At 55.6% G+C, this 41381-nt stretch carries 38 protein-coding genes, 2 tRNA genes, 1 other RNA gene and 2 pseudogenes; 12 read left to right on the top strand and 31 right to left on the bottom strand.

What is annotated here, in order from left to right; all coding sequences use genetic code 11:
* Together LBO03_08385 and dat are read right to left on the bottom strand one after the other, a co-directional pair.
* On the bottom strand, positions 1-719 hold a 719-nt coding region (locus LBO03_08385), incomplete at its 3' end, for an MFS transporter (GenBank protein MDR3349593.1).
* Between the two features lie 107 nt (positions 720-826).
* A complete protein-coding gene (dat, locus tag LBO03_08390) occupies positions 827-1705 on the bottom strand; it encodes a D-amino-acid transaminase (GenBank protein ID MDR3349594.1) in 879 nt (292 codons plus the stop codon).
* A gap of 137 nt (positions 1706-1842) precedes the next feature.
* On the opposite strand from dat, the gene LBO03_08395 reads away from it, so the two are divergent.
* Positions 1843-2361, top strand: a complete 519-nt coding sequence (locus LBO03_08395; protein MDR3349595.1) for a hypothetical protein — start codon at positions 1843-1845, stop codon at positions 2359-2361.
* Positions 2362-2390: 29 nt separating this feature from the next.
* Here LBO03_08395 and metA read toward each other — a convergent pair whose 3' ends face one another.
* Complete coding sequence (gene metA, locus LBO03_08400) at positions 2391-3317, bottom strand: homoserine O-succinyltransferase (protein ID MDR3349596.1); 927 nt, start codon at positions 3315-3317, stop codon at positions 2391-2393.
* Positions 3318-3511: 194 nt separating this feature from the next.
* On the opposite strand from metA, the gene LBO03_08405 reads away from it, so the two are divergent.
* Both LBO03_08405 and LBO03_08410 read left to right on the top strand, forming a co-directional pair.
* Positions 3512-3586 (top strand) — tRNA-Cys (locus tag LBO03_08405).
* A 440-nt stretch (positions 3587-4026) separates the two neighbouring features.
* Positions 4027-5766, top strand: a complete 1740-nt coding sequence (locus LBO03_08410; GenBank protein ID MDR3349597.1) for a methyl-accepting chemotaxis protein — start codon at positions 4027-4029, stop codon at positions 5764-5766.
* Between the two features lie 204 nt (positions 5767-5970).
* On the opposite strand, the gene LBO03_08415 is transcribed toward LBO03_08410, so the two are convergent.
* Complete coding sequence (locus tag LBO03_08415; protein MDR3349598.1) at positions 5971-6798, bottom strand: HAD-IIA family hydrolase; 828 nt, start codon at positions 6796-6798, stop codon at positions 5971-5973.
* A gap of 47 nt (positions 6799-6845) precedes the next feature.
* The gene (locus LBO03_08420; protein MDR3349599.1) at positions 6846-7541 is read right to left on the bottom strand and encodes an MgtC/SapB family protein; all 696 of its coding nucleotides are present in this window, start codon (positions 7539-7541) and stop codon (positions 6846-6848) included.
* 113 nt (positions 7542-7654) lie between these two features.
* Between LBO03_08420 and LBO03_08425 the strand changes: the two genes are divergently transcribed.
* The 3 genes from LBO03_08425 to LBO03_08435 are packed head-to-tail and all read left to right on the top strand — an operon-like array spanning position 7655 to position 10741.
* Positions 7655-9106, top strand: a complete 1452-nt coding sequence (locus tag LBO03_08425; GenBank protein ID MDR3349600.1) for an NAD(P)/FAD-dependent oxidoreductase — start codon at positions 7655-7657, stop codon at positions 9104-9106.
* A 2-nt stretch (positions 9107-9108) separates the two neighbouring features.
* Positions 9109-10371: an FAD-dependent oxidoreductase gene (locus LBO03_08430; protein MDR3349601.1), complete on the top strand. Its 1263-nt coding sequence runs from the start codon at positions 9109-9111 to the stop codon at positions 10369-10371.
* 4 nt (positions 10372-10375) lie between these two features.
* A complete protein-coding gene (locus tag LBO03_08435; protein MDR3349602.1) occupies positions 10376-10741 on the top strand; it encodes a DUF1667 domain-containing protein in 366 nt (121 codons plus the stop codon).
* A 63-nt stretch (positions 10742-10804) separates the two neighbouring features.
* On the opposite strand, the gene LBO03_08440 is transcribed toward LBO03_08435, so the two are convergent.
* The gene (locus LBO03_08440; protein ID MDR3349603.1) at positions 10805-11155 is read right to left on the bottom strand and encodes a hypothetical protein; all 351 of its coding nucleotides are present in this window, start codon (positions 11153-11155) and stop codon (positions 10805-10807) included.
* A 170-nt stretch (positions 11156-11325) separates the two neighbouring features.
* Between LBO03_08440 and LBO03_08445 the strand changes: the two genes are divergently transcribed.
* The gene (locus tag LBO03_08445; protein MDR3349604.1) at positions 11326-11961 is read left to right on the top strand and encodes a hypothetical protein; all 636 of its coding nucleotides are present in this window, start codon (positions 11326-11328) and stop codon (positions 11959-11961) included.
* A 415-nt stretch (positions 11962-12376) separates the two neighbouring features.
* Here the strand turns inward: LBO03_08445 and LBO03_08450 are convergent, their stop codons facing one another.
* Positions 12377-13609, bottom strand: coding sequence for a CoA transferase (locus tag LBO03_08450; protein MDR3349605.1), 1233 nt, complete (start codon positions 13607-13609; stop codon positions 12377-12379).
* A 249-nt stretch (positions 13610-13858) separates the two neighbouring features.
* Here LBO03_08450 and LBO03_08455 point away from each other — a divergent pair, with 249 nt between their 5' ends.
* The 3 genes from LBO03_08455 to LBO03_08465 all read left to right on the top strand — a co-directional run bounded on the left by LBO03_08455 (position 13859) and on the right by LBO03_08465 (position 19419).
* The gene (locus LBO03_08455) at positions 13859-17113 is read left to right on the top strand and encodes a transporter substrate-binding domain-containing protein (GenBank protein MDR3349606.1); all 3255 of its coding nucleotides are present in this window, start codon (positions 13859-13861) and stop codon (positions 17111-17113) included.
* 46 nt (positions 17114-17159) lie between these two features.
* Positions 17160-17495: a cupin domain-containing protein gene (locus LBO03_08460; protein ID MDR3349607.1), complete on the top strand. Its 336-nt coding sequence runs from the start codon at positions 17160-17162 to the stop codon at positions 17493-17495.
* A 589-nt stretch (positions 17496-18084) separates the two neighbouring features.
* Positions 18085-19419: a leucine-rich repeat domain-containing protein gene (locus tag LBO03_08465; protein MDR3349608.1), complete on the top strand. Its 1335-nt coding sequence runs from the start codon at positions 18085-18087 to the stop codon at positions 19417-19419.
* Positions 19420-19743: 324 nt separating this feature from the next.
* Here the strand turns inward: LBO03_08465 and LBO03_08470 are convergent, their stop codons facing one another.
* From LBO03_08470 to dnaG, 17 genes and pseudogenes are all read right to left on the bottom strand, one after another.
* Positions 19744-20133 carry a hypothetical protein gene (locus tag LBO03_08470; GenBank protein MDR3349609.1) on the bottom strand — a complete coding sequence of 130 codons (390 nt, stop codon included), beginning with the start codon at positions 20131-20133 and terminating at the stop codon, positions 19744-19746.
* 77 nt (positions 20134-20210) lie between these two features.
* On the bottom strand, positions 20211-20450 hold the full coding sequence (locus tag LBO03_08475) for a transposase (protein MDR3349610.1): 240 nt from the start codon (positions 20448-20450) through the stop codon (positions 20211-20213).
* 161 nt (positions 20451-20611) lie between these two features.
* Positions 20612-21574 (bottom strand): DUF4037 domain-containing protein, encoded by a 963-nt coding sequence (locus LBO03_08480; protein ID MDR3349611.1) that lies wholly within the window; start codon positions 21572-21574, stop codon positions 20612-20614.
* Positions 21575-21600: 26 nt separating this feature from the next.
* Positions 21601-22284 carry a DUF6198 family protein gene (locus tag LBO03_08485; GenBank protein MDR3349612.1) on the bottom strand — a complete coding sequence of 228 codons (684 nt, stop codon included), beginning with the start codon at positions 22282-22284 and terminating at the stop codon, positions 21601-21603.
* A 98-nt stretch (positions 22285-22382) separates the two neighbouring features.
* A complete protein-coding gene (locus tag LBO03_08490) occupies positions 22383-23237 on the bottom strand; it encodes a bacteriohemerythrin (GenBank protein MDR3349613.1) in 855 nt (284 codons plus the stop codon).
* A 149-nt stretch (positions 23238-23386) separates the two neighbouring features.
* The gene (locus LBO03_08495; protein ID MDR3349614.1) at positions 23387-24802 is read right to left on the bottom strand and encodes an NAD(P)/FAD-dependent oxidoreductase; all 1416 of its coding nucleotides are present in this window, start codon (positions 24800-24802) and stop codon (positions 23387-23389) included.
* A gap of 37 nt (positions 24803-24839) precedes the next feature.
* A complete protein-coding gene (locus LBO03_08500; GenBank protein ID MDR3349615.1) occupies positions 24840-25697 on the bottom strand; it encodes an OmpH family outer membrane protein in 858 nt (285 codons plus the stop codon).
* Positions 25698-25786: 89 nt separating this feature from the next.
* A complete protein-coding gene (gene aroH, locus LBO03_08505; protein ID MDR3349616.1) occupies positions 25787-26155 on the bottom strand; it encodes a chorismate mutase in 369 nt (122 codons plus the stop codon).
* A gap of 9 nt (positions 26156-26164) precedes the next feature.
* On the bottom strand, positions 26165-26491 hold the full coding sequence (gene trxA / locus LBO03_08510; GenBank protein MDR3349617.1) for a thioredoxin: 327 nt from the start codon (positions 26489-26491) through the stop codon (positions 26165-26167).
* Positions 26492-26612: 121 nt separating this feature from the next.
* Positions 26613-26962, bottom strand: an RNA gene (rnpB, locus tag LBO03_08515) — RNase P RNA component class A.
* A gap of 272 nt (positions 26963-27234) precedes the next feature.
* Complete coding sequence (locus tag LBO03_08520; protein ID MDR3349618.1) at positions 27235-28161, bottom strand: HD domain-containing protein; 927 nt, start codon at positions 28159-28161, stop codon at positions 27235-27237.
* Positions 28162-28174: 13 nt separating this feature from the next.
* Positions 28175-29284, bottom strand: a complete 1110-nt coding sequence (locus LBO03_08525) for a Nif3-like dinuclear metal center hexameric protein (protein ID MDR3349619.1) — start codon at positions 29282-29284, stop codon at positions 28175-28177.
* Complete coding sequence (locus LBO03_08530) at positions 29275-29973, bottom strand: class I SAM-dependent methyltransferase (protein MDR3349620.1); 699 nt, start codon at positions 29971-29973, stop codon at positions 29275-29277. Before LBO03_08530 ends, LBO03_08525 begins: the two co-directional genes overlap by 10 nt.
* Positions 29974-30033: 60 nt before the next feature.
* Positions 30034-30108: transfer RNA gene (locus LBO03_08535), tRNA-Ile, on the bottom strand.
* A gap of 82 nt (positions 30109-30190) precedes the next feature.
* Positions 30191-30919: pseudogene (rpoD, locus tag LBO03_08540) on the bottom strand (RNA polymerase sigma factor RpoD).
* Between the two features lie 483 nt (positions 30920-31402).
* Positions 31403-31792: pseudogene (locus tag LBO03_08545) on the bottom strand (RNA polymerase sigma factor RpoD).
* 70 nt (positions 31793-31862) lie between these two features.
* Positions 31863-33740 (bottom strand): DNA primase, encoded by a 1878-nt coding sequence (dnaG, locus tag LBO03_08550; protein MDR3349621.1) that lies wholly within the window; start codon positions 33738-33740, stop codon positions 31863-31865.
* A 169-nt stretch (positions 33741-33909) separates the two neighbouring features.
* On the opposite strand from dnaG, the gene LBO03_08555 reads away from it, so the two are divergent.
* Both LBO03_08555 and LBO03_08560 read left to right on the top strand, forming a co-directional pair.
* A complete protein-coding gene (locus LBO03_08555; GenBank protein ID MDR3349622.1) occupies positions 33910-34146 on the top strand; it encodes a hypothetical protein in 237 nt (78 codons plus the stop codon).
* A 525-nt stretch (positions 34147-34671) separates the two neighbouring features.
* On the top strand, positions 34672-35163 hold the full coding sequence (locus LBO03_08560) for a hypothetical protein (GenBank protein ID MDR3349623.1): 492 nt from the start codon (positions 34672-34674) through the stop codon (positions 35161-35163).
* An 83-nt stretch (positions 35164-35246) separates the two neighbouring features.
* Here LBO03_08560 and LBO03_08565 read toward each other — a convergent pair whose 3' ends face one another.
* The 7 genes from LBO03_08565 to LBO03_08595 all read right to left on the bottom strand — a co-directional run bounded on the left by LBO03_08565 (position 35247) and on the right by LBO03_08595 (position 41176).
* Complete coding sequence (locus LBO03_08565; GenBank protein MDR3349624.1) at positions 35247-36101, bottom strand: hypothetical protein; 855 nt, start codon at positions 36099-36101, stop codon at positions 35247-35249.
* Positions 36102-36134: 33 nt separating this feature from the next.
* Positions 36135-37268, bottom strand: a complete 1134-nt coding sequence (locus LBO03_08570; protein ID MDR3349625.1) for a metallophosphoesterase — start codon at positions 37266-37268, stop codon at positions 36135-36137.
* 68 nt (positions 37269-37336) lie between these two features.
* Positions 37337-38353, bottom strand: a complete 1017-nt coding sequence (locus LBO03_08575) for a PLP-dependent transferase (GenBank protein ID MDR3349626.1) — start codon at positions 38351-38353, stop codon at positions 37337-37339.
* Positions 38354-38386: 33 nt separating this feature from the next.
* Positions 38387-39160 carry a M48 family metallopeptidase gene (locus LBO03_08580; protein ID MDR3349627.1) on the bottom strand — a complete coding sequence of 258 codons (774 nt, stop codon included), beginning with the start codon at positions 39158-39160 and terminating at the stop codon, positions 38387-38389.
* Complete coding sequence (locus LBO03_08585; GenBank protein MDR3349628.1) at positions 39150-39455, bottom strand: DUF503 domain-containing protein; 306 nt, start codon at positions 39453-39455, stop codon at positions 39150-39152. Before LBO03_08585 ends, LBO03_08580 begins: the two co-directional genes overlap by 11 nt.
* A 45-nt stretch (positions 39456-39500) precedes the next feature.
* Positions 39501-40601, bottom strand: a complete 1101-nt coding sequence (locus LBO03_08590; GenBank protein MDR3349629.1) for a M48 family metallopeptidase — start codon at positions 40599-40601, stop codon at positions 39501-39503.
* A gap of 326 nt (positions 40602-40927) precedes the next feature.
* On the bottom strand, positions 40928-41176 hold the full coding sequence (locus tag LBO03_08595; GenBank protein ID MDR3349630.1) for a DNA cytosine methyltransferase: 249 nt from the start codon (positions 41174-41176) through the stop codon (positions 40928-40930).
* Between the last annotated feature and the right edge of the window lie 205 nt (positions 41177-41381).

Consider the following 41381-nt stretch of genomic DNA (forward strand, 5'->3'; position numbering starts at 1 on the left):
GAAACGGCGCCGCAAACGGCGGTTTCCGCGTCCGTCCAGCCCGGCCGCCCCCATTGGCTGAGCGCGAGGATAAAAGCGGCGATCGCGCAAATGAGGGAAAGCGCGCCGACAAGGTCAAAGCCGCCGGCCTTGCGCGGCTGCGCCCCGGGCATGTAGACGAGCGCGAGAAGGGCACCCAAGAGGGAAAAGGGCAATGTTACGTAAAAGATGGAATGCCAGTTGAAATATTCCAGCAAAAACCCGCCGACGGAAGGGCCGCTGATCGAGCCGAGCGCCACTATGGTGCCCAACATGCCGAACACCTTGCCCCTTTGGTTGACCGGGAAAACGGCGGTCAGGGCGGCATAAGAATTGGCCGACTCCATGCTCGCCCCGATGCCCTGGACAATCCTTGAGAAGATAAGCTGGTTCAGCGAAGTGGATTGGGAACACAAGAAGCCGCCCAGCCCGAAAAGGAAAAATCCGGCGGCGATGACGCGCTTTCTCTGCAACATGTCGCCCAGCCAGCCAAACACCGGCAGCACGCTGGATATGGTCAATAGATACGCCGTTACCACCCATTGGATGTTCGCCAGGGATGCGGAGAATTCCCGTTCGATGATCGGCAGGGCGACATTCACGCTGGTAGCGCACAGCATCGCCATAAAAATTCCCGTGGACGCCGTGCCAAAAATTATCCAGCGGCGAAAAAACCCAAATTGTTCGTTATTGTCCGGCATGGTCCCTCCTGTATTAAGCCCGCGCTTTTATGGGCGGCGGGCGGCAAAGGGCATATTGGTCCAGCGGCCAAAGGCAATATCTTAAGCAGGGGCGCCGCCGGAAAATTTTATTTTTTAGAAAATACGACTTTTTGCTCCGCCAGATATTTTTTGAATTGCGCTTGGAGCTTTTGCGCCAAAGGCCCCGGTTTGCCTGTGCCGACAGACGTTTTGTCGATTTTTACGACCGGCATGCCGCAGTAACTGGCGGCGCTCATGAACGTTTCATCGGCCGCTTTGGCAAATTCAAGGTTGAAGGCTTTTTCCACCACCGGCACGTCTATTTTGGCGCACAAGTCATGGATGATGATCCTTTTGGTGCAGCCGGGCAAGATCAAGTCGCTGTCGGGATGTGTCCAGACAACGCCGTTTTTTACCGCGTAAAAATTGCTGGACGAACACTCCGTAACATGGCCGCTTCCCTCCCGGTAAAAGAGCGCGTCGTCAAAACCGGACTCTAAGGCTTTTTGTTTGGCCAGCGCGTTGGGCAAAAGATTGATGGTCTTGATGTCGCAGCGGTGCCAGCGGATGTCCGGCATGCTCAAAAGAGCTACGCCATCTATGTATTGCCGGTTAATTTTCTCATAGCTTCTCTGGCGGCCGACCATAGTCATGACGGGAACCGTCTGCTCCGGGAACTGGTGCTGGCGCGGGCTTACGCCGCGCGTGATCTGAAGGTAAATATTGCCGTCGTATATTTCGCCTTTTTCGATCATGGCGACGAAAAATTCATAAAAATCCGCATGCGTGTATACCGCCGGTATTTTAAGCTCGCGCAGGGATCGGTCAAGGCGTTCCATGTGGTACTCAAATCCCGCCATGCGCCCGTCCATGACCGGCACTACCTCATAAACGCCGTCGCCGAACTGATATCCCCTGTCCTCGATGTGGATGAGCGGCTGATTTATATCGACAAACTGGCCGTTCAACATAGCTACTGTGTTCATTTCGCTTACCTCCGCATAAATTATTATTGACCTGGAGCTGCTCTAATTATAATATAATATCTAAGCGCGCGGCGCAACTTAACTTAAAAACAAAACCTAAAACCGCGCGCAAAAGCAAAAAAGGGAGATGTTTTGTTATGTCGGCAGAGGAAACCATTGCCAAAGCTTCCGCCCGAAGCCGGGAGCTAAGCATAGAGTATGCGGTCGTCGCGTCCAATACCGGCGAGACCGTTGAAAAAGCGCTCGGTAAATTTCCCCGGATCATTTGGGTGTCCCATCATTTTGGCTATATCAAGCCGGGGCAGTTCGGCTATACGCAGGAAAGCAAGGAGCGCCTCACGCAAAAGGGCGTGGCCGTGCTTACCACCGCGCACGTCTTGTCCGGCGCCGAACGCGGGCTAAGCTCCAAATTCAGCGGCTACGGCCCGGTAGAGATCATCGCGCAAGCTTTGCGCATGTTTGGGCAGGGAACCAAAGTTTGCGTGGAAGTGGCGACGATGGCGCTGGACGCCGGGCTTGTCCCTTTCGGGGAGAAAATCATCGCCCTGGGCGGCACCGGCCGCGGCGCCGACACGGCGCTTATCCTCACCCCCGCCAACTCGTCCAAAATATTGGACACTAAAATACATGAAGTCATCTGCAAGCCCTCGTTATAAAGCAAAGCGCGCGGACGGGAAGCTGCCCGCTATTTTTTGTCAAGCCGCGCCAAATCAAAGGGCGTTTCCTGATAAACGTAGTAATTGAGCCAGTTGCTGAAAAGAAGGTGCGCGCTGCTGCGCCAGCGCACGACCGGCGGCTGCGCCGGGTCGTTCCCGGGATAATAATTGTCCGGTATGTCCACTTTAAGGTTCATGGCCACGTCCCGTTCGTATTCCGCCTTTAACGTCAGCGGGTCGTATTCCGAGTGCCCGGTGATAAAAAACTGCCTGCCCTCGACATCCGATATGGCGTAGACGCCGGACGCGGGCGATTCCGACAGTATGCGCAATGCGCCGGTTTTTTCTATGTCGGCCTTGCGCACTTCGGTATGCCGGGAATGAGGCACATAGAAAACATCGTCAAAGCCGCGAAAGAGCTTGTCGTTGGCCGTGTAGTTACTGCTGTGCTCAAACACGCCGAACATTTTCTGCGGCAAGATGTATTTGGGTATGCCGTAATGATAGTACAGACCGGCCTGCGCGCCCCAGCAAACATGAAGGGTCGAGTACACGTGGGTTTTGCTCCACTCCATTATTGCGCAAAGCTCCCGCCAGTAAGCCACTTCTTCAAACTCCAATTTTTCAACCGGCGCGCCGGTTATGATCATGCCGTCATAAAGGCGCTCCCTGACGGAGCCGAAGGTTTCGTAAAACTTTATCAAATGTTCCTGCGACGTATTGGAGGGCTCGTAGCTTTCGGTATAGATAAAGTCAACCGTCACCTGCAGCGGACTGTTGCTCAAAAGCCGCAGGAACTGCGTTTCCGTTACGGCCTTGGCTGGCATCAGGTTCAAAAGGAGTATTTTCAGCGGCCTGATGTCCTGGGTTTGCGCGCGGTTCTCGCTCATAATGAAAATGTTTTCTTTTTCCAGTATGCTGGCGGCCGGAAGATCGTTGGGAATATTGATCGGCATAAAATATCATCCTTTCGTTAAGCGGCGGATTCAGGTTTTGGGCAGCAGGGGGGACGCCGCGCGTCCGCTGGCTGCCGCGCGGCGCCCCGACGAGGGGAAAGCATGGGCCTTGTTCCCCTTTCCGGGCGGACGGTTAGGCCCGTGCGTGTATTTTGTCTTGCGTTGCCGTCCTAAGTAAGCTATAATAATCATACGGCGGCGTAGCCAAATGTTAAGGCAAAAGCCCGCAAGGCTTTGAGTCCCGCGTTCGATTCCGGGCGCCGCCTCCAAAATATCTTTATGGCTATGGCCGCGATCGCCGGCAGGAAAAGCAAGGTTTTTCATGGGCGAAAACACGTCCCGAGATTAAAAACAAATGCGGCAAATAAAGGCGGCCCTGTCCCTTTCAGGCGCGCTACTCTTAGACTATATGCCCGTCCGCGCCAATAGTCAATATTTTATTTTATGGCGCCCGGCATGGCGATTTGGCACGGGACTTGCCGGCGGCGGGCAACGGTTTGGTTTCCCTTTGCGTGAAGCCGCGCCGTTGAAGTCGAAGGGGGTTTTGCCGATGGCAATGTGATTTTCCTTTGCGCGAAGCCGCGTCCGCGCGTCAATTGTTTTTTTGCCGAAAGCGGCGGCGGTTTGTCTTTTCGCGGCAAAGCGCGATGGTTACGGCATTTTTTTAAGTTAAATCATGACCGAAGATCTGAGAGGAGGATCATTATCAATGGCATTTTTTACAAATTTAAAGACCCGCACAAAAATTCTTTCCCTTATATTTGTTTCGGTGCTCATTACCATCCTGATTGGCGCGGCGAGCGGGTATCTTCTCAACGACAGCATCAAAGCCGCGGAATTCAAGGACGCTAACTTTGTCCGCCCGATTATTTATATAAACCAGGTGAAAGGCAATTTGTGGAGAAGATACGCCTTGGTTGTGGATGCCGCCGTGGAAACTGACGCCAACCGCGTCAGGCAGCTGGGCGCGGATACGGAACATGCCGCCAAAGAAAACAATGAGCTCATCGCCGCCTTTTTGAAGACCACATCCTCTGGCGCGGCGGAAGACGCGGCCAGGGCCAAAATGCAAAAAGAGTTAACGGAATTTCGCGCGATCAACGAACGGGCGCGCGAACTGGCCAGGCAATCCAATGGCGATCCGGCCAAATTGCGGGAGTTCAACGAATATAAAGACAAAGTTTTGCTGAAAGCGTTTGACGAACTTAACACGGCTTTGATCGAACTGATCGACATACTGGTTAAAGCGAGCGACAACATGGACGAAAAGCAGGCTGAAGACGTGGCCACAATTTTGAAGATTATGGCCGGCGCAGTTTTCTTGTCCGTAATCATCCTGTTGGCCTTTGGCCTTTATATTGCCCGCATTATAACGACCGTGCTCAGCGAAGTTACGGCCGTCGCGCTGTCCATATCCAACAATGATTTGACCGTCCGCATCAATCCGGGGACCGTCGCGCGCGGCGACGAGTTCGGCGTGATGGGGAACGCTTTGCTCAAAATGGAGGAAACCCTCATAACGGCGGTCAAAGGCATCGGCAGCATAGCGGAAAACATCGCCGCCTCCAGCCAGGAGCTGCACGCCAACGCGGATCAGACGGCCAACGCTTCGGGCGAAGTCGCCAACGCGTCAACCACCATGCTGGAATCTACCGAGAAGGCCAGCCAAAGTTTGAACCAGGCCAAGTCGATGGTGGAAAATTCCGTGAAATCGTTGAAAAACATCGCCGACACTACCGGCAGCATCGCGTCCACCGCCGATGAAACATCCAGAACTTCGCGCGCCGGCAACGAAAGCGTTGAAACCGCCGTCAAGAGCATAAACTCCTTGGGCGAAGGCACGGCGAAAGTTACCGAAGCCGTAACTGAGCTGCAAGACAGTTCCAACAAAATAAGCGAAATAGTGGAGATGATCACAAGCATCGCCAGCCAGACCAACCTGTTGGCTTTGAACGCCGCCATTGAAGCCGCCCGCGCGGGCGAACACGGCAGGGGTTTCGCCGTGGTCGCCGAAGAAGTGCGCAAGCTGGCCGAAGAGTCCGGCAAAGCCGCCCAGGAGATTGGCGGGCTTATCGCCAAAAACACCCAAAGCATCCAGCGTACCGTTGACCTGATGAACGAGCAGCGCAGCCTGGTCGGGCAGGGCGTGGACAAAGTAAACGGCGCGGGGCAGTCTTTCGTGCAAATCGCTGCCTTGATCGACTCGCTCGCCAAACAAATAACCGACGTTAAGTTGATCGTGCAGTCAACCGTGGAGGAAGGGGAACACACCGAAGCGTCCACCCGCGACGTCCGGGCCGCAGTGGACATAATACTGAGCGAAGTTTCCAACATATCCGCCGCCGCGCAGGAACAGGCGGCCTCGACCGAGGAAATAGCCTCTTCCAGCCAAGTATTGGCGCAAATGGCGGAAGACCTGAGCGTTATTTCTTCTAAGTTCAAATACTGAAAACCCGAAAAAAATCTCCGGCGGCGCCTTCTTGGCGCGCCGGAGATTTTTTCGCGTGCGCGGCGCGCGGCTTTAAAAGGCCATTGCGGGGACGCGCCGAATATTTTTCGTCCGAACAACCGAGGGGCGCTATGCAAAAACCAGCGGCCCATTGCGGGCCTCATGCGTCCGCCTCCGGCGGTTTTTGCCGGCAGCGCGGTGCTTTCATCCGCGACTTGCGGGCGCTTGCAATAATTCAAGCATATCGCCGATGCCGTTCAATACAAGATCGGGCTGCCAGGCGCTGTTTTCCAAGTCCTCTGCCCCGGTCTCGCCCGAAAGCAGCAGTATGGAAAATATGCCGGCGGCGCGCCCCAAAGCGATGTCGGTATAAAGCCGGTCGCCCACCACGGATAGTTCTTCCGGCTTAAAGCCCGTGCGCCGCAAGGCGGCGGCGATCATGTAGCCGCTGGGCTTTCCCGCCGTCGCCAGGCAATCTTGGCCGGTGGCCGCTTTGATGAGCGCCAGCAAGCTGCCGCAGTCGGGAATGTATTTGCCGCCTTCCAGCGGGCAGCGCACGTCAGGGTGCGTGGCGATGTAGGGCGCGCCGCCGTCCACGTACTGGCAGGCGGTGGCAAGCTTTTTATAGTTCAGCCCGGTGTCAAACCCGACGACCACGTAATCGACGGCGCGGCCGGCCTCCTCAACGACCGTGTGCCCTTCCCGGCGCAAAAGGTTTTTGAGCGCCGCGACGCCAAGCACAAACAGTCTCCGCCCGGGCTGCCCGGACAGATAGTCAACAAGCGCGTGGGACGATATTATTATGTCCGCGCTTTTTGTTTCAATGCCCATCTTGCGCAGTTTGTTCCGGTAATAAACGGGGGAGCGCGAAGAATTGTTGGTGAGAAAACAATATTTGAGCCCGGCGGCCTTCAGCGCGGCCAAGGTTTCCGCCGCGCCCGGCAAGGGCCGGTCGCCGAGGCAAATGGTGCCGTCCATGTCAAAAAGGAAGCATTTGATTTTGGCCAGGCGCTTTTTCATATTTACATTCAATTTGTTTTTTATCTCCCGCGTTTGTGTTATAATGTTTCTGGCAGAAGTCATTTTATTTGCGTGATGTTTTCCAAGCCGGTAACGCTGGCGAAATTTTTGATCTCCGCCAAGATGTCGTTAAAACAGTCGATTTTTTCGTTGGCGATGCGCACTTGGATGCTGAGCGCGATCGTTTCTTTCATCAGGTCGCGTTTAATGTTGACGCTTTTTATTTTTGCGCCGTCAATGCGCAGGTGTTCCGTGATTTTTTCTATATTGCCCGGCCGGTCTTCGGCTTTTATCGTAAGCAGGTAAAGTTCGCTGTGCCTGGCAAAATTGACAATCCTGCCCCAGCGGCCAAGAAAGAGCAGCGTGCTTAGCATGAGCGCGGTAGCGAACACGCCTATGCTGTAAAGCCCCGCGCCCACCGCCAGCCCGATGGCCGATATCATCCAGATGCTGGCCGCAGTTGTCAGCCCTTTGACATTGACGCCTTCGTGCAAAATAGTGCCGGCGCCGAGAAACCCTATGCCGCTGACCACCTGGGCCGCCAGCCGCGCGGGGTCGCGCACCGTCCCCATGCCGGCGAAACCGTAAATGGATACCAGCATGAACAGGCAGGAACCCATGCAAACCAAAGTATGGGTGCGAAAGCCGGCCGGCCGGTCCCCGCTTGCCCTTTCCAGCCCGATAAGCCCGCCGAGGACGCAGGCCAGGACCAGCCTCATGATCATTTGCGATTCTTCGTAAGTAAATATCGTCATGGCGTCCCACCTGCGTGATTTTTAATTTTGCTTTATTATAGCAAATTTTTGCGGATAGAACAGAAAAATATTCATTTTAGCAAGAAAGACGAGCGATTAAGATGCGAAACGCCATGACGGCCGACGTCGTCGTTATCGGCGGCGGAATCGTTGGCGCCGCCATAGCGCGTGAGTTGTCAAAATATCAGCTTTCGGTAACGCTGATTGAAAAAGCGCCCGACTTGTCAACCGGGACGACCAAGGCCAACAGCGGCATACTGCACGCCGGCTTTGACCCCGCGCCGGGCAGCGTCAAGGGGCGCGCCAACGTGCGCGGCAATTTTTTGTACCGTCAGTTGGAGGAAGAGCTTGGGCTACAAATCCGCTGGACGGGCTCCCTGGTCGTGGCCAAGACCGAAGAGGAGACAGCCGCCCTCAAAGGACTTATCGCGCGCGGCGCGCAAAACGGAGTGCCCGGCCTCGCTTTGCTTGCAGGCGATGAAATCTTCCGGCGCGAGCCAAATCTCGCCAAAGACATAAAAACCGCCCTTTACGCGCCGACGGCCGGCGTCATTTCTCCTTTTGCCGCCGCGATCGCCTTTGCCGAATGTGCCGCGCAAAACGGCGCGCGGATAATGCTTGACTGCGAAGCGGAAGGATTTGAGGTCAAAGGCGGCCGGATTCGCGCCGTCCATACCAACAAAGGCAAGATCGTTACCTGTTACGCCGTAAACGCGGCCGGCCTTGACGCCGACAAGGTAAGCGGGCTGGCCGGCGATGCGAGTTTCGCCATTATGCCGCGCCGGGGCGAATATCTGGTTTTTGACCGCGCGGTTGCAAAGAGCTTGGTCAATTCGGTCGTTTTTCCTACGCCCGGGCCGCACGGCAAAGGGGTGCTGGTCGCCTCCACGTACAACGGGGAATGTTTCATCGGCCCTAACGCGCAGGACGTAGACTGCCGCGCCGATACCGGCACAACCGGCGGCGGTCTGGACTTCGTGGCGCAAACCGCGAAAAATATAATCCCGGATTTGCCGCTTTCTTCCGTTATTGCGCAATTTTCCGGCTTGCGCGCAGTTTCCGATACGGACGACTTTATTGTGGAAAATTCGTCCGTAACGCGCGGGCTCGTGCAGGCGGCCGGAATGCAGTCGCCGGGGCTGACCGCGGCTCCGGCGGTGGCGGAGATGGTCGCCGGGCTCTTGCAAGAAGCCGGGCTGAAAATGTCGGGAAAAAGCGATTTCAACGGCCGCCTGCCGGCAAAAATACAAACGCGCCGGCTAAGCGACCGGCAAAAAGACAGCCTTATCAAGGACAATCCGGCTTTCGGCCGGATCGTCTGCCGTTGCGAAACAGTCAGCGAAGGAGAAATAGTGGCCGCCATCCATTCGATTTGCGGGGCCCGGACCGTAGACGGAGTAAAAAGGCGCGTCCGCGCCGGTTTCGGCCGTTGCCAGGGCGGGTTCTGCGGCCCGCGCGTCGCGGCCATCCTTGCCCGGGAACTGGGCATTGGCCTGACCGCGATTGTCAAAGAGTCGTCCGCGTCGGTATTATATTTTGCCAAACACGGCAGCGAGAGGATTTAGTTTTGGAGACAAAAGAATGTGCCGTCGCCATCGTCGGCGGCGGGCCGGCCGGGCTGGCCGCGGCTAAAGCGGCGGCGCAAGCGGGCGCGGGCGAAGTCGCCGTTATTGAGCGCGATCGCGAATTGGGCGGAATATTGCAGCAGTGCATACATAGTGGCTTCGGCCTGCGGCATTTCAATGAGGAACTGACCGGCCCGGCCTACGCCGAGCGCTGCATCCTCCCGCTGAAACGTCTGCCCGGCGTCCGCGTCTACACCGATACTATGGCACTCGCCGTACAAGGCGGCAATACGGTCGTAACCAGCGGGCCGCGCGGGATTGTGGCAATAAAAGCCGGCGCCGTCGTTTTGGCTATGGGCTGCCGCGAGCGCGCGCGCGGCGCCGTGCGGATCGCCGGCACCAGGCCGGCGGGGGTGTTCACCGCCGGGGCGGCGCAGCGCATGGTCAACATGGAAGGGGCGCTGCCCGGCAATACGGCGGTGATACTCGGCTCCGGCGACATCGTCCTGATCATGGCCCGCCGCCTGAGCATAGAGGGGGTGCGCGTCCGGGCCTGCCTGGAAATAGCCCCTTGGTCAAACGGGCTTTTGCGCAACATTGCGCAGTGTTTGGACGACTATGGCATACCGCTTTACCTTTCGCACACCATTTCCGCCATCCACGGCCGCGACCGGGTAACCGGCGTTACCTGCGTGAAAGTGGACGAAGCCTTCCGGCCGGTAGCGGGCGGGGAGTTTTATTTGGAATGTGACACGGTGCTTTTGTCTGTGGGGCTTATACCGGAAAACGAACTTTCCCGGCAGATGGGGCTGCCGCTTGATCCCCTGACCGGCGGCCCGCGCGTCGGGCAGGACAGGCAAACCGAACGCCCCGGCGTATTCGCCGCCGGCAACGTACTGCACGTGCATGACTTGGCCGACTTCGCGTCCGAGGAAGGGGCGATTGCCGGCCGCGCCGCCGCGCTTTACGCATCCGGGCAATCCGGCGCGCGCGGGCGCTCTCTCCCGGTAATTCCCGGCGACGGGCTGCGCACGGTCGTGCCGCAGTTCTTAAACATTTCCGGCGGCCCCCAAAACATCAAGCTGTTTGCCAGGGCCAGCCGCCCCAAAGAAAAACCAATTCTTGAAGCGGCGGCCGGCGGCCGGGTCGTTTTTTCGCGGGCTTTGCCGGCGGCGCGGCCAAGCGAGATGATCGTTGCCGACCTGGAAACGGACAGGCTGCCCGAAACAGCCGGCCATATAGATATACGGCTCAGGCAGGGGTGATACAATGGCGGTTGAAACAAAATGCCTAAACTGCGTCGTCTGTCCTTTGGGCTGCCGCCTGTGGGCGCAGATACAGGACGGGGAAATATTGTCGGTCGGCGGCAATTCTTGCCCGCGCGGCGAAACATACGCCCGCAGCGAACTTACCGCGCCCCGGCGCGTGCTTTCTTCAACGGTGAAGATAAAAAACGCCTTCCTGCCGCTTCTGCCCGTGGTCTCCGAAAAAACGCTGCCCAAGGAAAAGATACTTGACTGCGCTTTGTTTTTGCGCTCGATTGAAGTCAGCGCGCCGGTGAGCGCCGGCCAGGTGGTTGTCCATGACATTCTCGGTCTGGGGGTAAATATCGTTTCCTCCAGAAGCATGGACTGACGAGAAAAAAGCCTTTTTCCATAGCCGGCGGGCGGCAAAGAAAAAGGCCGAAGGAAGCCGCGATTAAATTTTCATGTAACAGACAGCTTCCTCGTTGCCGCCGTAAAGTGCCGCGCCGAGCGCGCGCGCTACCGCTTCCTCAGGATCCTCGCCGCCTTTCGCCTCATAGAACAGCCGTTTGTTGTTGTGCGCGTACCCGCAGGCAAACGCCGCATCGACAGTTATGTCTTTGATATATTTGCCGAGCGCCATGAATATCCGCAATTCGTAAAGAGATTTTTCTTTGCTGTAACCTTCCACGTGGGTATAAACGATAGGGCAATTTTTCAGATCTTCATTTTTCGCGCTTTCTTCCTGTGCTTTAATTAGTTTCGCTAAATATTCTATGCTGGTTTCTTTCATCAGATTGTTCATGCAATAAGTCCCTCCCCAACAAATAAACGGCTATGACGCTATTTTACCACAAACGCGCGGCAATTGTAAATGTTGCGCTGCGCGGCCTTCTTCCCGGCCCCAAACAGAAGGAGGGGCGCGCGGGCGCGCCCGCTCCCCTAAGGCCATAGCCTTTCCAAAGGAGACAGTTCATGTTTTTCCCATTTCCTTGGCCAAAAAATTTTTTCCTTTATGTGTTGCTGGCGGCAATATTGCTGGCTACCTGCGTATTTTCGTCCCTTCTCGCGTTTAAGATGAAAAACCGGGGACCTGACGTTGTTTGGACAAAAACGGAATTGGCGGCGCACAATTCCGCCATAACATTGGATCTGCCTTTTACCGCGGCGGAAGACCCCAGCTTCACGATAGATCCGGAAATCAGGTTTTATGTGCGGAGCACCAAGGCTTTTTTTGGGCACAACGATGATTTTATGCTTTATGTATATTCCGTAACCTTCCGTACGGAAATATTGCAAAGCGATTGGTCGCCCAACATAGAAAATATGTCCGACGTTACGATATCGACGCTGAAAAAAAACGAACTCTTGTCTAATCTCGCCTATCAAAAGCGCTATGTAACCATAGGCAAAACCAAGGCGATGGAAGTTGCCAGCCGTTACAAACTGCGCGGCGAAAATTATATGCAAAGGGTGCTGCATCTGGCGTTCCAAGGCTCCATATGGTCCCTGAAGGCGACCTTCAGGGAAAAGGACGGATTGTCCGATGAAATGATCACAAAAATATTCCGGTCGATCAGCGTTACGGCCAACGCGCAAAAAGCCGGCTGAATGTCCGCCATATTGAACAGGCGGGACGCCCCGCTGTTCAAGATGGCCTGCGCCCGCAATCCGTTTGGTTTCTTTATTTAAATATGAGCATCGCGCATAGTGCCTTGCGGTCCGGCGCATTGCTCTCGCGGCTTGAGCCCGCGCCCCAAGGCATCGTTTCCCCCGATGCCTTCCAACGGCCAGCCGCGCCTTGCGGCTGATTTTTTTTGCCGCCGTTTCAGAGCCTGCCAACGCTGTCGGAAATGTTCGGATTTTGAGTGAATTTTTTCGTCAGGCGCAGCGCAAAACGCCAGCGGGCCCGTAGGTTCGGCGCGGCCTTCGAGCAAAGCGGCCGCGTCTTTTGCCCAGCCAAACATGCGCGCCGGCGCCGGTTGTTTTGGGGACGCCGCCGGCCTTCGGCCTTCATCCCGGGCTTTTATTCAGGATCTTTTTGCGCGATTGTTCCTTTTTCGCGCAGCCTTGCTATTTCGTCGCCTGAAAAGCCCAAGCTTTCAAGCACCGCGCAGTTGTCCTCGCCCAGATGCCGCGCCCGCGCGCCGGGGATTCCCGGCGTTTCCGACAAAACCGCCGGGCAGTTGAGCTGCCGGTAACCGCCAAGCTGTTTGTCGGCCAAATTAAGCAGCATGCCGTTTTCCGCCAAAACTCCTTTTTCCATCATTTCGCGCAAACTATAAACAGGCGTTACGCAAATGTCTTCCCCGGCAAATATTTCTTCCCACTCCGCCCGCGCCTTTTGCGCGAATATATCGCCAATGCGCCTGAACAAAGCGGGATGGGCGTTGACGTCGGCAATGTCCTTTTCCAGCTCGGGAACCTCCAGCAATTCGCAAAACCTCCGCCAGAACTTCATTTCCATGGCGGCTACGGTAAAATGCCCGCCGTCTCCGGTGCGGTATGTGCAGTAGTTCGGCGCGCGCCGCGGGTACATGGGAACGCCGGTATCCTTCTCGCCCATATAATTGGCAAAATTTACCGGCAGCAAAGACAGAGCGGAACGCATAAGCGAGATATCGACCGCTTGCCCCCGGCCTGTAAGGGCGCGGGCGCAGACTGCCGCCAGTACGGCGAACGCCGCCTCCAGCGCCGCGCTCAGCCCCGCCAACTGCACGTTGTATATAAAAGGATCGCCCCCCCCTTCCTGATGATTGATGCCGGCCAAGCCGAGCGCGTTGATGTCGTGGGCCGCCCGGGCGCTGAACTTTCCCGTCTGCCCGTAGCCTGACAAAGAACAGTATATCAGGCGCGGATTGACTTCCCGCAGGGCGCCGTAGTCCAGGCCAATTCGCGCCATCGACCCCGGCCTTGACGACTCCAGCAATATGTCCGCCTGCCGCGCCAAAGATAAAAAAATCCGGCGCCCTTCTTCCCTTTTAAAATCAAGGCAAAGGCTTTTTTTTCCGCGGTTAAGCGTCAAATGCCAGTAACTCAGCCCGGCTTTCAGCGGCTGGAAAAAGCGCAGCGGATCCGGGGCGTCCGGCCGCTCCACCTTGATTACCTCGGCGCCGTAGTCCGCCAGCAGCATGCCGCAATAATTGCCGGGCAAAAGTTTGGTCAGGTCAAGCACTTTTATGTTTTTTAGCGCCATGATCATCTGAAAATCACTCCTTTTCCCATTGTCGCCGCCGCGCAAAGGCGCGGCGGCTTTCACAAAAAACTGCCGGGAGGTCAAATAATGTGTTAAAATAGATAATAGATAATATGTCATTATACCACTTATTGCCAACGGGCACACCAAAGGACATCTTGAAACGTCTTTTGCCGCAAGGGAACTTTCAACATGCAAACAATTTTATCGTTCAACGTTGAACTGAATCCGGCCTATTGTTCCAGCGGCGGCCATGCGGCACAAAAATCGCCATGATTTTTCGCGCTAATCTGGTGAAATGAGTTGGTTTTTGTGAAAAAACTGTCAGTAACTATAATGGCGGGTTTGTGGTTTTTGCTTTCCGGCCTGCCCGCTTTTGCGGCTTTGCCGGATCGCCCGAACGATTATAAATCCATACCGGGAGTTACGCAAGACGAGATAGACGCAATCGAGGCAATTAAGGCAAAATACGGAACACTGACTTACGGCACCCTGCGCAGCAGCGAAGCGTTTGAAACCGAAGGCGCCGCTGACGGGTTTGCCATAAAGCTTGCCGCTATGCTTACGGATATTTTCGGCGTAAAATTTGAACATCGCTTTTATGATTGGAACAAATTGCTGCAAGACTTGGAGAACAACAAACTGGATTTCGCCGGCGAACTCAGCGCGAACCCAGAGCGGCGGCTGCGCTATTTCATGACCGGCGCGCTGTACGAGCGCACGATTAAAATATTCACCCTGCGCGGCGCGCCCGACATTAGGGAAATAGCCAAAACCCGCCCAGTTCGCCTTCTTTTCCTCCACAGGACGATTACCGGCGAGCAACTGAAAAGGATTATTGATTTTCCCGTGGAGATTTCTTTCGCGGACGACTACCGAAAGGCCGCCGAAAGCCTGCTTGCCCACGCAGCCGACGCTTTTTTGGGAGACGATGCGTCCGCTTTTTATTTTGAGCCTTATGATCTTATCAAAGCGCAGACCTATTTCCCTCTTATCTATTCGCCCATTTCCCTGTCTACGGCCAATCCCGAATTAAAGCCCGTCATAGACGTAATGCAAAAATACGCGCAAAACGGCGGCATAAACTATATCGAGCGCCTGTACGCGGAGTGCGCCCGCGCCTATATCCGCCATAGATTTTATGCGGAGCTGGACGCCGGGGAAAAAGAATACTTGAAAAATCTGGCGGCGCAAGGCGGCGAAGTTAAAATCGTCGCGGAGTCGGACAATTATCCGGTTAGCTTTTACAACGACACGGAAAAAGAATTTCAGGGCGTGGCGATCGACGTCCTTAATGAGATAGGATCCATATCCGGCCTTAAATTTGTTCCGGTCAACAAGCCGGGCCTTTCCCTGCCCGAGATCACGGCTATCTTGATGAGCGGCCAGGCTTCTTTGGCCACGTCGCTGGTAAAACCGTCCGGGCAGTATAATTCCAACCTTTGGGGCGACGAGGCCTTTGCCGTGGATAAGTGCGCCTTGCTTGCTGCCGCCGGGCATCACGACATACAGATCAATCAAATACTTAACTACCGAGTCGGCCTGATCCGCGACAGCGTACAAGCGGCCATATACAATGAATGGTTTTATGGCCGCACCAACGCCATTTATTACGATACCTCCGATCAGGCCTTTAACGCTTTGCGTTCGGGCGAAATAGATTTTTTTCTGGCTTCGCGCGACATGCTGCTCCAACAGGGCAATTACCGCGAAAAATTCGGCTTTAAGGCGAGCATTGTCTTTGAAAGCGACATATTCTACAAATTTGGTTTCAACTATGACGAAGGCAAGCTCAAGGCAATCGTCTGCAAAGCCCAGAAATTTGTTCCGGTCGGCAAAATAAACGACCAATGGATAAGAAAAGTATTTGACTACCGCGATAAATTTTTCAACTATGTTACCCCCTACATTTTTGCCTTTATCGTTGTCTTGGCGACGTCTTTGGTCGGCATCTGCATACTGTACGCGCATAACCGCAAATTGAGCGGGAACTTGGCGCAGCTTGTCCGCGAACGCACGCATGAGCTTGAAGTGCAGACCTCGACTTTGTCAACGATATTTTCCGCCATTCCCGACCTGATGTTTGTCAAAGACGCGCAAGGCCGCTACATCCAATGCAACAGCAGTTTCGCGCGTTATATGAGCCTAAGGCGCGAAGACATTATCGGCAGGGCCGACTATGAGCTTTTCGGCCCGGAACGCAAACAGCAGTACGACAAATATTTCGAAATGGACAAATTTATCATGGACACGCTGGAGACACGGTCAATCGAAGAAGAAATCTATTCCGAAAGCGCCAAAACGTCGCGGCTATTCGAGGTAATCAAAACGCCGTTCATACAAAACGGCGACGCGACAGGGGTCATGGGCATAGCGCGCGACATTACCGAGCGCAAGGCGATTGAGGCGGCCGCCAATGTCGCGTCCAAGGCAAAAAGCGATTTCCTTGCGCGCATAAGCCATGAAATAAGGACGCCGCTGAACGCGATCATCGGCATGACCCATATCGCCCGCAATTCCATCGACGACAAAGGCAAGGCGCTCGCTTCCATCGACAAAATAACTACCGCTTCCAGCCACCTGTTGGGCTTGATCAATGATGTGCTTGATATGTCCAAGATAGAATCGGGCAAATTTGAAATATCCCGGGAACCTTTTAAATTGGTCGGCGCGCTTTCGGAAGTATCCAGCATCATTTCGCAGCGCTGCAAGGAAAAGTCCGTCAATTTCCAAAACAACATCGCCTCCCTGCCGAACCTTGCCCTAGTCGGCGACAAACTGCGGCTTAACCAAGTGCTTATCAACATTCTCGGCAACGCGGTAAAATTCACCCCGGCGCTGGGCGAAGTCAAACTGCAAGTGGAAACGCTGCAAGATGACGACCAACAAATCAGCTTGCGCTTCGTCCTCTCCGATAACGGCATCGGCATGACGCCGGAGCAAATGGAAAAACTCTTCATCGCCTTCGAGCAAACCGACAATTCGATTGCCGCCCGTTTCGGCGGCACCGGCTTGGGGCTGGCGATCAGCCAGAACCTTGTCAATCTCATGGGCGGCAATATCTGCGTAGAAAGCCGGTCGGGGGTCGGTTCCGTCTTCAGCTTTGAACTGACCTTCCCCAAAGCCGCCGCGGCGCTGTCTGAACCCGCGCCGGAAGAAGAAGGCGGCGAACTTGATTTTGTGGGCAGCCGGCTTTTGCTGGCCGAGGACGTCGAAATAAACAGGATAATCTTAAAAGAACTGCTCGCGGCCACTCATATCGCCATTGAAGAGGCCAAGGACGGCAAGCAGGCGGTGGAAATGTTTGCCGCTTCAACAGTCGGCTATTACTCGCTTATTTTCATGGACATACAAATGCCGGAAATGGACGGCTATGAAGCTACTGCGCATATCCGCCAACTGCCGCGCGAAGACGCCAAAACCGTCCCGATCGTCGCCATGACCGCCAACGCCTACCAAGAAGACGTCAACAAGGCCATCGCCGCCGGCATGAACGGGCATCTTTCCAAACCGATTGACATCGGCCTGGTGCTGAAAACAATCACCGAAATACTCGGTCGGCCCTAAGCGCAGCCGGGTTTGCCGTTTTAACCGCATTTGAGGGGGACAGGCAATGTCAAATCTTTTAAGCAATGGGGAATTCGTCAAAAATCCCGCGCACGAAGGCGTATTCGTGAAATTTTTCTATTCCGGGGCGGACGGCGGCGCAATCAGCAACCAAGAAACCATTATCGTGCCCGGATTTGCGATTTTGCCGCATGCGCACGAAAACAGCACGGAATTTTTCTACTGCGCCGCCGGCGAAGGGGAATTTCTCGACGCTGACGAATGGCGGACGATTAAAAAAGGAGACGCTTTCAGGGCGCCGCAAGGCACGGTTCACGCTTTAAGAAACACCGGCCGCGAATTGCTGGTGCTTTTCTGTACCTTCAGCCCCGCCATCCGTTGAACATAAAGCGGCGTCGGCCGAAACAGAAAAAACTGCCGCAAACGCCGAGCCGCCAGCCGCCATGCCTAACATTGACAGGCGTTTAAATTAATGCTAAAATATTAATAGTTGCATAACAATTGCCGTCCGCGCCTATACGGACGCGGCGCAAATATAAAAGGAAAGCGTTACGCGTTGGCAAACTGCCGGCAGGCAACATTTTATAAAGAATGTTACCTAACATAAATAAAAATAACCACCTGATAAGCGGTTTGTCGGGTTTGCGGCAAGATGTTTCTCCCGAGTCAAAAAAACGGCAGGCACATAAATCGCCCTGTTTATCGGGAAAACAGAAAACTGCAAGGTAACATTCTTTATATTCTGTTACTTAAGGGAAAGGGCGGACAAAAAACCGGTTTGCGCGTACGCTTGCCGTTATTCGCCCTGTAAGACCTTTGCGCCGCATGAAAAGCGCTTTATTTATGCCGAAAGTTCATTTTTTAAAGTAGGGCGGTTGCCTATGGCAGGAAAGGCAAACAGCTATTTCAAGCGAAAGCTTGGCATATTTATCCTATGCCGCAGAGCGGCGACAGGACGTGGGAGTGCGTGAATGAGCGTGAAAAACAATGTTGTGGCAACATGTCCCCTCGGCACGGCGGACGCGCCGCCGGAGTTTGTCCGTATTGGCGGCAAGCGGTTTTACGCCGGACAGTCGGAAATTGGTTTGGACAGCCTGACCGATGCCGATGCCGTGGCGCTGGGACACATGACGAAACTGAAGAGGCTTTCTCTTTTCAGCAATAACATCCGCGACCTTGCGCCATTGTCGGGGCTGGTGAATCTGGAAGAGCTCAGCATCATGAGCGACGAGATCGGCGACCTTGCGCCGCTGTCGGGGCTGGTGAATTTGGAAAGGCTTGATATCACCGGCGACAAAATCCGCGACCTTGCGCCGCTTTCGGGGCTGGTGAATCTAAAACGCCTTTTTATCATTGGGAGTGAAGTCGATGGGCTTGTGCCGCTGTCGGGGCTTACAAATTTGGAAAGCGTTTCTTTTCTTTTCGGCGACAAAATCCGCGACCTCGCGCCGCTTTCGGGACTGGTAAATCTAAAAGAGCTCAGTATCAAAGGCGGCAACAAAATCAGCGACCTCGCGCCCCTTTCGGGGCTATTGAATCTAAAAGAGCTCAGCGTCATGGGCGACGAGATCCGCGATCTCGCGCCGCTGGCCGGGCTATTGGATCTAAAAGAGCTTAGCATCGGCGGCAATAACATCGGCGACCTCGCGCCGCTCACAAGGCTGGCAAAGCTGGAAAGGCTCAAAATCGGCGACAACAACATCAGCGACCTCGCGCCGCTCGCCGGGCTGGTGAATCTGACAGGGCTCAAGATCGCGGGAGGCAAAATCGGCGGCCTCGCGCCGCTCGCAAGGCTGGCAAAGCTGGAAAGCCTTGAAATAACGGACAATAACATCCGCGATCTCGCGCCGCTGTCGGGGCTATTGAATCTAAAAGAGCTAAGTATCATAAGCGACGAAATCCGCGACCTCGCGCCGCTGGCCGGATTGGTGAATCTGGAAGGGCTCAAGATCGCGGGCGACGAAATCGACAGCCTCGCGCCGCTTTCGGGGCTGGTGAATTTGGGCAGGCTTGATATCACGGGCAACAAAATCCGCGATCTCGCGCCGCTGGCCGGACTGTCAAAGCTGGAAAGACTTGACGTCGGCGGCGACAAAATCGGCGACCTTGCGCCGCTGGCCAGACTGTCAAAGCTGGAAAGGCTTGATATCAGCGGCAACAAAATCAGCGATCTTGCGCCGCTTTCGGGGCTGGTGAATCTGAAATTGCTTGGCGTCAGATTTGGCTCAGGGCTGGCGAAGGGGCAAATCGACAAACTAAAAATGGCATTGCCGGACTGTATGGTGTTTGGGCAACCGACATGGTAGAAAACAGGAACGGGTTCAATTTTGACTCGCCCGAGATCGGGCAGGCCGGCGCGCTGTATCGCGCAAGCCGCATTGGCGGCAAGACGGGGGATGTGAAAACGGACTGAAGGACGCGCCGCAACAAAGTAAAACAGCGTTCCCGGCGCGCCGGGAAGTGGCCGAGCGCCTTGCTTCGGAGGTCGTAACCGGGCTGGAAAAACTCATTGACAAGCGCAGGTCGCTGACATATCATAGACATAAAGGCCAGTATGCTGCCATTATCTTTTGTCCAGCAGCTAAAAAAATATAGTCATGGACCGGCAAGGTAACAGAATGTAAAGAATGTTACCTTGCGTTTTTTCGTCCAGCCAGCAGGCGCGGGGATTCCCGCGCTTTTTTCTTTTGCCCCTTGGCGGTTCGCAGCTCGGGCAGCAGGACTCCGTGGCAGTCCCCACAGGGCAATGTAAACATGGGATCGCCCTCGTCCTTTGCTCGGCGACCGTTTTGCCACTTTTTGAGTTTCTCCGGGGCGGACACGGCCTTGACCAGTACGTCCGGCCGCCCCCGTTTCGCCCCTAACCCCTTGCCGTAGCTGGCGACAAGGCAGTCCACAGTTTCCCGGAGTCCAATGCCCATTTTGGATGCCGACACTAAATAAAGCCCCGTGCAGGCGGCAAAGCCGCCGCCGTTAGATGACAGCGCGCAGGCCAGGCCCGCCGAATTGTATACCCTCATGACCTGGCGGCCGCCTACAAGCTCCTCAAGAGCCGAGCCGTTTTCCCCGGCGACAGGAAATGGACTTCCTGCGCAACCTAAACGGCTCTGTCAAAGTTACACAACCCACAAATCAAGCTGAAGCGGAGAGGGAAGCGTTTTCTGCGGTTACGGTAATGTTCAGCAACGATTCTGAACCGCTTGACAAAGCCAATCACATGCTCGCTTAGCACACGCCGGCTTGAAATGTCGTGGTTGCGGAGCTTGTCTGCCTTGCTCAAAGGTCTTAGTTTGAAACGCTTCTTGGGCAGTACGCAATTGAAGTGGATATTTGCCATCCCTTAACGCCCTGTGTCGGCCTCAAGTACGGTTCCCGATTTCGCATGTGCGCCGGATTCCTTGAAAAGACGCAAGTCGTGCCGTTTCCTGTCGGCAAACGCAAGGCAGAGAACCTTGCCGTCCGCTTTGTTGAATATGGCCCGTGTTTTCAACAGGAAGCCTAATCAATCATGACGTGCGATGCGCGCAGTTCCCGGTTCTCGATATGAGACATTATCGCCGGGCAGTGATCGAGCAAAAAATCGTTTTCCAGGTTTGTCAGGCTCTGTCCGCGCAACTCTTGCAAAACACAGCCGCAAATCTTTTCAATTGTTTCCTGCATTTTTTCCCGCGCAAGGCCATTGCCGCCAAAGGCGGCGGCGAAAAAATTATTGTCGCAAAGCGCCCGCAACAAATCGTAACATTCCCGCAGACGCGGCAAGGACAAAATGCTCCTATGCATCCACTTGTAAAATGGGGTGTAGCGCTTATTGAGCAAATGAATCATCGAGCAGGACTTGCCCACAAACTCGGAAAGCGCCGCCAAAGCCGCAACCGGCTCATTGCGGCGAACGCAGCGGGGATAGTTGTACTGGCCTGTTTGCGCCATTGCCGCCGCCCGGGCCGCTATCTTTTTAACGCGGACATCCTCGGGGTAAAACTCAAGCAACGACTCGCGGATGCTCGAAAACTCCCCTAAAGGGTCATGAAATACCGCCCCATTGGTCGCCTGGGCCAAAAGATGTTCCGGCAGCCGGCGCCATTGCGCCAAGGAGACAGGCGCCCCGGCAATTCCGATAAACTTGCGGTAAAAATCACTTGTGCGAAGGGCTCCGACGCGCCCAGCCGCTTCGGGCGTGTTTTTTCTCTTGGCCTGCCCCAAAGGGGCAGGATCCAGCGCTTCATAGCGCACTTGCAGCTCGGCGCCGATCTCGGCGAAATCCCCGTCCGCGAGCCACAGGCAAAAACTCGGCCCCCAATCGTGGTCCCGTGAAATTTCGTCGTCAAAGCCAAAACACTCGGACCCCTCTCCGGCCAGCCCTGCCGCTATGCGGCCCTGATAGGACGGAAAGCTGTCCCTTATCATTTTTGCGCCCATGTTCTCATAATATTGACGGGCCAATTCCAAGCCTTTCATCAGCATGCGCCCGCGCAGGACGCCTCCGCCCCTTAGGCGGCGGGATTCTGCGCATCCCCCTTTTTCCGCTCGAAGCATATTTTGTTTATAACGGGATTTAATATTCTTTGCGCAGGCTGCATCAACGGCCCCACCAGCAGCGCACACAGCGCCGTGCCTTCACGGACGCCATGCAAACCGCCCATGGCCAGCAAGGACAGCGCTGCCGCAACGAACACAACCGTGCAATCCAAAACAACCTTGACCTGCTGGAAACTCTTTCCGGGAAGCACGCTTGTAATTGCGGCCACCAGACCTTCCATAGGCATATTCACAAGTTTTGTATCAACATACATGGACACGCCGATGGCGTACAAAACGATGCTAATGGCCAACATTGCCAACTTGCCGGCATAGGTGGGAATTTCAAAGCCGCCGAGCACGTGTCTGGCGAAATCCACAAAATATCCAAACAGCGATGAAAACACCAGTTGCGTCAAGTTTATCCATTTGAAGTTTTTGCGCAAAATTATATATTGCAGCAAAATATAACCTGAAAATATCAATATAATACAGATGCCCATGTCTACCTTCGTAACAAGAGAAAGCACGTAAGGGATCGAATTCACGGGGGGTATGCCCAGCTTGGCGTTAATGCCAAACGCCACTCCAAAGGCAAGGCAAAGCAAGCCTATGGCATAAATAAGGATGCGCAAAAATAGTTTTTGACAACACATAGGGGCACCCCTCAACATGCAGATTCCGGCGCGGCACAGGCAGATCGCGCGCGCCATGCCCTGGCTGCCTTGCCCTGCCTCCCGTTGGCCTTTTGATTTTAAAAAGCGACCATCAATGTCCCCAAGTCGCATTTTATGACCCTGCTGTTTTTAAACAGGGGATATTGGCCGCGGTATATTTTGGGCGTGGTAATGTCGCAGGCGCAGCCTGCTTTGGCAATTTTGGCGGCGGCGTTGCCGCTTATGATATTGGAAATTTCTTTAAGGGCCGAATCCATCATTTCGCCAAGTTCGGCCGGATCCATCATGGTTATATGTTGTACGATGCAAAGGGCGGTTACCAGCGGAAAAACAAAATCCACCTCGCCCGGGCGATCGCCTACAAGTCCGATGCTCACGCTTATGTCGCCCGCCTGTCCGACAAGCGCCGGGGCGCAGGGCGCGGGTTGGACAGGCATATTCAGCATCTGGCCGAGCACTTCGCAGGCGCTGTCGGCAAAACAGGCGACAAACTGCTCGGGCTGCGCCATGTCCTGAGGGGCGGGGGGCGATGCCTGCGCCGCGGCGCCGGTGATTTTCCCGTCCTCCCCCACCACGTGGTAGATCAGCCAGCCGATCAATGTCCCGGCAAATTGCTGCATGGTTTTGCGGTTGAAATTGCTTTCAATCAATTTTTTCTCGTGTTGCAGGACGGTAGAAACAAAATCCCTGTGCAATATTTTATGCCCCGGCAGGCCTTCATAGCGCAAAGAAGCCTGCAATTCTTCCTCGTCGGCGAAATGCTTCACAACGTAATTTTTTAAAAACCCAACGGAGCGGGCGCAGGCTGCCCGGCTGTCCGGCCCTTCGCGGCTCATTGCCGCCGCCAAGTCGTCAGCCATCCGAAAAAGTTCTTTATGCTGGCTGTCAATTAGCTCGTTGCCTACGGCATAGGCGTCTTTCCACATTCCCATTTGCCGGCCCCCTTTTTCATTAGGTAACCTATTGCTAAGTGCCTTTGGATGCTATGGCAAAAGATTCTCCCTCTGGCATGGCGGCGTTATTTTTTAAGACAGAGGCGCGGAGAGCATGCCGCCGTGCAGCAAACAACTGTCAGAGGCCGCTACTGATCATGGACGGGAAGCGCCCGTTGCGCCAGGCCGCTTATCCGGCTGCCCAATACCCGCGCCACGTGCACGCCGCTCGCGCTGGCCTGGGCCAGGCCCCTGGTTACGCCCGCCCCGTCGCCTATGGCAAACATGCCTTTGACTGCAGTTTCCAAGTTGCCGTCCAATTCAAGCCTTGAACTGTAAAATTTTACCTCCACCCCGTAAAGCAGCGTGTCGTCATTTTTGGTTCCCGGCGCGATTTTATCCAGGGCGTAAATCATTTCAATTATGTTGTCCATGTGCCGCTTGGGCAAGACCAGGCTCAAATCCCCCGGGGTGGCCGCCAGGGTGGGGACGAGAAAACTTTTCGCCAGCCGCCGGCCGGATGTCCGCCGGCCTTTGATCAAGTCGCCGAAACGCTGCATGATCGCACCGCCGCCCAACATATTGGAAAAAGAAGCGATGCGTTTGCCGTACTGATGGGGCTGGTTGAAAGGATGGGTAAAATTATTGCTGACCAGCAAAGCGAAATTGGTATTGGCGCTGTTTTTGCTCGCGTCATGGTAACTGTGGCCGTTAACGGTTATGATGCCGTCCGTGTTTTCCGTTACGACGTAGCCGTAGGGATTCATGCAAAAAGTGCGTACAAGGTCGCCGTATTGTTTGGTAAGATATACCAGTTTCGCTTCGTAGACCTCGTCGGTGATGTGTTTGAAAATTTCAGCCGGCAGTTCCACCCTTACGCCTACGTCCACCTGATTGTTAAATACCGGCACGCCCAGTTCCCCGCACTGGCCGGCGAACCATTCCGAGCCGCTTCGGCCGGGAGCGGCGATCAGCCAGTCGCTCCTTATTTCCGCGCCTTTGGCCATTTGCAGGGTAAACCCGTCCCTTTTGGCTATTATGCGCTCGACCTTGTCGTTAAAACGCATCAAGACTTTATCTTTCAGCATTTCATACAGCCCGCGCAGGATGCGCATGTTGTTTTCCGTGCCGAGATGCCGCACTTTGGAGCCCAGCAGATGAAGGTCGTGCTCCAGCGCGCGTTTGCCGATCGAGCTGCCAACCGAACTGAAAATGTCTTCCGGCGCGCCCAGAGAAAGGTTTATCCTGTCGACATATTCGATCAAATCCATGACAAGGGCTTCCGGAAGGTAATCGGTAAGCCAGCCGCCAAAATTAGCCGTGATGTTATATTTGCCGTCAGAAAAAGCCCCCGCGCCGCCAAAACCGTGCATTACCGCGCAGCTTGGGCACAAAACGCAGGCGGGGACCTTTTTCTCCGCCAAGGGGCAGCTGCGCGCATAAATATCCTGCCCTTCTTCCAGCAGGATTATTTTTGTTTGGGGAAACTTCCGTGCCAGCTCATAAGCGGCAAAAATGCCCGCCGGCCCGCTGCCGACAATCGCGGCGTCATATTTTTCCGCCATATTTAAACACCAGGCCTTTATTTATTCAGCGCGCCGTTCATTTTTTTAATAGTGCCGCCATGGCGTCATCTGTTATATCCACCGCTTTTACATTGGCCAATACCCGCGAAAGCACTACTTCCAGTTTTTTCTCCTTCGCCACCGTCTCGATCGCTTTGTCTATCCGCTCGGCAATAGTTTTTTGCAAAGCTTCCCGCCGGGCGATCAAGTCGTTTTGCTTTTTCTGGTCGTCGCCCAGCTGCTCCTCGGCGAATTCCCGCAACTGCTTTTTCCGCTCCTGCGTCAATCTTTCCCGCAGGGAAACGGCGTACTCGTCCAGATTTCTTTTCGCGGCGGCGCGGCTTTCCGCAAGCGCATCGTCTATTTCTTTCTGTATCTGGGCGTCTTTTTCTTTTATCTCTTCGTCCGCCTGGGACTTGGCTTCATCTGCCGATCTTTCAAGGTTAGCAAGCTGCGTTTCGGTCAAGAGCGGGGACGAGGCCTTTTTCGTGATTTCATTGAGCTTTTTGTTCGTCTCTTCTTCCACGGACGCGATAAAATCTTGCATCTCCTTATTTTTTCTCTCTAAAAACCCTTTGAATTTTTCATTGAGCGCACTATTTAATTTCTCTTCCCGTTCCTCCACGCCGGCAGCCCATTCTTCCTTAAGCGACTCGTTCGCCTCTTCTTCCATCTCCCGGAGTTCTTCCCGCAACTGCTCTTTTTTGTCGAGCAATAATTCTTCCAAAAGGGCAATCTCCGCGTCCAAGGCGGCTATGTCGCCGAATATGGCTTTCTCCCGCACGATTTTATCGCGGTCAAAAACGCCGATGCGCACCGGGGCTTCGGAACAGCCGCCCAGCAGCGCCAGCGCAAAAACCAGCAAAACAGTCAGAAATATTTTGTTTTTCCTCAAAGCGCATTCACCCTTTTGGCCGATATTCAAGCGTATGCCGCGTAAACCCGCGTCCGTGCCGGACGGTCAGGAAAAATCGGCGCGCCCGGTTATTTTTTGCCGGCTATGTCCGGCCTTAATGCCGCCGCTTCCCGCAGGTAAACATGTTTTATGTCCTTTTGCCCCTTGTCGGTGTTCCACAGCGCCAAGATACGCACGCAGCGCTTTACCGCGCCCGGCGGCTCAATCTCGGCCGCGCCGAAAAGCGGCGTGTCCGCCCAGCCCAAGGCGCGCACGGCCGCCGCCGGAAAGATCGCCGAAAGATCGGGCGTCGAGCTGAAAATAACCGCCGCCAAATCGTCTTCGGCGAAAGAGTTTTGTTCGCACATCGCCAGCCATAGCTCTTTTACGGCATCCATAATTTCATTTTCGCCGTTGCCCGCGCAGGCGGTCGCGCCCCTTACGCCGCGTAGCTTCATGAGAGCGCCTCACAGATGTTTTTCTATAAATTCCTTGATAGCTGCCTTGGGGCGGTAGCCAACCAACCGATCTTTTTCCTGTCCGTCCTTGAACAGCACTAAAGTCGGCACTCCCAAAACCTTGTATTGCGCAGAGGCAAGATCGGCGAAATCGTCAATATTGACTTTCAATACTTGCAATTTCTCCCCGAACTCTTCGCCGGCGCCCGCCAGTTCCGATGCCAGCATGCGGCAGGGGGCGCACCAAGGCGCCCAAAAATCCACGATGACAATGCCCTGCTGGTTCCGGGTCAACTCGGCGAATTTGTCCTCTGCCGTCAAGTTTATAACACCCATGCCATAATCCCTCCGGCTGCCGGCATCGGCAACCTTTAAATTGTACCGAGCGAAGCTCCCGCAGCGAGCCTGAACTGCCGCCGGAAACTGGCCGCGTCCGCGCCCCGGGCTTATAAAATTATAAAGTGAGTAATCAATAAGCCGAGTTCTGTTCCGCCAGCATGGCGGCGGCAATCATTTATCTAGGCCGACGGTTGCCCGGCGGCTCAAGCGACGCAACCCGGAAGGATCGGCGGGCCGCTTCATCCCTTCCCTATTCGGTCTTGCTCCAGATGGGGTTTACCTAGCCAGGCAGTCGCCTGCCTGCTGGTGCGCTCTTACCGCACCGTTCCACCCTTGCCGGCGCCTTGCGGCGATCCGGCGGTACGCATTTCTGTGGCACTGGCCCTAAGGTCGCCCTCGCTGGACGTTATCCAGCATCCTGCCCTATGGAGCTCGGACTTTCCTCGTCTGCGCGCCGCGCTCTGCCACGCCCGAAAAACAACCGTATCCGGCCTTTCCCGCCCCAAAACATCACGGCGGGGAAACGCCGGTCGCCGCTATTTCCCAAGTGTCGCAGAACACGGGCACAGCCGCGATTGCCTTTCATACTCACTTTATATTTTGAGAATATCACATACCGCCCGAACGGTCAACAGGCGGACGGCACTATTTTGAAAACCGGCGGCGGCGAGGCGGCGCGAAAAATGAAACGAACAAAAAAACGCGGGCAGTCCCGGCGCCGGTTTTTGCCGCGCCGGCCATTATTCGCCCAGGAAAATATTGCGGGCCAGCATTTTGTTGTACAGCCAGCCTTTGCCCTCCCGCGGCTGAAATTGGTTGAGCACGGAATCAAGCTCGTCGGCGTAATGCACGATGAATGCCTCTTTTGTCCGGCAGTTGACCGGCGAACCCTTCTCCTGCGCGCCGTGGTGGGAAATTATTATATGAACGATCAGTTGGAGTTTCTCCTCGGGAATCGGCGGATCCATTTTGAGCGCCGCTTCTTCGGCCATTATGGCGCCGATGGCTATATGCCCGAGCAACTTGCCTTCGCCGGTGTACGGGAAGCCTATGTCCCGCGATATTTCGCGCAATTTGCCTATATCGTGCAAAAGGCTGCCGGCGATGATTATGTCCATATTGGCGCCTTTCGCCTTTTCGCCCATGGCGGCGGCTAATTCCGCCGTATCCACCGAATGTTCCAGCAGGCCGCCTATGTAGGCGTGGTGATAGCTCATGCCGGCCGGGTTCGCCCGGAAAGAAGCCATTGTCCGGTCGGAAAAAACCTGGCGCAAAAGCCTCAAGACATCGGCATCTTTTATTTTGCCGAGCAAAAGTTCAAAACGCCGCCCGTATTCGTCCAAATTGACGCCCCCGTCAGGCAAGAGATGGGACAAATCTTCTTCCGGCAAAGGCGGTTCTATTTTCTGTATTAAAAACTGCAATGAGCCGTCGCCGGCAAAACGGTTCAGGTCGATTGTCCCGGTAGCCACAAAAGCGCGCGGCCCGGCCTGGGCGCGAAAAACATCCACAGTATGGCCGTCAAAAGAAACAAAAGGCAGCGCGGCGGTGTTGTCGCTGGCGAACCCGCGGGCGAACACGCCGCCGTTGGCCGAATTGCCAATCTTTTGCACGCGGCACAAAACGATGTGCCTTATTCTGTCTCCGGCTTTAAATTCTGCAAGCATGGTCTGCTCTCCTTCATAACATAAGCAAGGACGGTTCTTCCTCGGCTATCAATATTTTTATCTTGCGGCCTTTGGCGCTTGCGGCGATTTTGTCGGCCAGAAAAGGCAAAACAGGACGCTCCGTTCCCTGATGGCCGGCATCGAGCAGGCTCAGGCCGGCCAACTTCGCCTCCTGCGCCGCGTGGTGGCCCAAATCGCCGGTTACCAATATATCCGCCCCGCCGGCCAGCGCATCCTGCACCAAGTCGCCGCCGGCACCGCCGCAGACGGCCACTTTGCGCACCGGGCGGCCGGCGTCGGCGTAAAGGGCATAGTCCAAACGCAAGGCGGATTTCGCCATAAGGGCAAAATCCCTGACCGTCATCGCCTCTTTCAACGCGCCTATCCTGCCCGCGCCCCATACCCCCGTCCGGTCGTTGGCCAATTCGTATACGTCATAGGCGGCTTCCTCATAAGGGTGCGCAGCCAGCATGGCTTTAAGCACGGCGGCAAGTTTTTCGGCGGGCGCTACCGTTTCTATCCGCGTTTCTTTGACGGAGGACATCTCGCCCTCCCGGCCGGCAAAAGGATGCGTCCCCGCCAGGGGGCGGAAAGCGCCGGTCCCTTTCACGCGGAAAGAGCAGTCGCTGTATTGTCCTATATGCCCCGCCCCTTCCCGCGCCATGGCCGCCATTACCCTGTCGGCGTATTGGTCGGGGACAAAGACCGCTATTTTGCGCAGAAGGCAATGGCCGGACTTTCTTAGTACGGCAACATCCGACAACCCGAGTTTTTGCGCGAGCGCGTCGCTGACGCCGCCCGCGCAAAAATCAAGATTGGTGTGCGCCGCGTAAACGGCGACGTTATCTCTGATGAGCTTGGCCAGCAGGCGCGAGCGCCAATCGGTTTCCGCCAGTTTTTTTATTTCGTGGAAAATCAGCGGGTGATGGGAAATTATCATTTGCGCTTTTTCCCCGGCCGCCTGCCCGGCAACGCCCGGCGTAACGTCAAGGGCGAGCATGACCCGCTCTACCGCCGAAGCGGGACAGCCGCAAAGCAGCCCCACGTTGTCCCATTGCGCCGCCAGATTTTCCGGCGCACATTCGCCCAATACAGCTATTATATCGCCAACCGTTACAGGCATCGCAAACAATCCTCCGCCGCCGCCCAAATTGCCCGCGCCGTTTCGTATCTGGCGCCGCGCGCCGCCGGGCGGCCGTTTTCCATGCTGCGGCAGACGCGGGCGTAACGCGCGGCTATGTTGCCGACATGCCGCTTTAAAAGAGGATGCCCGGCCTCCAAAAGCAGCGGCCCCGCTTCCAGCCGGAAATGGTCATAAACCATGTGTTTCGCGGCGGGATTTTTTTGCGCGAAAATTATTTCATACAATTTTCGCCCCTCCGCCGCCAGCTCCTCCCCCGCGAGCGGCCAGCCGCTGGCGCAAAGCCATGAACGCAGGCGGCCGCCGCCGGTCATGGGCTGCAAGATCAAAGAATCCACCCCTGCGAGCAGATCGGAACCTTTGTCCAATATTTGCGCAATCGTCGACCCTCCCATGCCAGCAATGACAATGGCGTCGACTTCGCCCGACTTGAGCGGGGACAGGCCATATCCTTGCCTTACCTTTATCCGCCCGTCCGCGCCGGCCGCCGCGACGGACGCTGCCGCCGCCCGGCACGGCCCGTCCGCGACATCGACGGCAACGGCAAAATCAATGATCCCTTTTTCAAGCAGCCAAAGCGGCAAATAAGCATGATCGGCGCCGATATCGGCGATCCGCGCACCGGATGGCACAAAGCCGGCGATCTTTTTCAGCCTGTCCGCAAGCCGCATGGCCAAAGCCTCCCCGCAAATAAAAAAGCGAAGTCCAAAACACTTCGCCGCAAAATAAGCTGGTGGGCCCACCTGGGATCGAACCAGGGACCGACCGGTTATGAGCCGGTGGCTCTACCGCTGAGCTATAGGCCCGCGCAACAGGCGGCTGGCAGAAACAAAGCCCCGCAAGCCAACGGATATATTATAATATCAGGCTTTATTTCGTGTCAAGCGGCTATTCCAAAAAATCCCGGAGTTTCCTGCTGCGGGTGGGATGCCTTAACTTGCGCAGGGCTTTTGCCTCTATCTGCCTGATGCGCTCGCGCGTGACGCCAAAAAACCTTCCCACTTCCTCCAACGTGCGCGAACGCCCGTCTTCCAAACCGAACCGCAGCTCCAGCACCTTCTTCTCGCGCTGGGTCAGCGTTTCCAAAACCTCATTGAGCTGTTCGCGCAGCAGGATAAAAGAAGCGGCGTCGGCGGGCGCGGGCGCGTCATGGTCTTCGATGAAATCGCCCAAATGCGAATCTTCCTCTTCGCCTATTGGCGTTTCCAAAGAAACGGGCTCCTGCGCGATCTTCATTATTTCGCGCACCCGCTCGACGGTCGTGTCCATCCCCTGGGCCACTTCCTCCGGCAGGGGCTCGCGCCCCATCTCCTGCAACAACTGCCGGGACACCCTGATTAATTTGTTGATGGTTTCCACCATGTGCACAGGGATGCGAATGGTCCTGGCCTGATCCGCGATCGCCCTGGTTATGGCCTGCCTTATCCACCAAGTGGCGTAAGTGCTGAATTTGTAGCCCTTGGTATAGTCAAATTTTTCCACCGCCTTGATCAAGCCGAGATTGCCTTCCTGGATAAGATCCAAAAACAACATGCCGCGCCCCACATAACGCTTGGCAATGCTCACGACAAGGCGCAGGTTGGCCTCCTCCAGGCAGCGTTTGGCGGCGTCGCCCTGGCTGACGGCTTCATTTAATATATCGTCGTATCTTTTGTTATAGTCGCGCAGCTGGGCGGCGGTTATTTCTTTGTCATTTTGTTTCGCGCGCTTTCCCAGGAGTTTGATTATATAACAAATTTCCAAAAGCTTGTTGGCCTCGCTGCCGCTTTCCGGCGGATTCAGGCGCAGCGGCAAATCATCGGCAAGACTTACGTTGCGCGATTGCAGGTTGCGGACAAGGTAGGACATTTCGCTTTTGGTCAGCTCGCCGGCGGTCGCGACGATGTCTGAATGTTTGGCCTGGTGTTTGTTCCTGCCGGCCAACAGCATATTTTTTGACAATACATAGGAAGAATCTCTCTCCAGCGCCGCCGCCCGTTCCTGCTTGAGCAATTTTTCCACAGATTGCCGCAAAGCGCCGGTTTTGCGGCGTTCATAGTTGAAAGTGAAAAAGCTGGCTATCTCTTCTGGATCGCCGGATAGGATCAGGGACGCGTAAGCGCCTTTGTCCTTCCTCTTGGCCAGTTTTATTTCATCGTCGCCGGTCAGAAGGGGAACGCGCCCAATTTCCTTCAGATACATGCGGACGGGATCGTCGATGCCTATGCCGTCGGGAACAGAGAGGTCTTCGGCCTCGCTTTCCTCGATAACGTGCGCGGCGGCCATGTCCGTAGCATCATCGGCGCCGCCTTGCACATCGTCCATTACGTCTATGCCTTTTTGCGCCAGGAAATCGCATATCTCTTCCATTTCTTCCAGCGTCATTTCTTCACTGTTCGGAACAAAATCAAGTATTTCTTTGTAGGTCAGTACGCCGCCGCGCTCCTTTCCCTTGCAGAGCAGTTCGTCAAAATGCTCCGGCGGTTCCGGGGGGGCTTTTTTTTGAGGCATGTTATCCCTCCTCTCCACAAAAATCACTCTGCTTTCTCATAATTTGCATCCAGCCTGTGAACTCATGCCCTTAAAACAATTTACGGATCTCGTTTTTTATTTTCTGGCTTTTGCCCAATTCCCGCGCAAGGCGGACGTCGCCCGCGCTTTCGTATGCCGCCGCGCGTTTGCGGTGCTCGTCGTATTTTTGTTCCCAGAACGATTTTTCCAGCAGCCTTATGCAATCCTTAGCCAATTGCCCTATGTCCGCCCCTTTGTCCTCATCCACCAGCAAGCCGGCCTCGTCGGTTAAAAGTTCCGCGACCTTTGCCCTGCTTTCATCGCCCAAATAAGGCAAAATGCCGGAAAGCCGCTCGTCCGCCCCTTCTTTGTCCGGCTGTTCGCGCAAAAGGCCGGCAATCTCTTTCAGCTCATGATAACACGGCGCCGCTATGCCTGCGGTTTCCTCGCCTTCCGCGCCGGCTTCCTGCCGAATGCCGCCCCAACGGTTGCTTAGCCGCGTTTGCATGTCTTCAACCCATTCCATAGCTTCCGGCCTTTGGGCTATCGCCCAGATGAGCTGCTTTTCCGCTTCCGCCCGCGCGCCCTTGCCTTTGCGCAATTGAGCCGCAGGGACGGGCCGGGGGGAAAGCGCGCCGTATTTTTTTTGCCTGGAAAGATATTTATTGAACTCGCCGGCAATCGCCGCTTCGTCTATGGTCAGCTCGCGCGCCAGTTCCGATATGGCGTTTTGCGTCTCCAAGCTGTTTCCCAACTCCGCGATCACCGGGATAATGTTCGACACGGCTTCGACTTTTCCTGCCAAAGTGGAAAAATCTGTTTGCGACAAAACAAAAGCCTTTTGAAACGCCCAACCGTCGGGAGCCTGCCGGAGCAAAGCGGAAAACTTCTCCGCGCCGAATTTTAAAATAAACTCGTCCGGATCTTTGGCTCCGTCAAGCAATATGGCCTTTGTCCTAACGCCCGCCGCCCGCGCGATGGAAACGGCGCGCATCGCCGCCTTGCGCCCGGCCGGGTCGCTGTCATAGCAAAAAACCAGTTCTTTGGCGACCCGCGCGATTAAATTCGCTTGTTCGGGCGAAAACGCCGTGCCCATTGAAGCGACCGCGTTCGTGAACCCGGCGGCGTGCAGCGCGATGGCATCCATATACCCTTCCACCACGATTGCCGCGCCAGAGGACTTTATTTGCGCAAGCGCCAAGTCCAGGCCATACAGCAAATGCCTTTTGTTAAAAACTCCGCTTTCCGCCGTGTTAAGATATTTGGGCTGCCCTTCGCCCAACAGCCGGCCGCCGAAACCTACCACATTGCCGCGGGGATCCTTGATCGGTATCATGAGGCGCGAACGGAAAACATCATAACAATCGCCGCCTTCCCGGAGGGCGGCCAGCCGCGCTTTCAGCAAAAGTTCGAGGCTGACCTCTTTTTGCATGAAAGCCTTGCACAAAGATTTGCCCCCGCCCAAAGCCACTCCTAAGGAAAAGCGCCCCGCCGTGCCGGCGTCTATGCCGCGCCCGGATAGGTAAGCCCTGGTCTCTTGCCCGAAAGCGGTCTTTTGCAGACAGGCGGCAAAATAATTGACGGCCAGCGCGTTGACGGCGTAAATCTCCCCGGCTTCGTCATCTTTTTTCCTCTGCCGCCCGGCCTTGCGCCCATCGGGAACCGGTACGCCAAATTTGCCGGCGATCAGCTCGAGCGCCTCCGAAAAAGACAGATCCCCGATTTTCTGGGCGAAGGCGATGGCATCGCCACCGGCACCGCAGCCGAAACAATAGAAAAGGCCCTTGTCCGGGCTGACCGAAAAAGACGGGGTCTTTTCCTGATGGAACGGGCAGCAGCCCCAGAACTTGCCGCCGCGCTTTTTCAGCGTTACGTGCTCGGATACCAAGCTGACGATATCGCAGCGGTTTTTCACCGTTTGGATAAAGTCCTTATAAGAATCGTCCATTTTCGTTTGTCTTGCCTTTTTGTTTATCAGCTCTAAAATGTATATTCCATAATTTTCTTTTATTTCCTCTTTTATAAAAAATTCCGGGAAAATCTTTTTGCGCAGAACCGCAAAGCGGCGGCGCGGCCGAAAATATTAAAACACAGTTAAGTTATCGGCCGTCCGGCGCGTGTCTGCGCAGCGGAGCCTGATAGTCGCTCTCCAGAACCGGCTGGAAAATTCCGTCAACGCCCTTGGTACGGCCTCCGAAAACAGCGGCGCGGCCGAATCGCGCATCCGCGACGCCGATCTGGCGGCCGAAATGTCCGGCTGCCTCAAAGAAAACGTCAAGGCGCAAGCCGCCCAGTCCATGCTGGCGCAGGCCAACGCCCGCGCCGGGCGAGCGCTCGACTTGTTGCGGCAATAAAGGCCAAAGGCCGTAGAAAACACGCACGCAAGCCAAAGATTTATAGCTTTGAACCGCGTGTTGCGTTGCTTTTTGGGGCCGTCCCTGGCTGACGAAGGCTCTTGCGGACTTTGGGCAAAACGCGGCCATGCGCCTGTTTGTCCGCCGCCGGCTTGGCAGCGCGCCGCTTTAAATCCTTGCCCTGACTTGTTCCCCGGCGTAAACTTTGCCCGGCACAGTTTGCTTTTTGCCTGCGGCTATGGAAATTTATTTGTGCAAGCCGCCACAGCCTTATGTTATAATTTATACGTAAGCTTACCGATGCCCTTCCCGAATCAAAAGCACACTGTCTTTGCGGCTGGTTTGCCGCCCTGCTTTGCCCTGAAGCCTCGCCGGGCCCATGGCGTTTTGCTGCGCGCAAGGCGGCAAATTATCTCGCAAATCTCAAGGAGCGTTTTGATCCGGGAACAATGCAAATTTGACCGGGCCGGCACCTGGTTGTTTTGATTCTGAACTGGTTCGCCGCAAGGCGGCGCGGGGGCAAGCATGAGAAAGTTTTTGTTCGTCCTGGCGGTTTTCCTGGCCTTCGCCGCCACAGGCGCGGACGGCGGCGAAGCCGCCAAGCAGCGGCCGGTCATCACCTGCGCGAAACAGCGTTTTGACCCGTCGCAGGGCTTGTATTTTCTGGAAGGCAACGTTTATGTGGCCGTCTCCGACAGGACAATCACCGCCGACAAAGCGTCGGTGGACATAGCCGGCCTCAAAGTCTGGGCGCAGGGCAACGTAACGCTGAAACAGGGCGACATCACGTTTACCGGCGACAGCCTGTACGTGGACGGCGGCAAGAATACCGCCGAAATAACCGGGCATCTTTTCTTTGCGCGCGACGGCCTGTCGATGACCGCCGAATACGCCGAATTTAACTGGAAAACAAAAATAGCCCATCTTACGGGCAATGTGGTGGTAAACCGGCAGGGCGAGGAGGCCCGTTGCGAATCCTTGCGCTACCATGTCAAAGAAAACCGTTTCCTGCCTTGAGCTCCGGGCAAAGGATTGCGCAGGGGGCATCCGCGTTGGCGGGCGCCCCCTGCGCAGTTTCGCGATTTATAACGTGGACGCCGCTAACTCGGTATGGCGCTCTCGCAGGGAACGCCCACCTGGCAGAAGCCGCAGCCGTAACCGTCAAGGCCGAAATGCTCTTTGATGTAAGCGGGCGTTTCCCCGTGCAAAAAGTCGTAGCACTTCCTTTTGTCATGCCCGCCTTCCAACGTGATCGCGCCGGCCGGGCATTTTTTCGCGCACAGGCCGCAGGTTCCCTTGCGATGGTAAAGGCAGTATTCATAAATGTCTTTGTAAGGACGGGCGTCCGGCGCGATCTTTAGTTTCGCCACGACGGAGCCGAGCCGGTGGGCTTTGCCGACTTGCGTAATCAACGCGTCGCACAAGCCGAAAGTTCCATGCCCTGCGGCGTAAGCGGCATGCCGTTCCGACCATTTGGAAGAGTAAACCCGCCGGACATTCTCCAACCGCCGCCACTCCGGATGCAGCATGGGAGCGCCAGCCTCGTAGCCGGCCGCGCGCAGCGCGTCCGTCACATGAAGGCGCAGCGCATCGTTCGCCTTTTCCCCGATGATCCTGGCCCTTGCCCAGCGTTCGGACGGATTGGCCGTTTCCCGGCGCAGGGACTCTTTGGTTGCCGCAGTCTGCGGCAGTATCCAGCTGATTACGGCAAGTTCTTCCGCCGCCGCCCGGGAATCCGGGTAAAATTTGGCGAAAGCTTCCGCCGGCAGCCAATGTTCTTCACTGCAAACTTCGGGGGTTTTATATTTTTGAAAAAGCTCGTCCGCCCCGGACGCGAACCTTACCACGGGCATCCCCCAGATTTTTTCCTCCCCGAAAGCCTCCCCCATGCGGTTGACGGGGCTTGTCGCCATAAAATCCTGAATCATGGAAACAATCCAACTTTTCTCTTCCATATCAACTTCCCCCTTTGGCTCAATTTGGCCTTGTTATTTACTTTTCAGCGTAAATACCGCTATTTCGGGCGGGCATCCGAACCGGAAAGGGAACCAGCCGCTCACGCCGGTGCTGACATACCCATACAGGCCGCCTTTTCCATAAACGCCCCGTATGTACTTAAAAGCTTCCCTGTAAAGCGGCCGCCCGAACAATCCGACTTGCGTGCCGTGCGTATGCCCGGCGAGGGTCAGATCGATCCCCTGGGCAAAAGCTTCGTCAATGGCGGCCGAGTGATGGCTGAGCAATATTTTTGTCGCCTCCCGTGGGACGCCCTCCAAGGCCGCTTTGAGCATGCGGCCATATTCACGGCTCCGCGCGTCCGGGTCGCGCGCAAAAGAATAGTCGACGCCGAGCATGTAAAGGGGACTGGCTGTCCCCAACAGGCGGGCGCTCGCGTTTTTCAGCACTACGGTTTTGCTTTTGGCCAGGCTTTCCGCGACCGTCCGTTCGCCGCGCATGTATTCGTGGTTGCCCCATACATAGTATATGCCGTACGGAAAGCAGCCGGCGAATTCATCCAGGACGGCCGCCATGTCGGCTGCCTGGCTTGCGTCGTCAATCAGGTCGCCGGTAATGGCCATGGCGTCGGGATTTTCCGCCCGGGCCTGTTCCAAGACGGAACGCAAATCGGCCAAAGAAAAAAACATGCCGAGATGCAAGTCGGTCAAATGCGCGATCTTAAACCCGTCCGCCTCCGGGTCAAGGTTTGGCAGGATCAGTTCCCGCCGGGAGGTAGTTACCGTTACGCTTTCATAAAAAGCGCCGTAGCCGCTCACGGCGAAAGCAAAAACAAGCGCGGCGGCTCCCCCGGCCTTGATTGCGCCCGCCGCGGCCGGTCCCGCCGCGAAAGTTGCCGCGCCTCCGAAAAGAAAAAACGGCAAAAGGATGATTTGCCCCACAAACCAAAAAACGCAGAAGCGGCTGATGAATTCCGCGCCGGGCAAAGCTTTTGTCCAGGCGAGGGTTGCCCCCCAAGCCGCCGCGGCATTAAACAGCAAAAAAACAAAAACCGCGCCCTTTTTCGCCGGAAGGCGCAAAACCCGCATCCCCAGCATACAGTTGGCGAAAGCGATGAAGAAGGCCAGCCCCAGCGCAATTGTCGTAAAAAAACCCGGGCCGCGCAAAGCGCACCTCCCTGTTGCCTTGTCGCGTGGCGGGCGGACGCGCCGCGCGACAAGGCAACATTTTAAAATCAGCCGTTTTTGATCTTTTTGAGTTTTTCCAAGGTATAATCAACGGCGTCATCGTCTATGCCGTAATGAGTAACCATGCGAAACCGCCCGGCGCCAAACTTGTTGGCAAGCACCCCTTCCGCTTTCAGGGCGGCGGATATCCTGTCCGGGTCGTCGGCGGGCACGATCACGATATTGGTTTTGACGGCGGCCGCGTCAAATTCAAAACCCAGGGCCAGGCAGCCCTCGGCTAAAGCGCGGGCGCGGCGGTGATCATCCTCCAACCGCTCCGCCATTTCATTGAAAGCGACAAGGCCGGCCGCCGCCAATATACCGGCCTGCCGCATCCCGCCGCCCATTCTTTTGCGCGCGCGGCGCGCCTTCGCGATAAATTCCGCCGCGCCGGCCACCACGGCGCCGACCGGCGCGCCCAGGCCTTTGGACAGGCAGATGGAAATACTGTCGACATGCGCCGTTATAGAAGAAAGTTTGACTTTCAGGGCAACGGCGGCGTTCATGACGCGCGCGCCGTCCATATGCACCTTTATTCCGTATTTTCGCGCCACGGCGGCCACGCCGGACAATTCTTCCAGGCGGTAATAATTCCCGCCCGCGTGGTTGTGGGTGTTTTCCAAGCAAATCAATTTAGTCAAAGGCTGGTGCACGTCGTTGGCTGGCCTGACATAGCTTTCAAGCACATCCGGCGCCAAAACGCCGTTGCGCCCTTTGACCGGCCTGGCCTGCGCGCCGGACAGCCCGGCTATGCCGGCACCTTCGTACAAAAACACGTGCGCCGACTCCTCGCAGATAACCTCGTCCCCGCGCCCGGCATACGACATGACGGCGGCCTGGTTGCCCATGGTGCCGCTCGCGGCAAACATCGCCGCTTCCATGCCGCAGGCGGCGGCTACCGTTTTCTCCAGCAGGTTGACCGTTGGGTCTTCACCGTACACGTCGTCGCCTACCTGGGCGGAGGCCATGGCCAAACGCATTTTTTCGGTCGGAACGGTTACGGTGTCGCTGCGCAAATCAATCATTTTCCCTGTAGCCTCCCTAAAAGTCTTTAACCCCTAAACATCTATATACGCGTCAAGCCGGTTCAGTTCCTGCCGACATTCGCGCCAGGCGGGCGATATTTTCTCTAAAAGGCGCCAAAAATGCTGGCTGTGGTCAAGAAATTTAAAATGGCACAACTCATGCGCGACTACGTAGTCAATAAGTTGCGGCGGCAGATGCGCCAAGCGGTTGCTGAAACAAAGCTCGTTTTTAAACGGCCGGCACACCCCCCACCGGCTGGTCATTTTACGGTTTTTGACTGCCGGCGGGACGGCAATGTCCAGAAAAGGCGCGCAAAGAGGCAAAACGCGGGCAAGCGAAAGATCAATCAGCGGCGGCAAGAGGCGGGCGAACATTTTTTCCAGGAGCGCCCTGCGCCTGTCGGCGGGCGCATCCGGCCGGCAGCGCAGGATTATCCCGCCGCCGGCGATTTCCGCCCGCTCCGCTTCTGCCGGAAAACACGCAAGCGCCAAGGGCTCGCCCAGATAATAGAAAACATCGCCCGGCAAATAAGTATGCTTGGGCGCCAGCAACGGCAATATCCTTTGCAGTTGTTTTTCCAGCCACGGCTTGTGCCGGTTGAAAAAATCCCGCGCGTATGCGTCCGGCGTGTTGAGCGGCACGGAAAAAACCACTCGCGCCGTTTTCGGGTATACGCGCAAAATCAATTGCCGGCGCCTTTTGCGCTCGTATTCTATGGGGATTGTATAAGTGTCGCCGCCGCTCGTTACGGCGAGACGATAATCCGGATCCATCCTTGCCTTTGCCATGAAATTCTCAAAAAACATCTTCGCCCGCAAAATATTTCACGGAAAAAGAAATTACCTCAACATCAAAGTGGCCGGCTATGATATTTTTCGCCAGTTCCGCCTGTTTCTCCAACACCCGGCGGTCGCTGCCCGCCCAGGCCATGCCGACGGCCGCGCGCCGCCACAAATCGTGAAAGTCCGTTTCCGCCGCCGAAGCGCGCGTGCGCGCCCTTATTTTCTCCACGGCGCTTTTGACGATTTGCCGTTTGTCTTTTAAAGAATTGGCGGCCGGCAGGAAAAGTTCGGCGGCGGCCAAAACAAAAATAACTCCCATCAGGCGCCTCCCGCGCGTTTGCGGCGAAAGCCGCCCAGATCCCGGCTACTTTATGCCGTTCAAAATGCCGGCCAGTTCCGCGGCGCCCGGATCGCCCTGGGACACCGTAACGATCGCCTTGCCGCCAATGCGCACCACGTTGCCTTCCGCCACCGCCGCCGCGCTGACGGGGCCGGCGTGATATACGAAAGCCAAATTGCCGGCTATGAGATAGGCCCGTTCCAGCCCGCTCATGCCGGCGGCTGCGGCCGGTTTCAGGAAAGGCTTGCCGTTTACCTTTACCTCGCCCGTGTTTTCGTCCACGGCGACTTTGTTGTTGCTATATGCCGTGAGCTTTTTCGCGTAATTGGCGCGCCGGTCTTTTTCGGACGGATGGGTGGAAGGGTTAAATATGCTGCTGAAAAAGTTCGCGCCCGCCTTGGCCTTGGTGTTATCAATGACGCGCTGCCACACGGCGGCCGGCGCGCCCACATTATAGCCGGCGTCCGCCAGATAAACGAAGGCTATGTTGTCGGCTTCCCATTCGTTGGGCTTGGTTATGCCGGCGTTTTTCACATTGACCGCGACCACGTCCGCCGCCAGCCTTCCCGCCCCGCTCAAATCGGCGCCGACGGCTTTTTGCAGGAACTCGACCGTCAATTTCTTCTTCGCTCCCTCAATCGGGTGATTTCTCTGGCCGTGCACCATTTCATGGGCGACGACTGCGGCGACCTTGTCCTCATTGTTGTCAAAAAAATAAAAAACGCCCGCGTTTACGGAAATGTTATGCCCCAAAGTGCAAAAGGCGTTAAAATCCTCCTGCGTGTTGACAAAATAATTGTAGGGCCGCTCTTTGATGGAAGGCTCGGTCTTGGCGACAGTCGCGGACAGCCTTTGCATTATCCTGTCGAGCACGGCGTTCATCGTAGGATCGGCGCTGACGCCTTCAGATTTTTTGATTTCCGCGAAAAGTTCGCCGCGCCCGTCATTGTCGTAATATTCAAGCGATTTTTTGATTTTTCCCTGCTCCTGGGCAGCGCCTATAATATTGCCGATTTTAATGGCGCCCGCAGGCGGCGGCGAAAATGACGCCACAACCGCCAATGACAGCAGAAGGCCTAATGCCCGGGAAAAAGTTTTTGATGCGATATTTCTTAAATACGGCATGTCTCCACTCCTTTTGACGATAGTTTGCTGACGGGCAGGCGCGCCCGCCGCCCCTGAAAGGCAGGCGCTTGCAACTTTGCCTCGCCTGTTACAATATTTATTCTATCATTATTTTCCTTAAAAGCAAATCTTATACAGTTCTTGTAGCTTTCCAAAAAATCTGCGAAAAATTTCCACTTTCTTTGCGAAAAACGCGAACGAATAAAAATACAAAAAACCTTCCCTTGCTCTGTTGGCAGCGAAAGTTTTCTTTCGTTAATGCTATGGTTGTTTTCCTCTCAAGTTCTCCATGAGCTTCTTTGCCACGGCGTAGATCACGGAGACGGTCATCGGTTGACGGCCTGCTTGTATAGCCGGCTGTCGGATATGCCTGTGCCTGCGCTTTGGGCGGCAAGGCAGTGGCTGTCCGGGAAGGCTTGCAGCCGGAAGCGCTCCAGCGGTGTCAGCTTCCTGACCCGCGCCCCGGGCAGCAGGACTCCGTGGCAGTCCCCACAGGGCAATATGAACATGGGATCGTTTTCAGCTTTTATGCGGCGGCCATGCTGCCGCTTTTTGAGTTTGTCCGGGGCGGACACGGCCTTGGCCAGTACGCCCGGCCGGCCCTATTTTGCTCCCAGCCCTTTGCCGTAGCTGGCGACAAGGCAGTCCGCAATGCCTCGAAGTTTATAGTCAAATACTTTTAAAACAGTAGCAAAGAGCGTCATCAAAACAAGAAAAATTAGCGAGCGTTCTGCGCAGTTTAGCTTTTAGCCATGCCCAAAAGTTTTCAATTGGATTCAA

The organism is Acidaminococcales bacterium (assembly GCA_031290885.1).
Classification (GTDB): Bacteria; Bacillota; Negativicutes; order Acidaminococcales; family JAISLQ01; genus JAISLQ01.

Coding starts and splice junctions, on each gene's coding strand:
- dat (MDR3349594.1), bottom strand. CDS start 1,705: ATGAACACAGTAGCTATGTTGAACGGCCAGTTTGTCGATATAAATCAG.
- LBO03_08395 (MDR3349595.1), top strand. CDS start 1,843: ATGTCGGCAGAGGAAACCATTGCCAAAGCTTCCGCCCGAAGCCGGGAG.
- metA (MDR3349596.1), bottom strand. CDS start 3,317: ATGCCGATCAATATTCCCAACGATCTTCCGGCCGCCAGCATACTGGAA.
- LBO03_08410 (MDR3349597.1), top strand. CDS start 4,027: ATGGCATTTTTTACAAATTTAAAGACCCGCACAAAAATTCTTTCCCTT.
- LBO03_08420 (MDR3349599.1), bottom strand. CDS start 7,541: ATGACGATATTTACTTACGAAGAATCGCAAATGATCATGAGGCTGGTC.
- LBO03_08425 (MDR3349600.1), top strand. CDS start 7,655: ATGACGGCCGACGTCGTCGTTATCGGCGGCGGAATCGTTGGCGCCGCC.
- LBO03_08435 (MDR3349602.1), top strand. CDS start 10,376: ATGGCGGTTGAAACAAAATGCCTAAACTGCGTCGTCTGTCCTTTGGGC.
- LBO03_08440 (MDR3349603.1), bottom strand. CDS start 11,155: ATGAACAATCTGATGAAAGAAACCAGCATAGAATATTTAGCGAAACTA.
- LBO03_08445 (MDR3349604.1), top strand. CDS start 11,326: ATGTTTTTCCCATTTCCTTGGCCAAAAAATTTTTTCCTTTATGTGTTG.
- LBO03_08460 (MDR3349607.1), top strand. CDS start 17,160: ATGTCAAATCTTTTAAGCAATGGGGAATTCGTCAAAAATCCCGCGCAC.
- LBO03_08465 (MDR3349608.1), top strand. CDS start 18,085: ATGAGCGTGAAAAACAATGTTGTGGCAACATGTCCCCTCGGCACGGCG.
- LBO03_08470 (MDR3349609.1), bottom strand. CDS start 20,133: ATGAGGGTATACAATTCGGCGGGCCTGGCCTGCGCGCTGTCATCTAAC.
- LBO03_08475 (MDR3349610.1), bottom strand. CDS start 20,450: ATGGCAAATATCCACTTCAATTGCGTACTGCCCAAGAAGCGTTTCAAA.
- LBO03_08480 (MDR3349611.1), bottom strand. CDS start 21,574: ATGCTGATGAAAGGCTTGGAATTGGCCCGTCAATATTATGAGAACATG.
- LBO03_08485 (MDR3349612.1), bottom strand. CDS start 22,284: ATGTGTTGTCAAAAACTATTTTTGCGCATCCTTATTTATGCCATAGGC.
- LBO03_08490 (MDR3349613.1), bottom strand. CDS start 23,237: ATGGGAATGTGGAAAGACGCCTATGCCGTAGGCAACGAGCTAATTGAC.
- LBO03_08495 (MDR3349614.1), bottom strand. CDS start 24,802: ATGGCGGAAAAATATGACGCCGCGATTGTCGGCAGCGGGCCGGCGGGC.
- aroH (MDR3349616.1), bottom strand. CDS start 26,155: ATGAAGCTACGCGGCGTAAGGGGCGCGACCGCCTGCGCGGGCAACGGC.
- trxA (MDR3349617.1), bottom strand. CDS start 26,491: ATGGGTGTTATAAACTTGACGGCAGAGGACAAATTCGCCGAGTTGACC.
- LBO03_08520 (MDR3349618.1), bottom strand. CDS start 28,161: ATGCTTGCAGAATTTAAAGCCGGAGACAGAATAAGGCACATCGTTTTG.
- LBO03_08525 (MDR3349619.1), bottom strand. CDS start 29,284: ATGCCTGTAACGGTTGGCGATATAATAGCTGTATTGGGCGAATGTGCG.
- LBO03_08530 (MDR3349620.1), bottom strand. CDS start 29,973: ATGCGGCTTGCGGACAGGCTGAAAAAGATCGCCGGCTTTGTGCCATCC.
- dnaG (MDR3349621.1), bottom strand. CDS start 33,740: ATGGACGATTCTTATAAGGACTTTATCCAAACGGTGAAAAACCGCTGC.
- LBO03_08560 (MDR3349623.1), top strand. CDS start 34,672: ATGAGAAAGTTTTTGTTCGTCCTGGCGGTTTTCCTGGCCTTCGCCGCC.
- LBO03_08565 (MDR3349624.1), bottom strand. CDS start 36,101: ATGGAAGAGAAAAGTTGGATTGTTTCCATGATTCAGGATTTTATGGCG.
- LBO03_08575 (MDR3349626.1), bottom strand. CDS start 38,353: ATGATTGATTTGCGCAGCGACACCGTAACCGTTCCGACCGAAAAAATG.
- LBO03_08580 (MDR3349627.1), bottom strand. CDS start 39,160: ATGTTTTTTGAGAATTTCATGGCAAAGGCAAGGATGGATCCGGATTAT.
- LBO03_08585 (MDR3349628.1), bottom strand. CDS start 39,455: ATGGGAGTTATTTTTGTTTTGGCCGCCGCCGAACTTTTCCTGCCGGCC.
- LBO03_08590 (MDR3349629.1), bottom strand. CDS start 40,601: ATGCCGTATTTAAGAAATATCGCATCAAAAACTTTTTCCCGGGCATTA.